We start from the raw sequence: 57,671 nt of genomic DNA on the forward strand, positions 1-57,671 counted from the left end.
GGCGCGGGCGCCCCCGGGCCGCGGGCGGGCGGTTGGGCGCGCGGGGGGGGGGGGCGGGGGGGGGGCGCCCGCCCCCCCACCCCGGCGGTGTCGTTCGCGGAGCGAGGGGGTCAGTCCTCGTCGTACCCGTGGCCGCGGTCGAGGCGGCGCAGGTCGAAGGACCAGATGCCGCGGCCGAAGGTGGCGGCGTAGAGCTTGCCGTCGGGCCCGGTCTTGAGCTGCTGCACCGAGGTGGTGGGCAGGTCGCGGCCGAGCACCTTGAAGTCGGTGGTGCCGGGCGCGCGGTAGAACGCGGCGAGGTCGGTGCCGAGGGCGAGGCCGCCGTTGGGCAGCAGCTTGATCGAGGTGGCGGGGACGTCGGGCAGGTTGGCCGAGACGTCGGTCCAGGTCGCGCCACCGTCGTGGGTCTCGAAGAGGTGGCCGATCCCGGCGCCCGGGCCCTCGGTCCAGCTGCGGGAGAACCCGCTGAACGAGACGAAGACGTGCTGGGCGTCCTTCTCGTCCACCGCGAAGGACGAGACGTACCGGTTGGGCAGGGTGCCGTCGACGGGGAGGTTGAGCTGGTGCCAGCCGGTGCCGTCGGTCTTGCCGACGGCGATGCCGCGGCTGAAGCCCTGGTTGTTGCAGGGGCCGCACCAACCCGCGTACACGGTGCCGTCGACGGTGGCGACGGCGGTGGCGACGTGGCCGGCGCCGAGGTCGTAGGCCGAGGTCCACTCGCCACCGCTGCGGATCGCGTAGCCCTTGCGCTGGACCCAGACGTGCCGGCCGCCGGCGATCCAGGTGTTGCCGTCCTTCGGGTCGGCGGTGATCGGGGCGATGAAGCGTGCGCCGGCCCCGCCGAGGTCCTTGTCGGGCGGGGCGACCTCGTAGGAGGTGGCCTTGCTCGGGTCCTTCGTCCAATCGCCGTTGTTGACGGCGCAGTTCTGGGTGACCCACATGTCGAGGTAGACGTACTCCTCGGCGATGTCGCAGCCGTTGCCGGGGTCGACGAGCGTGTCGGCGCCGTCGCCGCCGAAGTTGGAGCCCATCACCTTGTCGTGGGCGCGCAGGATCGACTGGCCGTTGTCCTGGAGGCCACCACTGACGATCACGCCCTTGCCGGAGCGGTCGGCCGGGTCCTTGCCGACGCCGACCGAGTAGTACTGCAGGGTGTCGATCGTCCCGTCGTTCAGGGACTTCCAGTCCTTCGCGTGGCCGCCGGCGTCCAGCTGACCGTTGACCGGTCGGGTGTAGATGCCGCCGTCGTTGCCGACGTACACCGAGGCCTTGCCGTGATCGCTGCCGACGGCGATGGCGTGCTGGTCGGGGTGGGTGGTCGGTGAGCAGTCGCCGGTCCGCTTGGCCGGGTCGATGCTCCAGCACGGGAACGGGTAGTTCCAGTACGGGGCGATGGCGGCCCACTCGGCGCCGCCGTCGGTGGTCTCGAAGACCTCCTCCAGACCCGCCCAGACGTGGTCGGGGTTGGCCGGGTCGACCTGGAGGAACTGGTTGTACCAGGACTGGATGCCGGGCTGGTAGCCGTCGTCCTGGAGCGCCGAGCCCGATCCCTTGAGCTTGTCCTTGTCGGCGATCAGGGTCCACGGGCCGGACGGCGAGCCGGACTTGGAGACGTAGACGCCCTTGAGGCCGGTGTCCGGGTCGGTGGCCATGACCTTCGGGGACTGGTCGATGGCGTAGTAGCGCGAGCCGTCCGCCGAGCGGGCGAAGGTCACGTTCCCGACGTCGTCCGCGTCGGTCGGCAGGTCGCCGAGCGAGGCGACGCGCTGCCAACTGCCCTCCGCCGCCTTGCCGTAGAAGCCGTTGTAGGTGTCGCCGCCGCGCCACCCCACGGCGAGGATCACCTTGGACGGGTCCTTGGCGTCGATCGCGACGTCGTTGGCGATGTTCTTGTACGGCGCGGAGGGATCGGAGGACTTCGAACCGCCCGGCAGGTAGTCGGGGTTGGGCGCGAACTCCAGCGTCCACGGACCCGACAGGGTGGCGGTGGAGTGGCTCCACACCCCGCGGTTGGTGGCCGCCCACACCTTGTCCCCGGCGAAGCGCAGCTGGTGGATCGTGGTGGACTCCAGCTCGGCGCCGCCGACCCGGTTCCCGGGCTGGAACTCTCCGTGCTCGGGGTCGGAGAGCACGTAGACGCCGGTGCCGACGTACGAGGTGGCGCCGGTGTTGGACTCGCCGGTGGCGTACCAGAGCCGGCCGCCGCCGTCGAGGTTCAGGGTGCCGGTGGACAGCGTGGGCAGCTTGTCGGCGATGGCCTCCCAGTGCCCGCCGCCGGTGCGGGAGCGGAACACCCCGCCGTTGGCGCCGCCCGCGTAGACGTAGCCGTCGCCGTCGGCCGCGAGACCGGTGATCCGCCCGGTGACGTAGCCGGCACCGCCGCTGGAGTTGGAGTTGACGTCGCGGTAGCGCGGGTCGTCGCCGTTGTACGGCTTGTTCGTCACGTGCTCCCAGGAACCCCCCGTGTGCGGCAGCGACTGCAGTTGCGCCCAGGCCGCGCCGTAGGCGCCGGGGGCCACCACGCCGGGCGCGGTGCGGGCCTCGGTGTACTGCGCGGTGCCCTCGGCGGAGTTCTCCGCCTCGTCGCCCTCGTCCTCACCGGACTCGGCCTTGGCGGAGAAGGCCTTGGGGGAGACGGTCCGGCCGGCCGCGGTCTTGTCCTTGACCTCCTGGGCGTGCTTCTTGCCGAGCTCGGTGAGGTGCTGCACCGGGACCGGCCGGGTGCCGGGCTGCGCGGCGGGTGCGGCGAGGGCCTGAGTGGTGGTCAGGCCGAGCGCGGTGAGCGTGACGGCGCTCACGAGCAGTCGTCGTCGTTGCCTGTTCGGCACGGTTGCGTCCTCCCCTGGGCGTCCGGGGTGCGCGGTCGCGCCCCCGACTTGAGCAGACCGAAGCCTGGCCGGTGCAAGGGCGCGCTGGGAAGGGAACCGCCGTAACGAATGATTAAAGCCCCATTCTGTGAAATCAGTTCAGGGCAACGGAAGGCGAGTGCCAGACGACTGTGGATCAAGTCAAATCAGCGCCCGGCGAGTTGAGGGCCGAGCCGACGGAACCGGACGGACGTGGCGGCCGTCTCACGGCCACACCGTCCGCGAGAACCGGGAGATTCCACCGCATGCACCGACACAGGGCCGTGGGGCTCGCCGTCCTCGTCCTCCTGGCGCTCGGAACCGCCTCGGCTTGCGACTCGGACAACGGCACGACACCGCCCCGCACCACGACTCCACCCCCCGCGGGCGCCACTCCGCCGCCCGCGCCGACGTCGTTCCGTGACGTCGAGAACCCGACCGACCTGGTCCACGGCTCCGCCGCCGCCGCCACTCGCCCGGCGCACTGACGCGGTGGTCGGCCCGCCCCCGGAGGTGGTGTGGCCGGCGCCCGGGCACGGATGGCCGGCCCGCGGTCCCGGCCGGTCCCCGCGCGGGAGTCACCGGGGCGGCCCGGGGCGCGGTAAGCCGTTGCCCGCTGTCGAGCGCCCGTGAGAGCATCAGGAATCCACCAAGATCCGCGAATGGCAGGTTGCGTTCGATGTCCACGACAGACCTGACCGAAGCCCGCATCGAGGACGCGAACAACGTCTTGGTCGTGCCTTCGGCGGTGCGGGATGACGACCTGGTCAAGGACTTCTTCGGGTCCACGATCACCACGGAGGACCTCGCCTCCGGGTCGCTCGACCTCGCGCAGAAGACCGTCTACCTGTGGGGCGACACCTCCGGGATCAGCGGCCGCCAACTGCGTGCGGCCGCCCGGGTGTTCGTCATCCGGGAGCCGTCGCACGGTTACCACGAGGACGTCGACGAGCCGTGGACCCCGGTCGACCTCGGCCGGGTTCCCGTCCGCGTGCACGGCGTCGGCGTGTACTACCGCCGCTTCTTCGGGCCGGGCGCCGATCACTTCGGACGGATCAGCGCGGAGCACGCGTTCCAGTCACTGACGGAGTCCACCAAGCCCGGAACCGCCCGTCGCAGCGGGATCTATCTGACGCCCGTCACGCGCGACGGCGACGAACTGCACTTCCGCCTGCTCCGCTGCTCCACGAACCTCTCGGGGCCGACCGAGAACTTCCGTCCGACCGACACGAGCATCGTCGAGGCGCTGAACCGCGAGGCCGCCGCCGTCTTCCGGGGCCAGGCACGGCTGAACCACGTGCTCGCCCAGATCTACCACAACACCCTTGCCACGGCGGAGCGCAAGCAGTCCAAGGCCAGGATCTCGGCCCACGCCGACAAGACCAAGGACATGCCCGGCAACGGCATCATGGCCTTCTGCACCTTCTACGAGGGGCTCGAGAAGCTGCGGCCGCTGGCCGAGGACGCCTTCGACCACGGCGTGAAGGGGGCCAGCGGGCTGACCAAACTCCACTTCCGCCTCAAGGAGCCGACCGAAGGGCCCGACGGGATCGCGCTCCCTCCGCAGTTCACCCTGACCCTCTATCCCGGCTCCGTGTTCTTCATGCCGCTGTCCACCAACCGCCTCTACACGCATGAGATCCGGCCTCCGGCGCTGGACGCCGAGTTGCTCCCGACCCGCCTGGGATACGTGGCCCGCTGTTCGAGCGCCGAAGCCGTTCACAAGGACGGCCACACGTTCCTCAAGGCGGCCGGGGACCTGGTGCGGCTGGAGCCACCCACGCCGGCCGGCATGGACGAACTGCGCAGGCGGTACGCCGAGGAGAACAGGGCCTCGTCCTTCGTCGACTACGGCGACGAACTTCTCTTCAGCATGAACACGGGAGACTACCTTGCCCCCCGGATCTAGGATCGCGGACGAGATCCTCTCGTGCGCTCTGCCGGCCGAGGAGGACCTCTTCGCCGAACTGTCCGCTTCGGCCCGCCTGGAGGACGTGGGGAAGGGCCGGCGAGGCGCCGTGCTCGCCAGGGTCGACGAGGCGGGCGGTGTGCCACTCGTGCGGACCACCACCCGCTACGGCAGCCCGGCGCAGCGTTTCCGCGCGGTGCACGAACGGCTGGCGCAACGGATCCAGGAACGGGCGGGGATCACGGTCGGCTTCAACAACGCTCTCATCGAGAGCTACACGAACGCCTACACGACCATGGGGAGCCATTCCGACCAGGCCCTCGATCTGGCCGGCGATTCGTTCATCGCCGTCTTCTCCTGCTATCGGCACCCCGACGCGGGCCCGCCGAGGAAGCTGATCTTCGAACCAAAGGAGTCCGGTGGTGAGGAGTTCGAGGAGGGCGAGAAGTTCGAGATCCCCCTCGCCCACCACGGCGTCGTCGCGTTCTCCGTCGACTCGAACCGGCGGCTCAGGCACAGAATCGTTCTGGACGCGCCCGGCCGGGCGGCGGACAACCAATGGCTGGGCGTGACCTTTCGAACGTCGAAGACCTTCGTCCGGTTCCGCGACGGGCGTCCCCACCTCCCGCAGGGCGCGCGCCTCACCTCGGCCGACGAAGAGCAGCGGCGCGAGTTCTACCGACTGCGGCGCCGCGAGAACCACGAAACGGACTTCAGCTACCCCGTGCTGACGTACACCATCAGCGAGAGCGATCTGATGCCGCCCGTGTGACCGGGCTGCCGCCCGAGGCCGGGGACTCGCCGCGGCTGACCCGCCGCACGCCGCCGCGAGTCCGCTACCGGCCGGGGGCGGTCATCGGCGGGGTGTCCAGCACGCGGAAGGAGATGCCGGCCGCGACCAGTCGGTCGATCAGCGGCCGGCCCATCGCCGCCGCGGTGGTCAACTGCCCGGCCAGCGGCGGCAGGTCGTCGTACGCCAGGCAGAGCGCGGACTCGGCGAGCATCTTCGCGGTCTCCTGGTAGCCGGGATCGCCGCCGGACACCTCGGTGAGGACCGTCCGACCGTCCTGCGCCCGCGCCGCGAACCGGACGGCGAACCAGGACCGCGCCCGCTGCTCCGCACTCGGCCCGGCGCCGGGTTCCCGCAGCCGCCCCAGGGCCCGGCGCAGGAGCGGGAGTTGGGCGGCGAGGGCGAGCGCCGTCACCGCGGCGACCCCGCCGAGGGCGATGGGCAGCCGGCGCACCGCCGCGTAGTGCGTGTAGCCGAAGTCCGGGCCGTAGGCGTCGAGTGCGGCGGCCGAGCGGGACACCACCTGGGGGTCGATCGTGGGCAGCGGCACCGCCCAGGCCCGGGCCGCCCGCGACCGGTGCGGCCGGCCGACCGGGGTGCGGACCAGCCGCCCCTTGGGCCGGGGCTCGGCCGCGCGGCGCGCCCGGGCGGCCCGCGCCATGGCCCGCGGCCGGGAGAAGGCCGTCATGGCCGAGGCGAAGGTGCCGCCGGAGACGGTGCCGCCGGCACGGACGAAGCCCTCCACCGAGACCCGGGCGGCCGGGCCGCCGCGGTGCAGCAACTCCTCGACGGTGAACAGCACGCCGAGGTCGTGCGGCACCGAGTCGAAGCCGCAGGCGTGCACCAGCCGGGCGCCGGTGGCCACCGCCCGCTCGTGGTGCCGGAGGTACATCCGGTCGACGAACTCCGGCTCACCGGTGAGGTCCACGTAGTCGGTCCCGCTCTCCGCGCAGGCCGCCACCAGCGGCTCGCCGTGCCGCAGGTACGGGCCGACGGTGGAGATCACCACCCGGGCCGAGGCGGCCACATCGCGCAGCGCCTCGCGGTCGGCGGCGTCCGCGACCAGCAGCGGGAGGTCGGCACAGCGCGGGTCGAGCTCGGCCAGCCTCGACCGGACGGCGGCGAGCCTGCGTTCGTCCCGTCCGGCGAGGGCCCAGCGGCAGCCCTCGGGCGCGGTCCGGGCCAGGTACTCGGCGGTGAGCCCGCCGGTGAAGCCGGTGGCACCGAACAGGACGAGGTCGTACGGGCGCGGCTCGGCCATCAACAGTCCCTACTCGCGGGTAATCGACTGCGCCACGCTAGGAGCCCACCGCGGCAGTGTCAACGGCTGCGGTGCCCCGAGCGCGAGCTCGCCCCCGTCCCGCCGACCCCGCACGGGCCCGAGCACCTCGAACCGCAACCCACCCACGGGCTCAGCCCCCCGTCTGCGAACCGACCCCGGCGCGCAGCAGACCGATCCGCATCGCGCCTGGTCGGGGGCTGACTCCGGGAGGGTTCGGCCCGGGCCGAACCGGCCGGTCAAGGGCTCGGGGCACGCCGGCCCCGGGTGATCCGGCGCGGTAGGGCGTGCGCGCGGCCGCCCGGCCGCCGTTCTCACCCCGTTCCCACCCAGGCGCGGTTGCCGAGGAGGGTCTTGATGTCCGAGGCGAGCCCGTTGCCGGGGTTCACCAGGAAGCCGAGCTCGTAGAGGGTGTCCTTGTCCCAGTTGGTGGTCAGCAGCCGGACCGGGACGTCGCCGGGGTGGGCCTGGAGGGCGAGCTTGAGCTCGGCGACCGTCTCGATCGTGATCTTGCCGAGCGGCACGGTGATCTGGACGGGCGGCTTGGTGCCGAGTTCGGCGGAGGAGACGTCGAGGGTGGTGATCTCCTGGCCGAAGATGCTCAGCGAGCCGTCGCGCTCGTTGAGGCGGCCGCGGACCGAGATGACGTTGTCCTCGATCATCTGCTCGGCCATGAGGTTGTAGGTCGCGGGGAAGAACAGCACCTCGACCGAGCCGTCGCGGTCGGCCAGGGTGATGATCGCCCAGGCGTTGCCGGCCTTGTTGATCCGGCGGTCGACGGCGGTGATCAGGCCGGAGAGGCGGACCTCGCCCTCGGTGCGGCCGGAGCCGAGGAGTTCGGCGATCGAGGTGTCGCGGTTCTGGGAGAGGATGTGCTCCGCGCCGTCCAGCGGGTGGCTGGAGACGTAGAGGCCCAGCATCTCCCGTTCCAGGGCGAGGAGTTGGCGGCGGGGCCACTCGCGGTCGGTGAGCTGGAAGTCCAGGCCGATGCCGCCGCCGTCGCCGGGTTCGAGGGCGCCGAACAGGTCGTCCTGGCCGATCGCCTGCTGCTTCTTCACCCCGGTGACCGCGTCGATCGCGCTCTCGTGCACGGTGCTGAGCGAGAGCCGGGTGTGCCCGAGCGAGTCGAAGGCGCCGGCCTTCACCAGGGAGTCGACGGTGCGCTTGTTGCAGACCACCAGCTCGACCTTGTCCAGGAAGTCCGCGAAGGAGGCGTACTTGCCCTTCTCCTTGCGGGTCTTCACCAGCGACTCGATGACCGGCACGCCGACGTTGCGCACCGCCTTCAGCCCGAAGCGGACGTCGCTGCCGACGGCGGTGAAGTCGACCACCGACTCGTTGACGTCGGGGGAGAGGATCCGGATGCCCATCTGCCGGCACTCGGCCAGGTAGACCGCCATCTTGTCCTTGTCGTCGGCGACGGAGGTGAGCAGGGCGGCCATGTACTCGGCGGGGTAGTTGGCCTTGAGGTAGGCGGTCTGGTACGAGACCAGGCCGTACGCGGCGGAGTGCGACTTGTTGAAGGCGTAGCCGGCGAACGGGACCAGGACGTCCCAGACCGCCTGGATGGCCTCGTCGGAGTAGCCGCGTTCCTTGCAGCCGGCGTGGAAGGGGACGAACTCCTTCTCCAGGACCTCCTTCTTCTTCTTGCCCATCGCGCGGCGCAGCAGGTCGGCCTGGCCGAGGCTGTAGCCGGCCAGCACCTGGGCGGCGCGCTGGACCTGCTCCTGGTAGACGATCAGGCCGTAGGTGGGGCCGAGGACCTCGCTGAGCGGGGCCTCCAGCTCGGGGTGGATCGGCAGGATCTCCTGCTGGCCGTTCTTGCGCAGCGCGTAGTTGGTGTGGGAGTTCATGCCCATCGGGCCGGGCCGGTACAGCGCCGAGACGGCGGAGATGTCGGCGAACTCGGTGGGCTTCATCAGGCGCAGCAGGGCCCGCATGGGGCCGCCGTCGAGCTGGAAGACGCCGAGGGTGTCGCCGCGGGCGAGCAGCTGGTAGGTGGTGGGGTCGTCGATCGGGATCTTCTCGATGTCGACGTCGACGCCCCGGTTGGCCTTGATGATCTTGATGCAGTGGTCGATGATGCCCAGGTTCCGCAGGCCCAGGAAGTCCATCTTGATCAGGCCCATGGCTTCGCACGACGGGTAGTCGAAGCCGGTGATGATCACGCCGTCCTTGTCCCGCATGTGCAGGGGGATCAGGTCGAGCAGCGGCGTGGAGGAGAGGATGACGGCGGCGGCGTGCACGCCGGTGCCGCGGATCAGCCCCTCGATGCCCCGGCCGGTGTCGATGATCTTCTTGACGTCGGGCTCGTTCTCGTAGAGCCCGCGGATCTCGGTGCCCTCGTTGTAGCGCGGGTGGCTCTCGTTGAAGAGGTCGGCCAGCGGGACGCCCTTGCCCATCACGTCCGGTGGCATCGCCTTGGTGATCCGGTCGCCCATCGAGAACGGGTAGCCGAGGATCCGGTTGGCGTCCTTGACGGCGGCCTTGGCCTTGATCGTGCCGAAGGTGTTGACCTGGGCGGTGTAGGCGGCGCCGTACTTCTCGGTGACGTAGCGGACCATCTGGTCGCGCTGGCGGTCGTCGAAGTCGATGTCGACGTCCGGGGGGTTGATGCGCTCGGGGTTCAGGAAGCGCTCGAACAGCAGGTCGTGCTCCAGCGGGTCGAGCTGGGTGATGCCGGTGAGGTAGGCGACCATCGAGCCGGCCGCCGAGCCACGGCCCGGGCCCACCGGGATGCCGTTGTCCCGGCCGTACTGGCAGATGTCGGCGACCACGAGGAAGTAGGCGTCGAACCCCATCGGGGTGATCACGCCCATCTCCAGCTCGACCCGGTCCAGCACCTCCTGGCTCGGGCTGTCGCCGTAGCGGTGCTTCAGCCCGATCTCGATCTTCTTCCGCAGGTACGAGGCCTGGGTCTCGCCCTCGGGCACGTCGAACTGCGGCATCCGGTCGACGTAGGCGAACACCTCCTCGTACGACTCCACGCGTTCGGCGATCGCCAGCGTGTTGTCGCAGGCCTCCGGCAGCTCGCGGAAGAGCTCGCGCATCTCGGCGGCGGTCTTCACGTAGTAGCCGGTGCCCTGGAACTTGAACCGGTTCGGGTCGTCCTTGTTCTTGCCCACGCCGACGCAGAGCAGGCTGTCGTGGGCGTCCGCCTGGTCGGCGGTCACGTAGTGGGAGTCGTTGGTGGCCAGCAGCGGGATGTTCAGCTGCTTGGCCAGCCGGAGCAGGTCGGCGCGGACCTCGCGTTCGATGTCCAGGCCGTGGTCCATCAGCTCCAGGAAGTAGTTCTCCTTGCCGAAGATGTCCTGGTAGGCACCGGCGGCCTTGACCGCCTCCTCGTACTGGCCCAGCCGCAGCCGGGTCTGCACCTCGCCCGAGGGGCAGCCGGTGGTGGCGATGATGCCGTCCGCGTGGGCCGCGATCAGCTCGCGGTCCATCCGCGGCTTCATGTAGTAGCCCTCCATCGACGCGAGCGAGGAGAGCCGGAAGAGGTTCCGCAGCCCGGTCGGGTTCTGCGCCCACATCGTCATGTGGGTGTAGCGGCCGCCGCCGGAGACGTCCTTGCCGCCCTCGCCGTCCGCACCGGTCGGGCGCTGGCCGCCGGGCGACCAGAACACCTGCTTCTTCAGGAAGCGCGAACCGGGGGCGACGTACGCCTCGATGCCGATGATCGGCTTCACGCCGGTCTTGGCGGCGGCGTGGAAGAACTCGTAGGCGCCGAACATGTTGCCGTGGTCGCTCATCGCGATGGCGGGCATGCCCTGTCTCTCCGCCTCGGCGAACAGCTTTCCGTTCTTCGCGGCTCCGTCCAGCATCGAGTACTCGGTGTGGACGTGCAGGTGCGTGAAGCTGTCGGACACGGCGGGGAGCTCCAAGGGGACCGCGGGACGGGGAAGCGGCCCAGGCTAGCGGTTCGGCGCGCACGACGCGCCGGAGTGCGCCCGGCGGCCCCGACCCGAGGGCGCCGGAGCGGTCCCCCGGCGCTCCCGGAGCGCCGAAGGCCGGCCGGGCGACGGGGGTCGCGCCGGCCGGCCTTCGGCCGGGTGGGGCGGGTCGGCGGTGTTCAGTGCACCGGAGCGGGCGTTTCCGCCGTGGTGCCCCGGCCGGTCACCGCCGCGGCGGGCTTCGGGTTGAGGAGGCGTTCGGCGAGGTGGCCGAAGAGCAGGCCGAAGGACGCCCAGAGGGTGAGTTGGATGGCGAGGGCGGAGACGCGGAACTGCCAGAGCAGCGTGGCGTTGAAGTCCTCCGGCACCTCGTCGACGGCGGGCAGGAAGGCGAAGGCGAGGCCGACGGCCACGGCGAAGCCGGCCCCGGCGACGACCACCGCGTTCCAGTTCCCCAGGCGCGGGGCGAGCCGCTTGCCGACGATCACCGCGGCGACCGCCAGCAGGACGCCGAGCGCCATCATGAGGAAGTAGAGCGTGGTGCGCCGGCCGATCGTGTCGGGTTCACCGATCGCGGGCGGGTTGGCGGGGTACTTGAGGAACGGCACCAGGTACACCGCGACGAACGCCGCCCCGGACAGCAGGACGGCCGTGGCGCGCGGGGTGAACCGGCCGACCCGACCGAGCGCGAAGCAGTACGCGAGGGCGGCGATGCCGCCCAGCGCGATGCCGTAGACGAGGATGCCGGTGGCCAGCCCCGCGGTGGACTGCAGGGTGCGGCTGACCAGTTCCACCTCGTGCTCGTGGTGGTCGGCGTGGGCCTCTTCGTAGGCGATGGCGGCGTCCACGTGGGACTCGCCCAGCAGGTAGGCGACGACCGCGGCGAGCAGGCCGGCGGCGAGGCCGGCCAGCATGCCGCGGACGAGCAGGGATCTGACGGTTGCGGAGTTCATGACGGCCCGTCCCCCGGTCAGTGGCAGGGGAAGCCGAGCAGGTGGCGGCCGTCGTGCAGCCACTCGTGCACGTTCTCGCCGGAGATCAGGGCGGTGGCGCCCTCCTCGGCTCCGACGAAGTAGAGCAGGGTGAGCAGCAGGACGCCGACGAACGCCGCCCACGGCGCGATCGTCTTCAGCGAGATGGGGGTGATCGCCGGTGTGGCGGTGGCAGCGGGGGCGATGGGGTGAGCCATGGCCGACCTCCTCTGGGAACACGCGTCCCGTTCGATGGAGCACGGACGACGGAGGCGGGTCTGACTCACCGGCGCTGGCCTGGTGCCAGGATCCGGATTCACAGTGGCGCGACCGTGCCGGCTTCTCACCGGTCTTCCGCGCACCGTCGTCTTGAGTTGTCGCAGGGACGGTACCGTGTGCCGGGGGTCCCGCCAAGGGGTCCCACCAGGGGCGAACGGCGCGCGGACCGGCGCGGGAACGGCCGCGCGCTCCTGTACGTATGCGTGCAACCGGCGCGGTTCCGGGCGGAGGAGGAGTTCGGTGACCGTACGCGTGATCTTGGTCGCACCGGCGATCGGGTCCGGACTCCGTGCGGCCCGGTTCGGCGACGACGGCCCGCCGGACGACGCCGCGCTGTCGGCCGCCCGCGCGGCGGCCGGCGCCCTGCCGGTGGCGACGCGGAGCTTCACGGCGCCCTCGCCGCGCTGCCGCCGGACGGCCGAGGCGCTCGGCCTGGCACCCGGGTCGGCGGCGGCACCGGCGGACCTGGACGTCGGGGACTGGCGCGGGCGCCGGCTCGACGACGTCGCGGCGACCGATCCGGCGGCGGTGGCCGCCTGGCTCGCCGACCCGGCGGCGGCTCCGCACGGCGGCGAGTCGGTGACGGCGCTGTGCGCACGGGTCGGCGGCTGGCTGGACGACCTGGCCGGGCAGCCCGGCCGGGTGGTGGCGGTGGTGGAGCCCGCGGTCGTCCGGGCCGCCGTGGTGGGCGCGCTCGGCCTCCCCCCGGCGGTCTTCTGGCGGCTCGACGTCCGGCCGTTGTCGGTGACCGAGCTGTCCGGCCGCGCGGGGCGGTGGAACCTCCGCTGCGGGCAGGACCTCACGTCACCGTGAGGGCGGGCGCGGGCGGCGCGCCGCGGGGCGGGCGGGCGCCCTCCCCGGCCGACCGGGCCGGGGCGGGCTCCTCCGCCGCTACTTGAGCCAGCCCAGCTGCTGGGCGCGGACCCCGGCCCGGAAGCGGTTGTCCGCCCCGAGCTTCTCCATCAGGTCGTTCATCAGCCGACGCAACGTCCGGGTGGAGATCCCGAGTTCGCGGGCGATCGCCTCGTCCTTGAACCCGGCGTTCATCAACCGCAGGATCCCCGCCTGCTGCCCGGTGAGCGGGGTGTCGTCGAGGTCCTGCGGCGGCGGGGCGTCCGTGCCGAGTTCGACCGCGGACTGCCAGCAGTGCTCGAACACGCGCCGGAGCAGCCGGGTGATCACCGGGCCGCGGGTGACCATGGCGGTGGGCTGCGCCTCCGTCCCGAAGGCCGGCGTGAACGCCATCACCTCGTCGATGACGATCAGCCGGAACGGGATGGTCGGGGCCAGCCGGATCCGGACCCCGGCCCGCTGCATGTCCTCCAGCAGGGCCAGGCCCTGCGGAAGCCGTGCGGTGGAGGCGAGATGGATGGTGCGCATCCCCACGCCGCGGTCGAGGACCTTCTGGTTGCGCTCCAGCCGGGCCTTGGAACGGCTCTCCACGACCGGGCCGGGGTGCATGCTCAGGACCTCGTCCTGCGCCAGTTCGGTGCAGTCCTCCAGGACTTCGGAGATGCGGTCGAGGCCGACGATCAGCTCGGCCGGCGCCATGCTCTCCTGCTGCTGGTACTGGTCGGCGAGTTCGGTGGTGAGCAGCCGCATCGCCTTGCGGATCCGGACGGCCTCCTCCAGCGAGCGCGCGGCCGTCTGTTCCGCCTGCTGCGCGAGGCGGTTGAGCGCGGTCTCGGTGGCGGTGACGGCGGGCCGGCCGCCGCTGCGGTCGGACTCGGCCAGCAGTCCGAGCTCGGTGAGCAGTGCCACGGCCTCGTCGATGGAGGACGGATCCAGGCCGGCGCGGGCACAGATCTCCGGTGTGCCCAGATTCGGCTCATTTCGTAACTGCCGGTAGAGCGACGCCAGGACTTTCCGGTCCTTCTCAAGATCCATTGCTACTCCGTGGTGGTGGTGCTGCTCGGTCGTGCTGCTCTGTGGGGCTGCTCTGTACTGCTGCTCTCTGGTTCTCGCGCGGACAAACCTGGCCGTCACCAGTCACGGCACCTTTGGGACAGCGATCATCCCTGGACTTACCGAGGTTTGGCGAGCAGGATCGAAGGTAACCGCGCTCGGGACACAGCGTACGGGCGGGGCATGTCAAGCAGGGTGAATTGTCTGGGGGGATGAGCACTATGATGGCCATTCGGCGATCTTTTCAGCCGGGTTGGGTGGATTTCGGAATCCCGGCCGGTCCCGGGGGCGGGCAGGACGGAGACCTGGAGTGGGGCTGATCCGGACTCACTCCGCAGCTGGCGGAGGGGGAGAGGTCCGGTGCAGCTGACACTGCCGTCGATGGCGGCGCTGATGTTGTTCGTGCCGACGGTCATCGCGGTGGTCGCCGTGCCCGGGCCGAACATGCTGCTGATCCTCAGCCGGGGCATCGGCCAGGGTCGGCGGGCGGCGTTCGCCTCGGCGGTCGGGGTCGAACTCGGCACGCTGGTGCACGTCCTGGGCACCGTGGTCGGGGTGTCGGCGCTGATCGCCGCCTCCGCCCTGGCGTTCAACGTGGTGAAGTACGCCGGCGCCGCCTACCTGGTCTACCTGGGGGTGCGCACCCTGCTGTCCAAGGGCGGAGCGCTCGGTGAGGGGCCGTCAGGTGCCGAGGGGCACCGGCCGGTCGGGGCGCTGTTGCGCCAGGGCGTCCTGGTGAACGTGCTCAACCCCAAGGTCGCGCTCTTCTTCCTGGCCCTGCTGCCGCAGTACGTCGACCCCGACCGGGGCTCGGTGGCGAGCCAGACGCTGGCGCTCGGCCTGGTGTTCTTCGCGATCGCCCTGGCCATGGACCTGGTGTACGCGGTGGCGTCGATCGGCGTGGGCGCCTGGCTCGCGCGCAGCGTGCGGTTCGCCCGCGCACAGAAGTACATCACCGGCTGTACCTACCTGGTGCTGGGTGTCTCCGCCGCGTTCGCGCAGCCCTCGGGGCGGCACGCGGACTGACCTGGCGGTGCCCGGTTTCTGTCCGGGGGGGGGGCTTTCGGCTGTCGGAACACCGACATCAGGAGCGCCTCCGTCCAAATCGGGCAGTTCACCAATCAACTTCTGCAGCCGTATTCATTTATTAACTCTTTGACGGGTTCGCGCGCGCCCATCGCCGCGGCCGCTCGTCACCTTGGGCGATTCCGCCTGCCCGGAGCGGGCGATTCCGCCTGCGCCCATTTTTCAGTGGCCGTAATCGGTTTTCGGCTGCTCCCTCAGACATTCCTACGTGAGACGGAGGACTGCTCGATGCCATGGAGATCCCTCCCTGGCCGGATCGCCGAACAGGCGGAGGTCCGCCCGCAGGCGCCGGCCCTGCTCTGGCACGCGGACGAGGTGAGCTACGCGGACCTGCACCGGATGGCCGGCGCGGCCGCCGTGCGGCTGGCCGACGCGGGCCTGCCGTCCGCCGAGCCGGTCGCGGTGGTGGCGAAGAAGTCGCCGCAGGCCATCGCGGTGGTGCTGGCCTGTCTGATGCTCCGCCAGCCGGTGCTGCTGCCCTCGGCGGAGCTCGGTGCCGAGACGCTGGCCGCCCTGCTGGACCGGTGCGGTGCCCGGCGCCTGCCCGACCCGGCCGAACTGACCGCGGGAGACGGCGGGTTCAGCGTCCGCGAGGACGGTGACCCGGACGACGTGGCGCTGCTGCTGACCACCTCGGGCTCCACCGGACTGCCCAAGGTCGTGCCGCTGACCGGCGGCGCGGTGGAGCGCTTCACCGACTGGGCGGCCGGCTACTTCGGCATCGGTCCGGACAGCACGGTGCTCAACTACGCGCCACTGAACTTCGACCTCTGCCTGCTCGACATCTGGACCACCCTCAGCCGCGGCGGCTGCGTCACCCTGATCGACCAGGACCTGGCCGCCAACCCGGCACACCTGCTGGCGCAGTTCCAGGCCCGGCCGGTGCAGGTCGTCCAGGGCGTCCCGATGCTCTACCAGCTGCTCGCCCAGGCCGCCGAGGGCGACGAGGGGCTGCGGCTGGACGCCGTCGAGCACGCGCTGCTCACCGGCGACGCCGTCAGCGCCCGGGGCTTCGAGCCGCTGCCGGCCCTGCTGCCCAAGGCGATCTTCCACAACGTCTACGGCTGCACCGAGACCAACGACAGCTTCATCCACACGATCGACCCGATCGACCCGATGCCGTACGGTACGGTTCCGATCGGCCGCCCGATCGACGGGGTGGACGCGCTGGTCCTGGACGAGGACGGCGCCGAGCTGGACGGGCCGGGCCGCGGCGAACTCGTGGTCTCCACGCCGTTCCAGACCGCCGGCTACCTGGACGCCGAGCTCGACCGGGGCGTCTTCTCGGAGCGCGCCGACGGGCGGCGCTACTACCGCACCGGCGACCTGGTCCGCCGTCACGAGGACGGCGTGCTGACCCTGGAGGGCCGGCGGGACTTCGTGGTGAAGGTCCGCGGCGTGCGGATCAACACCGCCGAGGTCGAGGCCGCGCTGCGCAGCCACCCGGCCGTGACCGAGGCGGCGGTGCTCGCCGAGCCCGACGAGCTCGCCGGCACGCGGCTGCACGCCGTCGTGCAGCGCGCCGAGGGCGTGAAGCTCAACTCCCTGATCATCCGTCAACACGCAGCCGGGCTGCTGCCCCGGGTGGCCATCCCCAGCACCTTCGAGCTGGTGGACACCCCGCTGCCCCGCACCAGTACCGGGAAGCTCGACCGCAAGGCCGTACAGCGCCGCACCCGGCAGGCGCAGGCCGACCACCGACCCACCACCACCGCCACCGGAGGCTGACATGGCGCGCACCGACGACATCAAGCGTTACCTGATCGAGCAGTTCCTGCTGGACGTCACCGTCGACGAGCTCGAGGACGACTTCGACCTGCTGGCCAACGGCGTGGTCGACAGCCTCGGCCTGCTGACCCTGGTCGGCTGGCTGGAGAACACCTACAAGCTGGACATCGACGCGCTCGACATCCTGCCGGAGAACTTCCGCTCGGTCGCCTCCATCGACGCCTTCCTCACCCAGGCCGACGCGGTGGCGAGCGGGGCGAAGTAGCCGTGTCCGATCTGCTGCAGAGCCTGGTCCGGGGCGCCGAACCGGTGGCGCGCCCGGTCTGGGCGGACTTCTGGGAGCGGTTGCACGAGCGCCGGCTGAAGAGCGGCGAGGCCCTCGCGGTGCTCGCCTCGCTCTCCACCCGCACGCCCGCCACGCCGACCCTGGAGTCGTTCCTCGGCTCGCTCGCCGACCGCTCCGCCCCGCTGCCGGCCCGCTGGCCCGGCGTCGTCAACCTGGTCGGCACCGGAGGCGGCCCCGCCACCTTCAACCTGACCACCGCCGCGGTGCTGGTGGCCGCGGCGACCGGGGTGCCGATCGTCAAGACCGGGTCGCGCGGCTACAGCAGCCGGTACGGCTCGATCGACATCCTGGACCGGCTCGGCATTCCCACCGCGCGCTCGTACGCCGAGTGCGAGGACCTGCTCGGCCGGTTCAACCTGGCCTTCGCCTCCGGGTTCGTCTACCCGGTGGAGCTGACCGAGCTGGCCCGCGCGGTCGTGCCCTACGGCATGCAGCAGATCGGCCGGTTCGTCAACGTGCTCGGCCCGTTCCTGGCCGCGGTGCCCGTCGAGGTCCAGCTGACCGGCGTCTCCTCGCCGGAACTCTGGGACGGCTTCGCCGAACTGGCGGCCGACCGGCCGATCTGGCTGGTCCGCAACGGCCTCGGCGTGGACGAGCTGCTCAGCTTCACCGCGAACACCGTGCTGGCGAACGGCACGGAGCTGACGGTCGGCCCGGAGACGGTCGGCACGGCGGCGGACGGCACCCTCGCCGACCTCCGCCCGGCCGAGGAGGGCACCGACGCCGCCGAGCACCTGCTCGGACTGCTCCGGGGCCACGGCCCGCGGGCCGCGGTGGAGAGCATCTGCCTCAACGCGGCCGCCGCGGCCGTCGCCTCCGGCCGGACCACCGACTGGGCGCAGGCGTACGAGGCGGCCCGGACGGCGGTGCGCGACGGGGCCGCGGTCGAGCTGGTGGAGCGGCTGCGCAAGGAGGTGCGGGCCGGTGGCTGAGCACCCGGACCGCACCGGCACCGGCGCCCGCACCGGGCGCGCGGGCGCCGGGGCGGGGTTCTTCCCCGGCCGCGGCCCCGCCGACCCGGGACTGGCGCTGTTCGTCAACGCCGGCGACCCGGGGCTGGACCGGCTCGACGAGCTGGTGCGGCTGCTGGACGCCGAGCGGGTGGACTGCCTGGAACTGGCCGTCCCGTTCCCCGACTCGGTGACCGACGGCCCGGTCATCCGGCGCTCCGCCCGGCGGGCGCTGGACCGGGGAGTCGACCTGGAGGCCGTGCTCGGCTTCGTCGAGAAGGTCCGGCCGGACCTGCGGCACACCCGGATCGCGCTGCTCGCCGACTGGGGCCACTCGGTGAGGCCGGTGGGCCTGGAGGAGTTCCTGCGCCGGGCCAGGGGCGCGGGAGCGGACGCGACCCTGCTGCACGGCCTCCCGCCGCTGGCCCGCCGGCGGTACCTGGAGGCCGCGGAGCGGATCGGGCAGCCGGTGGTGACCACCTGCTACGCGAACTCGCCCTGCGAAGTCCTGGCCGAGAGCGCCGAGTTCGCCTCGGCGTACCTGTACCTGGTGGCCCACTTCGGCCGGTCCGGCACCGTGCCGGCCCCGGACCGCTCGGCGCTCGCGCCGGTGGTCGCCACGCTGAAGGGGCTCACCACCGCCCCGGTGGCCGTGGGCTTCGGGGTCCGCACCGCCGTGGACGTGGCGGCCATGGGGGAGCTGGGAGCCGACGCCGCCATCGTCGGCAGCGCCCTGGTGGCCGAGATCGAACGGATCCAGGAGTCCGGCGGCGATCTGCTCGCCGAACTCGCCGGATTCGTCCGTGGGCTGCGCCACCGGCCCGCAGAAGAAGAACAACCGCCCAATCACTGAACGGAGTTCACCATGCTCATTCGCAAGCTCGAGGACGTCAAGACGGTCGAGTGGGGCAACGGCGTCAGCCGCCGCTTCCTGGTCGAGGCCGACCAGATGGGCTACTCGGTCACCGACACCGTCGTCACCGCCGGCACCAAGTCGCTGCTGGAGTACAAGCGGCACCTGGAGGCCTGCTACTGCATCTCGGGCCGCGGCGAGGTCGTCGACATGGCCGGCAACAGCCACGTCATCGAGCCGGGCACGCTCTACGCGCTGGACCAGCACGACGCGCACTGGCTGATCGCCTGGCCGGAGGAGGACCTCCGGCTGGTGTGCGTCTTCACCCCGGCGCTGCGCGGCGACGAGGTGCACGACCTGACCGGCTCCTCGTCCTCCCACTACTGATCCCGCCCGCGCCACCGACCACCGACCGGGGAATGAAGCTGCGATGATCGAATGGTCTGCCGACCAGCGCGAGTTGCGCGACGGCCTGACACCGTGGTTCGAGAAGTTCGGTGACGACCACCTGGCCCACGACAAGGCCGCGCGGTTCCCGCGCGGCCCGTGGCAGGCGGTCGTCGACTCGGGCCTGCTCGGACTGCCCTTCGAGCCCGAGTGCGGGGGGCTCGGCCAGGACCTGCTGACCACCATGTACGTCCTGGAGGGCCTCGGCCACGGCTGCCGCAACGGCGGGCTGAACTTCTCCGTCACCACCAGCATGGTGAGCGTCGGAGTCCCGCTGCAGCGTTTCGGTTCGGCCGCCCAGAAGGAGCGGTACCTCACCGGGATCGCCGGGGGCGGCCTGATCGGCGCCCACGCGATCAGCGAACCCGGCGGTGGCTCGGACGCGTTGGCGATGCGCACCTCCGCGGTGCTCGACGGCGACGCGTACGTGCTGAACGGGAGCAAGACCTTCGTCAGCAACGGACCGGTGGCGGACGTGATCGCGGTCTACGCCAAGACCGATCCGACCGCCGGTCCGCTGGGGGTGACCACCTTCCTCGTGGAGCGGGACACCCCCGGGCTGACCGTCGGCAACCCGATCGAGAAGATGGGCCTCAAGTCCTCCCCGATGTCGGAGGTCTTCTTCGACGACTGCCGGGTGCCGAAGGCCAACGTGATCGGCCGGGCCGGCACCGGGTTCCTGGTGCTCGACCACGTGATGAAGTGGGAGATCCTCTGCTCCTTCGCCGTCACGCTCGGCGAGATGCGCCGCCGGCTGGAGGAGTGCATCGCCTACGCGAAGGAGCGGACCGCTTTCGGGCAGCCGATCGGCTCCTTCCAGCTGGTGCAGAGCCGGATCGTGGAGATGCGGATCGGCGTCGAGACCTCCCGGCGCTGGCTCTACGACACCGCCGCGGCCCTCCTCGCCGGCCGCGACATCACCGTCGACCTGGCCTCCACCAAGCTGGTGGTCAGCGAGGCGAACCTGGCCTCCGCCCTGAACGCCGTGCAGATCTTCGGCGGGAACGGCTACATGGCCGAGTACGGCGTCGAGCAGGAGCTGCGCAACGCCGTCGCCGGGACGATCTACTCCGGCACCTCCGAGGTCCAGCGGGTCCGGATCGCGACCATGCTCGGCCTGTGACCGGCCCGTTCCGAGAGCGAGGAGTACCTCCCATGCCGAGCGACGAGTTCGCCACCACCCTGGCGGCGACCGACTTCATCGACCACACCTCGCCGGAGGTGAGCGCCTTCGTCGCCGAGGTGCTGCCGGACGGCGGAACGGACGACCGCGACCGCGCGGTGAAGCTCTACTACGCCGTGCGGGACCGGATCAACTACGAGATCTACGGCGCGGACTTCTCCCGCGAGGCGCTGACGGCCAGTCAGACCCTGCGGGCGAAGCGCGGCATGTGCATCCACAAGTCGCTGGTGTACCTGGCCGCACTGCGCTCGGTCGGCGTCCCCGGCCGCCTGGTGCTCACCGACGTGCGCAACCACCTGGCGTCCGACCGGATCAAGGAGTACGTCGGCGGCGACGTCTTCCACTACCACGCGCTCACCTCCGTCCACCTGGACGGGCGCTGGGTGCGGGCCACCCCGGTGTTCAACAAGCTGCTCTGCCGTCTGTACGGGATGAAGCCGCTGGAGTTCGACGGGACGGCCGACAGCGTGCACCACCCGTTCGACGAGCACGGCGCGCGGCAGATGGAATTCCTGCGCGAGCACGGCGAGTTCGACGACCTTCCGTACGACCTGGTGCTGACCGGGATGCGCCGCGAGCACCCCGGCCTGTTCGCCGGGCCGGACTCCCACCGGTTCACCACCGGTTCGCTGGTGGCCGACGCGGCCGCCCGCCGCACCACCTGACGCCCTTCCCACCTCTCCCACCACCAGGCCCGGAGGCCGACACCGTGGACACCATCAAGTACCAGCTCGCCGACTCACAGATCCCGACGACCTGGTACAACCTCGCCGCCGACCTGCCCGTGCTGTCGCCGCCGCTGCACCCGGGCACCGGGCAGCCGGCGACCGTCGAGGACCTGCTCGGGATCATGCCGAAGGAGCTGGCCGAGCAGGAGCTCACCCTGGAGCGGGACATCGAGATCCCGTCCGTCGTCCGGCAGATCTACGCCCAGTGGCGGCCGTCGCCGCTGTTCCGGGCCCGCCGCCTGGAGAAGCTGCTCGACACCCCCGCGCGGATCTACTACAAGTACGAGGGCGGCAGCCCGGCCGGCAGCCACAAGCCCAACACCGGCATCGCGCAGGCCTTCTACAACAAGGAGGCCGGCATCCGCCGGCTCGCCACCGAGACCGGGGCCGGCCAGTGGGGCTCCTCGCTGTCCCTCGCCGGGGCCTTCTTCGGCCTCGAGGTCAAGGTCTTCATGGTGAAGGTCAGCTACCACCAGAAGCCCTACCGCCGCGCCCTGATGCACTCCTACGGCGCCACCTGCGTGCCCAGCCCCTCGACCGAGACCGCCGCCGGGCGCGGCATCCTCGCCGAGGACCCGGACTGCCCCGGCAGCCTCGGCATCGCCACCTCGGAGGCGATCGAGGTCGCGATGAACGACCCGTTCACCAACTACGCGGGCGGCAGCGTGCTCAACCACGTCGCGCTGCACCAGACGGTGATCGGCAAGGAGGCGCTGCTCCAGCTGGAGATGGCCGAGGACTACCCGGACATCGTCATCGGCGCCGCCGGCGGCGGCAGCAACCTGGCCGGCCTGGCCTTCCCCTTCCTCGGCGAGCAGCTGCGCGGCGGCCGCCGGGTCCGGGTGATCGCCGCCGAGCCGGCCGCCTGCCCGAGCCTCACCCAGGGCAAGGTCGCCTACGACTTCGGCGACAGCACCGGCCTGACCCCGCTGCTGAAGATGCACACCCTCGGCCACTCCTTCGTGCCGCCCGCCATCCACGCCGGCGGCCTGCGCTACCACGGCATCGCGCCGCTGGTCAGCCAGGCCCTGGAGGACGGCCTGATGGAGGCGCGCGCCGTCCCGCAGACCCGCTGCTTCGAGGCCGGCGTGACCTTCGCCCGCACCGAGGGCATCGTCCCCGCCCCCGAGTCCACCCACGCCATCCGGGTGGCCATCGACGAGGCGCTGCGCCTCAAGGAGGAGGGCCGCTCCGAGGCGATCCTGTTCGGCCTCTCCGGCCACGGCCACTTCGACCTCACCGCGTACGAGAAGTACCTGGGCGGCGAGCTCGTGGACGAGGGCTACGACCAGGAGCTGGTGGCGCGTTCGCTGGCCAAGCTGCCGCAGCAGTTCGGGTCGGAGTCCGCCGACTCGCAGGTCGCGGGGAGCTGAGCGGACGCATGCGGCTGAAGGTGTGCGGGGTGACCGGCGAGGACCAGCTGCGGCTGCTCGCCGGGGCCCCGGTCGATCTGATCGGGCTCTGGTACGGCGTGCCGGACGGGCCCGCCGACCTCGCCCTGGCGGAGCTGGCCGAGCTGGCCGGCCTCGCGCGGGCGTCCGGCGGGCCGGCCCCCGTCCTGGTGACCCTGCTCGCCGACCCGGCGGCGCTGCGCGAGGCGGTCACCGCCTCCGGGGTGTCCCGGGTGCAGCTGCACGGCTACGCCACGCCGGCCCAGGTGGCGGCGGTCCGCGCGGAGCTGCCCGCCGTCGAACTGCTCAAGGTGCTGCACGTCCGGGACGGCCGGGTGCTGGAGGCGCCGCTGATCGGGGCGTACGAGCGGGCGGGCGTCGACGTCTTCCTGTTCGACTCGGTCGGGGCCGACGGCAAGATCGGCAGCACCGGCGTGCCGCTGTCGGCCGGTGCGGTCGAGGCGGTGCTGGAGCGGCTGTCCAAGCCGTTCATGCTGGCCGGCGGGATCACCGCGGTCAACGCCGGGGCGCACCGGGCGGCCCGGCGGCACCCGCTCTTCGCCGGCATCGACGTGGACAGCGGCGCGCGCGGCGCGGGCGGTGCCTTCGAGGCGCCCCGGATCGCGCGCGTCCGGGCGGCCTGGCAGTCCACCGCCGGGGACTTCCCGGCGGCGCTGCTGGCCGCCCGACTGCCGGTGATCATGGAGCTCAAGGCCCGCAGCGCCCACGGCGAGGACCTGTTCCGCGGCCGGCCGGTGCAGGCCATCGTCGACGAGTACACCCGGCTGGGCGCGCCCGCGCTCTCGGTGGTCACCGGCTCCTGGTTCGGCGGCACCGCCGCGCTGCTGGACGAGGTCGCGGCCGCCACCGAACTGCCGGTCCTGGTGAAGGACTTCTTCACCAAGGAGCGACAGCTCGCCGAGGCCCGCGCGGCCGGGGCGTCCGCCGTGCTGCTCACCGCCACGGTGCTGCCGCGCGGCGTGCTGCCCGGGCTGATCGAGGCCGCCCTGGAGCACGGGCTGACCCCGTTCGTCGAGGTCACCGACGAGCGCGAGCTGGCGACCGTGGTGCACGGCGAGTCCTGCGTGGTGGCCGTCAACAACAAGGACATCCGGCAGAAGGAACAGGACGCGCCCGACCTCGGCCGCAGCCTGCGCCTGCTGCCCGACGTCCTCGCCACCGGCACCAAGGTGCCGGTGAGCGCCAGCGGCATCGAGACGCCGCAGGACGCCGCCGGGCTGCTCGCCGCGGGCTACCGGGGCCTGCTCATCGGCACCGGCCTGCTGCGCCACCCGGACCTGCCCGGCTGGTTCGGCGAACTCGGCGAGGGGGTGGCGGCGGCATGGTGACCACCGAGCCGGGCACCGCGTCCGACACCGCGACGGGTGCCGCGGGCCGCTCGCTGCGGGCCGCGCTGGCGGAGCTGCCGGTGCTCACCCGGGACGAGCCGATCGCCCGGGACGCCGTCGCCGCGGACTTCGCCGAGCGGTACTCCGGCGTGCCCGCGGTCGGCGTGGCCCGGCCCGAACCGGCCGTGCTGTACACCGCGCCCGTCCCGGCCGGCCCGCCGGTGCTGCTCGGGCTGTACGGCGACGAGGACCGGCTGCGCGGCTGGCTGCCCGGTCTGCCGGAGCGGACGACGCCCCGGAGCGCCGCCGCCCTGCTGGCCGCCGGCCTCCCGCCGGTGCGGGTGGCCGCCGCGCCCTGCCAGGACGTGGTGGCCGGCGAGGTCGACCTGCGCGAGCTGCCGGTGCTCACCACCACCCCCAGGGACGCCGGGCCGTACCTGACGGCCGCCCTGGTGCACGCCGGGGACGCCGGCACCGGGGAGAGCGCGCTCTCCTCGCACCGGATGCTGGTGATCGGCCGCGACCGGCTGACCGTCTGGATGGTGCCCGGCCGCCGGCTCGGCGAGCTGTACGAACGGGCGGTGGCGCGCGGCGAGCGCCTGCCGGTCACCGTCAACCTCGGCGTGCCGCCCGCCGCGATGATCGCCTCGGCGCTCAACTCCCGCTTCCTGCCGGACGGTACGGACAAGCTGACGGTGGCCGGCGGGCTCGCCGGGGCGCCGCTCACGCTCGTCCCGGCCCGCACCCAGCCGGGGGCGGCCGCGCTCGCCGAGAGCGAGATCGTCCTGGAGGGGTACCTGGACGGCACCCTGGCCGACGAGGCCCTGCCGGGCGCAGCCCCGGCCGGGTCGCTGCCGGAGTTCCTCGGCTACGACGGGCGGGCCAGGAGCGGGCTGCCGGTCATCACCGTCACCGGCGTCACCACCCGGCGCGACCCGCTCTACCAGGCCGTCATCGGGCCCGGCCGCGAGCAGTCGCACATCTTGGGCGTCGCCGGCGCTCTCTCGGTGGCCCTGTCGCTGCCGTCCGCCCCCGGGCTGCACGTGCGGGACCTGCACTACTCGCCCGCCGGCGGCGGCATGCTGCTGCTCGCCGTCGCCGTCCGCAAGGACTCCGCCGAGGCGGACCTGGCCCTGCCCGCGCTCGCCGACGAGGTCGTCCGCCGGCACCCGTTCGTCAAGTCGGTGCTGTTCACCGACGACGACGTCCGGATCCGCAGCGCCGAGGAGCTGCTGTGGGCGCTGACCACCCGGGCCAACCTCGGCGCCGACTGCCGCGAACTGCCCGGCCACCCGCCGGTCCCGATGGACCCGTCGCAGACCGCCGACTGGGCGCGGGCCCGCAGCGGTACGCCGGAGGTGCCGGCCCGCACCTACATCGACGCCACCACGCCGTACCGGCTGCGCGCCCACACCCGGCGCAGCTTCCGGCCGCCGCGGGCCTGACCCACCGGGCCGGCGCGCCCCGTACCCAAGCGCGCCACCGAGCACCGACACGTCGCCGCGCACCGTGACGCGTCACCGAGCACGACGCGTCACCGAGCACGATGCCACTTTCGAGGGGAAGACATGACTGGGCAGGACACGGCCGGGCGCCGGAACGCCCCGGCAGACTGGAACGACACCGCGCACGAGCTGCCCGGCACGTCGGCGACCCTGACCGGACTGCTGGCCGCCCAGGCGGCCCGGACTCCGGACCGGACCGCGCTGATCTTCGAGGACGTCGAGCTCAGCTACGCCGAACTCGACGCCCGCGCCGAGCAGCTGGCCGAGCGGCTGCGGCGCTACGGGGCCGGCCCGGACCGGCTGGTCGCGCTGACCGTGCCGCGCTCGGTCGAACTGGTGGTCGGCCTGCTGGCGGTGCTGCGCACCGGCGCCGCCTACCTGCCCGTCGACCCGGACTACCCGGCCGACCGGATCGCCTACCTGCTCGACGACGCCGCGCCGGTGCTGCTGCTCAGCCACAGCTCGGTCGGCCACCCGGCGGGGGAGAACGTCCCCACCCTGATCCTCGACCGGCCGGCCGAGGCCGCCGCCGACGAGGCCGGCCGCGAGCCCGCCGCCGCGGTCGCCCCGCGGCCGGCCGACGCCGCCTACGTCATCTACACCTCCGGCTCCACCGGCCGCCCCAAGGGCGTCGTCGTGCCGCACGAGGGCATCGTCAACCGGCTGCACTGGATGCAGGCCGAGTACGGCCTGACCGAGGACGACCGGGTGCTGCAGAAGACCCCGTCCGGCTTCGACGTCTCGGTCTGGGAGTTCTTCTGGCCGCTGATCACCGGTGCCGTCCTGGTGGTCGCCCGCCCCGAGGGGCACCGCGACCCGGCGTACCTGGCCGAGCTGATCCGTGACCGGCAGGTCACCACCGTGCACTTCGTGCCGTCGATGCTGCAGGCCTTCGTCGACGAGCCGGCCGCCGCCGGCTGCACCGGGCTGCGCCGCGTGATCGCCAGTGGCGAGGCGCTGCCGGTCGAACTCGCCGCCCGCTTCCGCACGGTGCTGCCCGGCGTGCCGCTGCACAACCTGTACGGCCCGACCGAGGCGTCCGTCGACGTCACCTACTGGGAGTGCGTCCCCGAGCCGGGCGAGCTGTCCGTCCCGATCGGCCGGCCGGTCTGGAACACCCGGGTGCACGTCCTCGACGCCGAGCTGCGGCCGGCTGCCGTCGGCGAGACCGGCGAGCTCTACCTCTCCGGCGTCCAGCTGGCCCGCGGCTACCTCGGCCGCCCCGGCCTGACCGCCGAGCGCTTCGTCGCCGACCCGTACGGCCCGCCCGGCACCCGCATGTACCGCACCGGCGACCTCGCCCGCTGGCGCGAGGACGGCGTGGTCGTCTACGCCGGCCGCGCCGACCACCAGGTGAAGATCCGCGGCCTGCGGATCGAACTCGGCGAGATCGAGGCCGTGCTGGACGCCCAGCCCGGCGTCGGCGCCTGCGCCGTCCTGGCCCGCGAGGACCGGCCCGGCAGCAAGCGGCTGGTCGCCTACCTGGTGCCGGAGCCCGGCGCCGTCGTCGACGTGGACGCCGTGCGCGAGGCCGCGGCCGCCGCGCTGCCCGAGTACATGGTGCCGAGCGCCTTCCTGCGGCTCGACGCCTTCCCGCTGACCCCCAACGGCAAGCTCGACCGCAAGGCGCTGCCGGCCCCCGACCTCGCCCCGGCCGGCGAGCGGACCGCCCCGCGCACGCCCACCGAGCAGGTGCTGCACGACCTGGCCGCCGAGCTGCTCGGCCTGCCCGAACTCTCCGTCGACGACAACTTCTTCGACCTCGGCGGCGACTCCATCCGCTCCATCCAGCTGGTCAGCCGCGCCCGCCGGGCCGGGCTGGCGCTCACCCAGCGGGACGTCTTCACCCACCGCACCGTCGCCGCGCTCGCCGAGGCCGCCGGGGAGCCGGACGACGCGGCCGCGTTCGCGCTGCCCGCCCTGCCCGAGCCGTCCGCCGAGCGGCTGGCCCGCCTGAGCGCCGTCCACCCCGACGCCACCGAGTTCTGGCCGCTCGCCCCGCTCCAGCAGGGCCTGCTCTTCCACGCCGAGTACTCCAAGGGCGGCCTGGACGTCTACTCCGTGCAGCTGGTCTTCGAGCTCGCCGAGGAGCCCGAGGAGCTGCGCACGGCCGTCGGCCGGCTGCTGGCCCGCCACCCCAACCTCCGGGCCGGCTTCGCCCACGACGACCTGGCGGAGCCCGTGCAGTTCGTCCCGGCGGGCGGCGAGCCGGAGTTCACCGTCGTCGAGTACGTCGGCACGAACGCGCCGCGCAAGGCCGCCGAGCTGTTCGACGCCGAGCGCAAGCGCGGCTTCGACCTCTCCGCGCCGCCGCTGGTGCGGGTCGCCGTCGCCGACCTCGGCCCGTACGGCCGGCGCGCCGCCCTGACCTTCCACCACATCCTGGTCGACGGCTGGTCGCTGCCGCTGCTGATGGACGAGCTGACCGCGCTGCTGGCCGGCGAGGAGCCGCGGCCGGTCACCCCGTACCGCGACTACCTGGCGCTGCTCTCCGGCCACGACCAGGAGGCCTCCCGGGAGGCCTGGCGCGGCCTGCTGGCCGGGCTGGAGGAGCCCACCCTGCTCGCCCCGGCCGCCGCCGGCGGTGCCCGCGTCGCCGACGAACTGCCGTGCGACCACTGGGTGGAGCTCTCCGCCGAGCTCACCACCCGGCTCGACGGCGTGCTGCGCACCCGCGGGCTGACCCTCAACACCGCCGTGCAGGGCGCCTGGGCGCTGCTGCTGGCCCGCCTCACCGGCCGCGACGACGTCGTCTTCGGCGCCACCGTCTCCGGCCGCGCCCCCGAACTGCCCGGCATCGAGGGCATGGTCGGCCTGTTCATCAACACCGTGCCGGTCCGGGTCCGGATCGCGCCCGACGGCACGCTGGCCACCCTGCTGGCCGGCATCCAGGAGCAGCAGGCCGCGATGGCGGCCCACCAGTACACCGGGCTGGGCGAGATCCAGCAGCTGGCCGGCCACGGCGAGCTGTTCGACACCCTGACGGTCTTCGAGAGCTTCCCCGGCGACCGCACCGGCGCCGCGGTGGACAGCCGCTACGCCGTGCACTACCCGCTGGCGCTGCTCATCCACCCCGGCGAGCGGCTGCGGCTGCGGCTGAGCCACCAGACCCACACCTTCAGCCCGGCCGACGCGGTCAAGCTCGGCGAGCGGCTGGTGCGCCTGCTGACGGCCCTCGCCGAGGATCTGGAGCAGCGGGCCGAGGAGGTCTCGGTGCTCTCCGCGGCCGAGCGCCACCGCCTGCTGGAGACCTGGAACGACACCGACGCGCCGGCCGTCCACCGGACGCTGCCGGAGCTGTTCAAGGCCCAGGTGGCCGAGACGCCCGACCACGTCGCCGTGGTGTCCGGCGACCGGAAGCTGACGTACGCCGAGCTCGACGAGCGGGCCAACCGGCTCGCCCACGAGCTGATCGACCGCGGCGTCGGCCCCGAGCAGTTCGTCGCCCTCGCCCTGCCGCGCGACGAGCGCGCCGTCACCGCGCTGCTGGCCGTCCTCAAGGCCGGCGCCGGCTACCTGCCGGTCGACCCCAAGTACCCGGCCGAGCGCATCGACTACCTGCTCCGCGACGCCCGGCCCGCCCTCGTGCTGACCGTCGACGGGATCGAGCTGCCCGACTCCGGCGTGCCCCGGCTGCTGCTCGACGAGCCCGGCCTCGCCGCCGGCCGACCCGCCACCGACCCGGTGGTGGCGCTGCGCCCCGAGCACCCCGCGTACGCCATCTACACCTCCGGCTCCACCGGCCGCCCCAAGGGCGTGGTGGTCCAGCACGCCTCGGTGGCCAACCTGGCCGCCTGGGCGCGCGAGGAGTTCGGCCCGGAGCGCCTCTCGCACGTGCTGCTCACCACCTCGCTCAACTTCGACGTCTCGGTGTTCGAGCTGTTCGGGCCGCTGCTCTCCGGCGGCACCGTCGAGGTGCTGACCGACCTGCTGGCGCTCGCCGACCGCGGCGGCCGCCCCGCCAGCCTGGTCAGCGGCGTGCCCTCGGCGCTCGCCCAGCTGGTCGCCCAGGGTGACCTGGCCACCGTCGCCGGCACCGTCGTGCTGGCCGGCGAGGGTCTGCCCGCCCAGGCCGGCACCGACATCAAGGCGGCCCTCGGCGCCGACCGGCTCGCCAACATCTACGGCCCCACCGAGGCCACCGTCTACGCCACCGCCTGGTACACCAACGGCCCGGTGGAGAGCGCCCCGCCGATCGGCCGGCCGCTGCGCCGCACCCGGGTGTACGTGCTGGACGCCGCGCTGCGCCCGGTGCCGGCCGGGGTCGCGGGCGAGCTGTACATCGCCGGTGACGGCGTGGCCCGCGGCTACCTGGGCCGCCCCGGCCTGACCGCCGAGCGGTTCGTCGCCGACCCGTACGGCCGCCCGGGCACCCGGATGTACCGCACCGGCGACCTCGCCCGCTGGTCGGCCGACGGCCAGATCGAGTACCTCGGCCGGCTCGACCACCAGGTGAAGATCCGCGGCTTCCGGATCGAACTCGGCGAGATCGAAGCCGAGCTGGCCGGCGTCGACGGCGTCACGCAGGCCGTCGCGGTGGTCCGCGAGGACCGCCCGGGCGACAAGCGCCTGGTCGGCTACGTCACCGGGAGAACCGAGTCCGCCGAGGTCCGGCGCGTCCTCGCCGAGCGGCTGCCCGCGCACATGGTGCCGTCGGCCGTCGTGGTGCTGGAGGCGTTCCCGCTCAACCCGAACGGCAAGCTCGACCGCAAGGCGCTGCCCGCGCCCGCCGCCGAGACCGGCGCCGGGACCGGCCGGGCCGCCCGCGGCCTGCCCGAGGAACTGCTCTGCGACCTGTTCGCCGAGGTGCTCGGCGTCGACCGGGTCGGCGTCCAGGACGACTTCTTCGCCCTCGGCGGCCACTCGCTGCTCGCCACCCGCCTGGTCAGCCGGATCCGCACCACCTTCGGGGCCGAGCTCGGCGTCCGCGCCCTGTTCGACGCGCCCACCCCCGAGGTGCTGGCGCTGCAGCTGGACGGCGCCGCCACCGCCCGGGCCGCGCTCACCCCGCGCCCGCGGCCCGAGCGCCCGCCGCTGTCCTACGGGCAGCAGCGGCTCTGGTTCCTCAGCCGGATGGACGAGAACCCGGCGGCCAGCCACATCCCGCTCGCGCTGCGCCTGCGCGGCCCGCTGGACCGGGCGGCGCTCACCGCGGCGGTGGCCGACCTCACCGCCCGTCACGAGGCGCTGCGCACGCTGTTCCCGGCCGAGAACGGCGAGCCGTACCAGCTGGTGCTCGCCGCGGCCGAGCCGGCGCTGCCGGTGACCCCGGCCACCGCCGACGGCCTCGCCGCCGCGCTGACCGCCGAGGCCGCCCGCCCGTTCGACCTCGCCGCCGAACTCCCGTTCCGCGCCCACCTGTTCGAGCTGGGCGAGCAGGAGCACGTACTGCTGCTGGTGCTGCACCACATCGCCGCCGACGGCTGGTCGATCGCGCCGCTGCGCCGCGACCTGGCCCGCGCGTACGCCGCCCGGGCCGCCGACAGCGACCCGATCTGGGACGAACTGCCCGTCCAGTACGCGGACTTCGCGCTCTGGCAGCGGGACGCGCTCGGCTCCGAGGAGCACGCCGACAGCCCGTACGCCCGCCAGCTCGACTACTGGCGGCAGACCCTGGACGGGCTGCCGGACCAGCTCGAACTGCCCACCGACCGGCCCCGGCCGGCCCGGGCGAGCTACCGCGGCGAGAGCGTCCCGTTCGAGCTCGACGCCGAGCTGCACCGCGACCTGCTGGCACTCGCCCGCTCCGAGCAGGCCACCCTGTTCATGGTGCTGCAGGCCGCTCTCGCCACCCTGCTCACCCGGCTCGGCGGCGGCACCGACATCCCGATCGGCAGCCCCGTCGCCGGCCGCACCGACGAGGCCCTGGACGACCTGGTCGGCCTCTTCATCAACAACCTGGTGCTGCGCACCGACACCTCCGGCGACCCGGCCTTCACCGAGCTGATCCGCCGGGTCCGCGACACCGACCTGGCCGCCTACGGCAACCAGGACGTGCCGTTCGAGCGGCTGGTCGAGGCGCTGAACCCGACCCGCTCGCTCGCCCGCCACCCGCTGTTCCAGGTCTTCCTGGCCCTGCAGAACACGCCCGCGGCCGACCACGAGCTGGCCGGCCTGACCGCCGAGCCGGTCGAGGTCGCCCTCGACGCGGCCAAGTTCGACCTCTCGCTGTACTGCGAGGAGCGGCCCGGCGGCGGCATCACCGGCGTCGCCGAGTACAGCCTCGACCTGTACGACCGGTCCAGCGTCGAACTGCTGCTCACCCGCCTGCGCCGGCTGCTGCGGGCCGTCGTCGCCGACCCGGGCCGCCGCCTCGGCGCGCTCGACGTCCTCGCCGACGACGAGCGCGAGCAGGTGCTCACCGGCTGGAACGACACCGCCCGCCCGCTGCCCACGCGGAGCCTGGTCGAGCAGTTCGAGGCCGTCGTCCGGGCCACCCCGGACGCCCTCGCGGTCGTCGCCGGCACCGAGCGGCTCAGCTACCGCGAGCTCGACGAGCGCGCCAACCGCCTCGCCCACCTGCTGATCGCCGAGGGCGTGCGGCCCGAGCAGTTCGTCGCCCTCGCCCTGCCGCGCACCGCCGACCTGGTGACCGCCCTGCTCGCGGTCCTCAAGACCGGCGCCGGCTACCTGCCGCTGGACCCGGACTACCCGGCCGAGCGGATCGCGTACATGCTCGAGGACGCGGCCCCCGCCCTGGTCGTCACCACCGCCGACACGCCCACCGACGGCGCCGTGCCCCGGCTGCTGCTCGACCGGGAGGACCGGCTCGCCGGCCAGCCCACGACCAGCCCCGGCATCACCGTCGACCCGGCCACCCCGGCGTACGTCATCTACACCTCCGGCTCCACCGGCCGGCCCAAGGGCGTCGTGGTGCCGCGCTCCTCGCTCGGCAACTTCCTCGCCGCCATGGCCGAGCAGGTCCCGATGACCGGCGGGGACCGGCTGCTCGGCGTCACCACCATCGCCTTCGACATCGCGGCGCTGGAGATGTACCTGCCGCTGCTCGCCGGAGCCGGCCTGGTGGTCGCCGCCAAGGAGACCGTCCAGGACCCGGCCGCACTCGCCGCCCTCATCGAGGCCGAGCGCGTGCGCGTCGTCCAGGCCACCCCGTCGCTCTGGCAGGCGCTGATCGCCTCGCACCCGCAGGCGCTCGCCGGGGTGCGGATCCTGGTCGGCGGCGAGGCCCTGCCGCCCGCCCTGGCCGCCCGGCTGCGCGAACTCTCCGCCGGCGTCCGGAACATGTACGGCCCCACCGAGACCACCATCTGGTCCACCTCGGCACTGCTGGACGAGCGCCCCGGCGCCCCCGTCATCGGCCGGCCGATCGACAACACCCAGATCCGCGTCCTGGACGGCAACCTCGCCCTCACCGCCCCCGGCGTGGCCGGCGAGCTGTACATCGCCGGTGACGGCCTGGCCCGCGGCTACCTCGGCCGCCCCGGCCTGACCGCCGAACGCTTCACCGCCGACCCCTACGGTCCGCCCGGCAGCCGGATGTACCGCACCGGCGACCTGGCCCGCTGGGCCGCCGACGGCAACCTCGAGTACCTCGGCCGGGTCGACCACCAGGTCAAGCTGCGCGGCTTCCGGATCGAGCTCGGCGAGATCGAGTCCGTGCTCGCCTCCCACCCGAAGGTGGCGCAGGCCGCCGTCCTGGTCCGCGAGGACCGCCCGGGTGACAAGCGCCTCGTCGGGTACGTCGTGCCCGCCGCGGACGAGGCGGCCCCCGACGCCGCCGAGCTGCGCCGGCACGCCGCCACCGAGCTGCCCGACTACATGGTGCCCGGCGCCGTGGTGCTGCTCGACCGGCTGCCGCTCACGCCCAACGGCAAGCTCGACCGCAAGGCCCTGCCCGCCCCCGTCCACGACGAGGAGCCGGGCGCCCAGGCCGGGCGCGCCGCGCGCACCGTCCAGGAGGAGCTGGTCGCCGGCCTGTTCGCCGAGGTGCTCGGCCTGCCCTCGGTGCCGCTGGAGGAGAGCTTCTTCGCCCTCGGCGGCCACTCCCTGCTCGCCATCCGGCTGATCAGCCGCATCCGCGCGCTGTTCAACGCCGAGCTGAAGATCCGCCACCTGTTCGAGGCCCCCACCGTGGCCGGTCTCACCGAGCGGCTGGCCGGCGCCGCCGGGGCCCGCCCCGAGCTGCGCCGCCACGAGCGGCCCGAGCGGCTGCCGCTCTCCTACCAGCAGGGCCGGCTCTGGTTCCTCAACCGCTTCGAGGGCGGCTCGCCGCTCTACAACATCCCGATCGCCCTGCACCTCGACGGCCCGCTCGACCGCACCGCGCTCACCGCGGCGCTGGCCGACCTGACCGGGCGCCACCAGGCGCTGCGCACCCTGTTCCCGGACTTCGACGGCGAGCCGTACCAGCTCGTCCTCACCCCCGAGCAGGCCCGCCCCGAGCTCCACGAGCAGGCCGCGACCCGGGAGACCCTGGCCGGTCAGCTGCACGAGGCGGCCGGCGGCGGCTTCGACCTGGCCACCGAGATCCCGCTGCGCGCCCACCTGTTCGCGCTCGGCGAGCAGCAGCACGTCCTGCTGCTGGTGCTGCACCACATCGCCGCCGACGGCCCGTCCACCACCCCGCTCACCCGCGACCTGTCCCGCGCCTACACCGCCCGGACCACCGGCGCCGCCCCGCAGTGGGAGGAGCTGCCGGTCCAGTACGGCGACTACACGCTCTGGCAGCGCGAGGTGCTCGGCAGCGAGGAGGACGAGCAGAGCCAGCTCTCCCAGCAGCTCGGCTTCTGGCGCACCGCGCTGGCCGGCCTGCCCGACCAGCTCGACCTGCCCACCGACCGGCCGCGCCCGGCCGTCGCCGGCTACCGCGGCGGCACCGTGCCGCTGCGGATCGACGCCGAACTCCACCGCCGGGTGCATGAGGTGGCCCGGGAGAACGGGTCCACCGTGTTCATGCTGCTGCAGACCGCGCTGGCCACCCTGCTCACCCGGCTCGGCGCCGGCGAGGACATCCCGATCGGCAGCCCGATCGCGGCCCGCACCGACGACGCGCTGGACGAGCTGGTCGGCTTCTTCGTCAACACCCTGGTGCTGCGCACCGACACCTCCGGCAACCCGGCCTTCACCGAGCTGCTGGAGCGGGTCCGCACCCACGACCTGGCCGCGTACGCCCACCCGGACCTGCCGTTCGAGCGGCTGGTCGAGCTGGTCAACCCGTCCCGCTCGCTCTCCCGCCACCCGCTGTTCCAGGTGATGCTGGCCTTCCAGGAGGCCTTGAACGCCGAGATCGACCTGCCGGGCCTGACCGGCCGGGCCGAGATCGTCCCGCTCGGGCTGGCCAAGTTCGACCTGGCGCTCGACCTGGTCGAGCGGCGCGGCGCGGACGGCCTGCCCGCCGGCATCGAGGGCGTCGTCGAGTACAGCGTCGACCTGTTCGACCGGGCCACCGTCGAGCGCTTCGCCGGCCACCTGCTACGGCTGCTGGAGAGCGCCGTGGCCGATCCCGCGCGCCGCATCGGCGAGCTGGAGATCCTCGCCGAGGACGAGCGCGAGCTGCTGCTCCACGGCTGGAACGACACCGCGCACGACGTCCCGGCGGCGACCCTGCCGGAGCTCTTCGAGGCCCAGGCGGCCCGCACCCCGGACGGCGACGCGGTGGTCTTCGGCGACACCGTGGTCTCCTACCGGGAGCTCAACGAGCGGGCCAACCGGCTCGCGCACCGCCTGATCGGCCTCGGCGTCGGCCCCGAGCAGTTCGTCGCGCTCGCCCTGCCCCGGTCGGTCGAGATGGTGGTGGCGCTGCTGGGCGTGGTCAAGGCCGGCGCCGCCTACCTGCCGATCGACCCCGGCTACCCGGCCGACCGCGTCGAGTACATGCTCGCCGACGGCGACCCCGTCCTGGTGCTCACCACCGAGGCCGTCGCCGGCAAGCTGCCCGCCGGTGAGCGCCCGGTGATCGTGCTCGACCGGGACGAGGACGGGACGTACCCGGCCACCGACCCGACCGACGCGGACCGCACGGCGCCGCTCACCCTGGACCGGCCCGGCTACGTCATCTACACCTCCGGGTCCACCGGCCGTCCCAAGGGCGTGGTGGTCTCCCACCGCGGCATCGCGTCCACCGCCGGCACCCACGTCGACCGGCTCGGCCTCGGCCCCGGCAGCCGCTTCCTGCTCGTCGTCTCGATCAGCTTCGACGTGTCGATGGCCGACATCGTGATGACGCTGTCCTCCGGCGCCGCCCTGGTGGTGCCCGGACCGGACCAGCAGGCCGCCGGCCAGGAGCTGTACGACCTGATCAGCCGGTACGGCGTCACCCACACCGACCTGGTGGCCCCGATGCTCGCCTCGCTGCCCGACGGCGACCTGCCCACCCTGCGCGGCTTCGTGGTCGGCGGGGAGGCCCTGCCGGCGGACATGGTCGAGAAGTGGTCCCCGGGCCGCACCGTGATGCAGGTGTACGGCCCCACCGAGACCACCGTCGTCGCCACCATGAGCGACCCGCTCAGCCCCGCCCCGCAGGCCCCGCCGATCGGCCGGCCGATCTGGAACGCCCGCACCCACGTCCTGGACGCCGGCCTGCGGCCCGTCCCGGTCGGCGTGCCCGGCGAGCTCTACATCGCCGGCTCCGGCGTGGCCCGCGGCTACTGGCGGCGGCCCGCGATGACCGCCGAGCGGTTCGTCGCCGACCCGTACGGCCCGCCCGGCAGCCGGATGTACCGCACCGGTGACCTGGTGCGCCGCCGCCCCGACGGCAACCTGGAGTTCCTCGGCCGGGTCGACCACCAGGTCAAGGTGCGCGGCTTCCGGATCGAGCTGGGCGAGATCGAGACCGCGTTGCTGCGGCACCCCGGCGTGGCCGCGGGCGCCGTGGTGGTCAGCGAGGGCGCCGGCGGCGTCAAGCGGCTGGTCGGCTACGCCGTCCCGGCCACCGAGGACGGGCTCGACCCGGCCGAGGTGCGGGCCTTCCTGGCCGGCGCGCTGCCCGACTACATGGTGCCGACCGCCGTCGTGGTGCTGGACGCGCTGCCGCTGACGCCCAGCGGCAAGACCGACCGCAAGGCGCTGCCCGAACCGGACTTCGGCACCGCGGTGTCCGGCCGTGCCCCGCGCACCGCGCTGGAGAAGGAGCTGTGCGCCGCCTTCGCGGACGTGCTCGGCCTCCCCGAGGTCGGCATCGACGACGGCTTCTTCGACCTCGGCGGCCACTCGCTGCTCGCCGCCCGCCTGACGGCGCGGCTGCGCGAGACCACCGGCGTCGACCTGGGCATCCGCGCCCTGTTCGAGGCGCCGACGGTGGCCCGGCTCGCCGAGCGGCTGGCCGACGCCGAGGCGGGGGACGCGCCCTGGTCGGACGACTTCGCCACGCTGCTGCCGCTGCGGGCCGAGGGCACCCTGCCGCCGCTGTTCGCCGTCCACCCGGCGGCCGGCATCGCCTGGGTGTACTCCGGTCTGTTGCGCGAACTGGAGCCGCAGCGGCCGCTGTACGGCCTCCAGGCCCGCACGCTGACCGACCCCCAGGCCTCGCCCGCGACACTCGCCGACATGGCCGAGGACTACCTCGCGCTGATCCGCGATGTGCAGCCCGAGGGCCCGTACCACCTGCTGGGGTGGTCCTTCGGCGGCACGGTCGCGCACGAGATCGCGGTCCGGCTGCGCGAGCGCGGCGAGGAGGTCAGGCTGCTCGCGCTGCTGGACAGTTACCCTGCTCCGAGCGTGGGCGAGCGCCTGACGGATGATCACCAGGCGCTGGCGGATCTCCTTGACTCGCTCGGCCACCCGGTGCAGACTGGCGAAGTTGAGGCGCTCACGCCAGAGCTTGCGCTGGACCTGCTCAGGGGGCAGCAGAGCCCGCTCGCCGGGGTGACCCCGGAACGGCTGACGGACCTGGCCCGCGGGTTCGTCCGGAACGCGGACTTGATGGGGGAGTTCACGCCCCGTCGGTTCGACGGTGACCTGCTGTTCTTCACCGCCACGGCGGACAAGACGTCCGACGACCCGACCGCCCGCGACTGGGCGGCGCACGTCACCGGGACGGTCCACGACCACCCGGTGGACTGCGAGCACGGCGCGATGACCCGTCCGCAGCCGATCGCCCTGATCGGCGCGGTGCTCGCCGCCGAGCTCCGCCGGACCGCGACCGACTGAACCCCGCACGCCGCCGGGCCGGTCGATCCCGGCCGGCCCGGCTCCGCCCCGCTCCACCGAAGCTCCACCGAAAGGAACGCCCGATGAGCACCAACCCGTTCGAGAACGCCGACGGCAGCTACCTGGTCCTGGTCAACGACGAGGGGCAGCACTCCCTCTGGCCGACCACCGTGGCCGTCCCGGCCGGCTGGGAGACCGCGTTCGGTCCCGACACCCGGCAGGCCGCCCTCGACCACATCGAGGCCAACTGGACCGACCTGCGCCCGCGCAGTCTGGCCGCGCAGGCCTGACCGGCGCAGGACCGGCGGGGTGCGCCACCGGACGGGCGCGCCCCGCCGGCCGAACGGCCGGGCCACCACCACAGGGCCGGGTCACCGAGGAGAGAACCATGAGCGAGCGAAGCGAGGCGGTCCGATGAGCACCACCGACACCGAGACGGGCACGGGCCGCCCCGGCCTGCCGGACCGCATGCGGAACCCGTGGCTGGCGATGTTCGCCATCTGCTTCTCCCAGGCGGTCGTCCTGCTGGACACCACCGCGGTCAACGTGGCCGTCCCCGCGCTCGGCGAGGGACTGGGCGCGAGCGTCGACCAGGTGCTCTGGATGATCAACGCCTACCTGCTCTCCTACGCGGTGCTGCTGGTCACCGGCGGCCGGCTCGGCGACCTGTACGGCATGCGGAAGCTGTTCCTGATCGGGCTCGCCGTGTTCGTCGTGGCCTCGGCGGCCTGCGGCTTCGCGCAGACGCCCGCTCAGGTGATCGCCGCCCGCGTCCTGCAGGGCGTCGGCGGCGCGCTGCAGACCCCGCAGGCGATGGCCATGATCACGAAGATCTTCCCGGCCGAGCGCCGCGGCACCGCGATGGGCGTCTGGGGATCCTTCGCGGGCATCGTCGCCGCCGCCGGCCCGACCCTCGGCGGGTTCCTGGTCTCCTGGATCGGCTGGCGGGGCATCTTCTACATCAACATCCCGGTCGGGGTGATCGGCGCGGTCCTGGTGCTGGCCTTCATCCCCGCCCTGGAACCGACCAGCAAGCCCCGGATCGACGTCCTCGGCTCGGTGCTGCTCACCATCGCCCTGTTCTGCGTGGTGTACGGCCTGATGGAGGGCGAGTCCCACAACTGGGGCACCCTGTGGGGCCCGCTCAACGTGCCGCTGCTGATGCTGATCGGCGTGGCCGTGATCGGCGTGTTCCTCTGGGTCGAACGGCGCCGGCAGGACCGCGACCCGCTGGTGCCGTTCGCCATCCTGCGCGACCGCAACTTCACCGTGATGGCCGTGGTCGTCGGCGCGCTCCCGTGCGGCCTCGGCGGCATGATGCTGCTCGCGCCGATGTACCTCCAGGAGGTCCAGGACTTCAGCGCCTTCCAGGCCGGCCTGCTGATCGCGGCCGCGCCGCTCGTCTCGATCTTCGTGGCGCCGTACTCCGGCCGGCTCTGCGACCGCTTCGGCGGCAAGTACGTGATGATCGCCGGCCTGTCGCTGTTCGCCGCCGGGATCGGGCTGCTGGCCGTCCTGATCAACGCCGACTCCAGCTGGACGGTGCTGCTGCCCGGCCTGGTCTTCGTCGGCCTCGGCATGGGCGTGGCCTTCGCCCCGGCCGGCGTGGTCGCCTTCGAGAAGATCGAGCCTGCCATGTCCGGGGCCGCGTCCGGCCTGTTCAACACCACCCGGCTCTGCGGCAGCCTGCTCGGCAGCGCCATGGTCGGCGCGCTCCTGCAGGCCCGGCTCGTCCACGACGACACGACCGGTGCCATCCGCGCGACCTTCCTGCTGCCGGTCGCCGTCCTGGTGGCCGGTGCGCTGGCCACCCTGCTGGTGCGCAGCTCGCGGGGCACGGCCGTCGAGATCGAGGGGCTCGACGAGGCGGCACCGGAGCGGGCCGCCAGCGGCAGCGGCAAGTCCTGACCGTCCGCCACACCGTTCCCACCCACTTCTCACCGGAGCCCGGGCTCCGGCGGGCCGCCGGCTCCCGCCCGGCCCGGATCCACCTTCGCCACAGGGGGGCAAGGCAGTGCACTTCAGTCTCTTCTACTTCGCGGACGGCCAGGGCCGCGGCCGGGAGCAGTACCGGCTGCTGCTCGAGGGCGCGCGGTTCGCCGACACCCACGGCTTCAGCGCCGTCTGGACGCCCGAGCGGCACTTCCACGAGTTCGGCGGCCAGTACCCCAACCCGGCCGTCACCGGCGCGGCGCTCGCCGCCGTCACCGAGCGGGTCGGCATCCGGGCCGGCAGCGTCGTCGGCCCGCTGCACCACCCGGTGCGGGTCGCCGAGGAGTGGTCGGTCGTCGACAACCTGTCCGAGGGCCGGGTGGGCCTCTCCTTCGCCTCCGGCTGGCACGCCAACGACTTCGTGCTGCGCCCGGAGAACTACGCCGGGCGCAAGGAGGTGCTGACCGAGACCATCGAGACCGTCCGGAAGCTCTGGCGCCAGGAGGAGGTCACCCTCCCGAACGGCGACGGCAAGCCGGTCGCCGTCCGCAGCTACCCGGCGCCCGTCCAGCCCGAGCTGCCGGTCTGGCTCACCAGCGCGGGCAGCCCCGACACCTTCCGGCAGGCCGGCGAGCAGGGCCTCGGCCTGCTGACCCACCTGCTCGGCCAGGAGCTGGAGGACCTGGCCAAGAAGATCGCCACCTACCGGGCCGCCCTGCCCGCGGGGGCCGGCGGCGCCGCCGGCCAGGTCGCCCTGATGCTGCACACCTTCCTCGGCACCGACCGGGAGGCCGTCCGGGAGACCGTCCGCCGGCCCTTCAGCGCCTACATCCGCAGCTCGATCGGCCTGATCATGAAGGCCGCCGGGGACATCCTGCCGGGCGTCGACCCGGAGGAGCTCGACGAGGACGACCTCGACTTCCTGGTGGAGCGCTCCTTCGACCGCTACTTCGACACCGGCGGCCTGTTCGGCACCGTCGAGGACGGCCTCGCCACCCTGGAGCGGCTCGACGCGCTCGGCATCGACGAAGTGGCCTGCCTGATCGACTTCGGCGTGGACCCCGACCAGGTGCTGGCCGGCCTGGAGCACCTGAACACCCTCAAGGACGCCTGGGCCGCGCGCGGGGCGGGCTCGTGAACCTGCTGCTGGTCACCGGCACCATCGCCGGCACGTCCAGCTGCCACGCGCTCACCGGCCTGATCGCCGAACGGGCCGAGCTCACCGGGGGCCTGACCACCGGCGAGCTCGACCGCTCGCTGCTCGCCCTGCCCGCCCTCGACCCGGACCGCTACCGCACCGGCGAACTGCTGCGGGACCCTTCGGTCGACCGGCTGCACAAGGAGGTGGCCGCCGCCGACGCCGTGGTACTGGCCACCCCGGTCCAGCACGGCAGCCTCTCGGGCGTGCTGAAGAACGTCCTGGACCACCTGCCGGACACCGCGTTCGCCGACCGTCCGGTCCTGGTGGCGGCCACCGCGACCAGCCTGCACAACGCCTCCGGCGCCTGCGACCACCTGCGGGCGGTGGTCCGCGCCCTCGGCGGCTGGGCCGTGCCCACGCACCTGGTGGCGCAGCGCGGCGACTTCGGCGACCCGGCCGCGCGGGCCGCGCTCACCGCCCGGATCGACCAGGCGGTGGGCGAACTCGCCCGCTTCGCCGCGGCGCTGGGCCCGGCCGCGCGCTGACCCGGCGGCAGCCGCACCACGACCGGCCGGTGCCGGGGTCCTCGCCCCGGCACCGGCCGGTCCGCCGTTCGCGCGAACCGCCGGGCACGGTCCGGTCGTACGTCGCTCTGCTCGGAAGTTGAAGAATTCTTCACATTCATAGATGCTGCATCCGTGTATCGGCAGGCCCGGGCCGCATGACGCCGGGACGCACACCGTGGACGGACGAGGAAGAAGAGGGCTGAGGGCGATGGCGGTCCCGTTGCACCCGTACGCGCGCCGGGCCGGTGCGCGGCTGCGCGCCGTTCTGCCGGACCGGGCGACGCTGGCGACGATGGGCCGCTCGCCCCGCAAGGACCTGTTCGCCGGGCTGACGGTGGCGATCGTCGCGCTGCCGCTGGCACTCGGCTTCGGCGTCGCCTCCGGTGCGGGGGCCGAGGCCGGACTGGCCACCGCCGTGGTGGCCGGCGCGCTGGCCGCGTTCTTCGGCGGCTCCAACCTCCAGGTGAGCGGTCCGACCGGGGCGATGACCGTCGTCCTGGTCCCGATCGTCCACCGGTACGGCACCACCGCCGTCCTCACCGTCGGGCTGATGTCCGGCGTGTTGCTGATCGCCGCCGCGCTCGGCGGTGCCGGCCGCTTCATGGCCTACGTACCGGCCCCCGTGGTGGAAGGCTTCACCGTGGGGATCGCCGGGGTGATCGGCCTCCAGCAGGTGCCCGCCGCACTCGGCGTGCCGGCCTCCGGCGCCCCGAACGTCGTGGTCGCCGCCGCCGACGCCGTCGTCGACTTCGCCCGGACCCCGCACCCGGCCGCCCTCGCCCTGGCCGCCGCCGTGGCAGCCGCGATGCTGATCGGCGCCCGGCTGCGCCCGGGCATCCCGTTCTCGCTGCTCGCGGTCGTCGCCGCCACCGTGGTCACCGGTCTGGCCGGCCTGGACGTGGCCACCATCGGACACCTGCCCGCCGGACTGCCCGCGCCCTCGCTCGGCTTCCTCCACCCCGGCGAGCTCCCGCACCTGGCGACCGCGGCCCTGGCGGTGGCCGCCCTCGCCGCGCTGGAGTCGCTGATGTCGGCCACCGCGGCGGACGCGATGAGCGTCAGCGAGCGCCACGACAGCGACCGCGAGCTGTTCGGCCAGGGGATCGCCAATCTGGTCGCCCCGCTGTTCGGCGGCGTCGCCGCGACCGGCGCGATCGCCCGCACCGCCGTCAACGTCCGCTCCGGCGCGGCCTCCCGGCTCGCCGCCCTCGTCCACGCCGCCGTGCTGGCCGTGGTGGTGTTCGCCGCCGCCCCGCTGGTCGCGGGCATCCCCCTGGCGGCGCTCGCCGGGGTGCTGATCGCCACCGCCGTCCGGATGGTCGAGGTCGCCTCACTGCGGGCGCTGGCCCGCAGCGGCCGGGGCGAGGCCGCCGTCCTGGTCCTGACCGCGGGCGCGACCCTGGCCTTCGACCTGGTCACCGCCGTGCTCGTCGGCCTACTGGTGGCCGGCGCCCTGGCCCTGCGCCAGGTCGCCCGCTCCGCCGCCCTCACCAGGGTGCCGCTGCACGAGGGCCTGCCCCCGGCCGACCACCACGCCGAGGAACAGGCCCTGCTGGCCGAGCACATCGTCGCCTACCGGATCGACGGCCCGCTGTTCTTCGCCGGCGCCCACCGGTTCCTGCTCGAACTCGCCGAGACCACCGACGTCAAGGCCGTCATCCTGCGCCTGTCCCGGGTCAGCACCATCGACGCCACCGGCGCCCTCGTGCTCGGCGACGCCATCGCCAAGCTGGAGCGGCGCGGCATCCTCGTCCTGGTCTCCGGCGTCAGGGCGGACCACCTGCGCACCCTCGACGCGCTCGGCGTCCTCGACGCCCTGCGCGCCGACGGCCGGGTCTTCCCCGGAACCCCCGGGGCGATCGCCCACGCCCGCCACCACCTCAACGGCCTGCCGGCCGCGACGGCCGGCCCCGCCACCCGCGCCGCCGGAGCGGGGCCGAGGACCGAGCAGCGAGCCCCGACGCGCGAGTGAGGGGCCCGGCTGGTGCCGGGCCCCTCGGTGGGTCACCGCCGGCGGGTCGACCGCGGTGGGTCGTGCCCTCAGCGGGCGGTCACAGGTTGGCGCACTGGCCCGCGCGCGAGCCGTGGTGCGGCCTCCGCCACCCGCGGGTGGGGCTCCCGTCGTTCGGGCGTCCGTCGCCCGGTCGGAGCAGACCGGCCTGCGGGTGGCCCGGGGGCGGTGGAGGGTTGGGGGTGCCGACGGGCATGGCGGGGGCGGGGAACGGGGAGGTCACGGTCAGAGCCCGAGCCGGCGGAGGGCGGGAGAAGTGGAGCGTGGGGTGACCGAGCGGAGTGAGTCGGGGCGGCTGGCGCGGGCACGGCTGCTGGCGCGGCTGGCGGCGCTGGCCGCGGCCGGCGCGGTGGCGCTGCTGCTGCTCCTGATCGGCACGGCCGGGCTGCTGGTGCCGTTCGCCGGGCTGTTCGGGCTCGCGCTCACGGCCGCCGCCGTCTGGTGGGCACTAACCCACCACGGGGTCCGGCGGCTGATCGGCGCCCTGGTGGCGGTCGCGGCCCCGATCGCGGTCGTGGCCGTGTACGCCACCACCGGGGTCTGGCTCCCGGTGCTGGGGGCGGTGGCGCTGTGGGCGTCGGCGCTCCAGCTCGCCCGCTCGGGGCTGCACCTCGTCCGGCCGCCCCGCCCGATGCGCGGGCACCGGGCACCCCGGCCGGAGCGGCCCGTCCTGATCATGAACCCGCGCTCCGGCGGCGGGAAGGTCGCCCGCTTCGGCCTGGCCGAGCAGGCCCGCCGGCTGGGCGCCCGCGTCGTCCTGCTCGATCCGGAGGTCAGGACGGACGTGGCCGAGCTCGCCCGCCAGGCCGTCGCCGAGGGCGCGGACCTGCTCGGCGTCGCCGGGGGCGACGGCACCCAGGCCCTGGTGGCCGCCGTCGCCGCCGAGCACGACCTGCCGTTCCTGGTGGTCTCCGCCGGGACCAGGAACCACTTCGCCATGGACCTCGGGCTCGACCGCACCGACCCGTCCACCTGCCTGGACGCGCTGACGGACGGTGAGGAGCTGCGCGTCGACCTCGGCGCCGTGGCCGGCCGGCCCTTCGTCAACACGGTCTCCTTCGGCGCGTACGCGGAGATCGTGCAGAGCCCCGAGTACCGGGACGCCAAGGTCGGCACCGCGCTGGAGGCCCTGCCGGACCTGCTGCTCGGATCCGGGGCCCGGCTGAGCGCCCAGGCCGACGACGTCCGGCTGGAGGGGCAGCAGGCCCTGCTGATCAGCAACAACGCCTACACCGGCGGGGACCCGCTGGCCGCCGGGCGGCGGCCGCGCCTGGACACCGGCGTGCTCGGCGTGGTCGGGATCCGGGTGGAGGGGCCCGTGCAGGCGGCCGAGATCGCCCTGCGCGGCGCCCGGGCCTCGGGGCTGCGGACGCTGACGGCCCGGGCGGTCGTCGTCGGCCCGGGCACCGCGGGGGCCACCGAGGGCGGCACGGCCGACGCCACCGGCAGCAGCGGTGGCGGCACTGGCAACGGCACCGGGAACGGCGGCGGGACTGGCAACGGCGGCGGCACCGGGAACGGGGGCGGGACTGGCAACGGCGGCGGCACCGGGAACGGCGGCGGGACTGGCAACGGCGGCGGCACCGGGAACGGCGGCGGGACTGGCAACGGCGGCGGCAACGGCGGCCTCGCCGTGGCCGTGGACGGCGAGGCGCTGCGCCTGACGCCGCCCGTCCGCTGCGAGATCCGCCCGCTGGCACTCCGGGTGCGGGTGCCGGTGCACCGCCCGGGGGCCCCGGTGACCAGCCTGCCGCTGGACTGGAACCAGCTCGTCGACCTCGCCCTCGGCCGCCCGCTGCCCGCGGACCGCGACAACCCACCCTCGTGAGGAACCCCCGTGCCTGAGACGGAGCCTGTCCGGCCCATCCCGCTGCTGCGCGACCTGGACACGATCGACCAGGTCGTCTACGCGGCCGTCGCCAAGGCCGAGACCCCGGCCCTGGACGTCGGCCTGCGCAGGCTCTCCCGGGCGGCCGACCACTCGAAGATCTCGCTGACCCTCGCCGCCCTGCTGGCGCTGCGGCCCGGCCGCACCCGCCGGGCGGCGCTCGGCGGGGTCGCCGCGCTCGGCCTCGCCTCCGCGACGGCGAACCTGCTGGGCAAGCGGATCGTCCGCCGCCCGCGGCCCAACCGGGCGGCCGCCGAGGTCGTGGTGGGCCGGCACGTGCCGATGCCGGCCTCGACCTCCTTCCCCTCCGGGCACACCGCCTCCGCCGTCGCCTTCGCGGTGGCGGTCGGCGCCGGCCTGCCGGAGGCCGCCCTCCCGCTCGGCCTGCTCGCCGGCGCCGTGGGCTACTCCCGGGTGCACACCGGCGTGCACTACCCCGGTGACGTGGTGGCCGGCTCCGTCCTCGGCGCCACCTGCGCGGCGGCCGTCACCTGGGCCGGCACCCGGTCCTGCCGGTCCCTCACCCGCACGGCCGCCCGGGGGTGAGACCTGCCCGTCTCCGGGCGGCAAGGGCTCGACCCCCGTACCGTCCGGGCGTTTCGCCGGGGCCCGCCGTCCGTGGCGGCTTCCGAGCGGGCCGCCGGGGCCCGCCGTCCGTGGCGGCGGTTCGAGCGGGCCGCCGGGGCTCACCGGCGGACCGCCCGGGCCCGTCCGAGCCCGGCGCGAAACGAGGGCGTTACCCGCGGGCAGCGGCGCGGTAAGGCGGCCCGGGTACGGTTCGGGGTGACGGGTACCAGGCCGACCGAGGGGGAGCGTGCACCGACCGGAGATCACACCGCCGGACTGGCTGCTCCACCCGTTGCGCCGGCAGACCGGACCGCTCCCGTGGGGCGGCGTGCTGCGCGGCGCCCTCGGCATGGGACCGCTGCTCGCGGCCGCCGTCGCCTGCGGACGCCCGCAGGCCGGCGCCCTCGCCGGGCTGGCCGCCATGTTCGGCAGCATCAACGACCGCCCCGGCAGCGCCCGTTCGGCCGCCGCCCTGGTCGGCGTGCCGGCCCTGGCGGGCGCCGCGGGCCTGCTGCTCGGCCAGGCGTCCGGCTGGTGGGCGGTGGGGCTGCTCGCGCTGGTCGGCACGGTGTGCGGCGCCGTCAGCGTGGCCGGGCCGGTCAGCTCGGCGGCCGGGGTGCAACTGCTCGTCCTCACGTCCGTCGGCTGCGGCATGCCGATGGCCGGCCCGGTCTGGCAGAAGGCCGGCTGGTACCTGCTCGGCGGCGCGTGGTCCCTGCTGCTGCGCCTCGCCGTACGACCGCTGCCCGCCTTCGGCCGGCTGCACGGCGAGCGGGCGGCCGTCGCGGCCGTGTTCGACGCCCTGGCCGAGGCCCTGCGCGCGGCCGGCACACCCGGCGCCGAACGCGCCCGCCGGGCGCTCACCGTGGCGCTCGACCGGGCCGACGAGACGCTGCGCCTGCAACGCCTGCTGCGCCGGCCCGGCCGCCGCCGGCCCGACGAGCTCCGGCTGGACGGGCGCTTCGCCGCGGCCGCCGCGCTCTGCGAGGCGAGCGTCGCCCTGCTCTGGGAGGGCGAGCCGTTGCCGGACCGGATGCTCGTCGGCCCGCGCCGTCTGGCCGAGGCCGTCCGCCGCGACACCTCACTGGGCCGGCTCCCGGTGCCCGTCGCCGAGAGCCCCGCCCGGAGCGCCTTCGACCGGGCCGTCCTCGCCGCCGGGCTCGCCTTCGACCACGCGCCGGACGGAGCCGCTGACCGCCGCCCGGTGCGCCGCCCGGTGCGCCGTCGGCTCGCCGCCGGTGGCCCCGCCGCAGGCGGCCGGTCCGGGCGTCGCGCCCCCGTCCGTCGCCGCCGGTTCGTGGCCCCGGCCGGCCCGGCGGGCCGCGAGTACGGACTGCGGGTCGGCGCCTGCGTGGCGGTCACCACGGCCCTCGCCCTCGTGCTGCACGCGGACCACTGGTACTGGCTGCCCGTCACCGCCGCGTTCCTGGTCAAGCCCGACTACGGCCCGCTGTTCTCCCGGGTCGTCAACCGCTTCGCGGGCACGGCGGCGGGCGTCCTGCTCTTCGCCGGACTCGGCTCCGTGGCGGCCGGGCCGGCGCCCGGGCGGGCCGTGCTCGTCGTCGCGCTGTGCGGGGCACTGATCGCCCCCTCGCTGCGGCACTTCGCGCTGCAGACCGGCGTCGTCACCCTCACCGTGCTCGCCTTCGCCTCGGCGGGCGGCGACTCCCAGGCCGCGCCGTCCCGGCTCGTGGACACGGCGCTCGCCTGCGCGGTGGTCCTGGTGGTCGGCCACCTGCCCCACCTCGCCGACACCCGGGCCCGGGTCGGGCACCGCTGCGCCGAGGCCCTGCGCCACACCCAGCGGTACCTCGCCGCCGTACTGGCGGCCCCGGCCGACGGCGCGGACGCGGGGGCCGGAGCGGACGAGGGGGATGGGGCGGACGGGGCGGTGGACGGCGGCGCGGACCGGCGCGCCGAGCTGCGCCGGACGGCCTACCGGGCCCTCGCGGACGCCAGGGTGTCGGCCGAGACGCTCCGGGTCGAACTGCTCGCCGACCCGGGCAAGGCCTGGCTGGACGTGGCCGTGCACGCCGAACGGATCGCCGACGCCACCACCGCGTGCGCGATCCGCCTGGCCCACGGCGCGCAGCGGCCCGACGAGGCGACGATCCGTCAGCTCGTCGCGGCGGTGGGTGCGGTGGCCGATGCCCTGGACAGCCCCACCGGCGCGGCGGACGCGCTGCCGGGCGGGCCCGCCGCCGAGGCGACGCTGCCGGCGAACTGCCGCACGCTGCACGACATCGCCGCCGAGCTCCGCGGCATCCACGAGCGCGGGCGAGCCCTGGCCGGTGCGGGAGTCTGACGGGCCCCGGGCCCGGCCGGGCTCCTCGACGGCTGTACACCCTCGCGCCGGGCCCGGTATGTTCGCGCCGCCCGCGGGCCGCGGGCGCCCGGCACCTGGATGGAGACCGATGACCGACTCCGCGAGCGCACACCTCTTCGGCCTGGCCCTCAACGGCATCGAGATCCTCATGCCGCTGGTGGGCGCGATCGTCGCCGCCACCCACCTCCGGCGCCGGGGGCGCAACGCCCGCCTGGCGGTGATCGGCTGCCTGGTGATGCTGCCGGGGCCGATCGTGCTGCCGGTCGGACTCACCGTGGGATTCGACGCGCTCAGCGACGCTTTCGGGCCCTCCGCGGCCATGTACGTGCTCTCCGCGATCTCGCTGCCCTTCCACCTGATCGGGTTCGGTCTGCTGCTGGCCGGCGCCCTGAGCGAGCCCGCGGCGCCGGTGCCGGCCTTCGGGCCGCCGCCTTCGGCGCCGTGGGCGGTCCCTGACGGCGCGCCGGCCGATCGTCACCCCAGGGCCTCCTGACGGGCCGGCCGGGCCGGGGGCGTTCCGGCCGGTTCAGTCCTGCCCGGGGAGGGCGCCGCAGGAGGAGCGGACCGTGAGGGTGGGGAGCAGACCGATGTGATGGGCGGGGAGGTCGGCCGGGCCCAGCCGGCGCAGCAGCAGGTCGAGCGCGACCGCCCCGACGGCCCGCTTGGGCGGCGCGACGGCGGTGAGCGGGGGAGTGGTGAGGGCCGCGAACGCGTCGTCGTAGGAGACCAGCGCGATGTCCTCGGGGACGCGCAAGCCCCGGGCGCGCAGCAGGGGCGGGAGCTGGATGGCGTCCCGGCCGTCGTGGACCAGTACGGCGCGCACGCCCTCCTCCGCGCCGAGGGCGAGCTGGTCGGCCACCCGTTCCGGGTCGGTGCGGGCGAGCGGTCCGCCCCCGTGGTGCAGGTCGAGGGTGGGCCGGGGTTCGAGGCCGAGCCGCCGCACGGCGTCGGCGTAGCCGGCCCGGACCTCGTGGGCGGTCCAGGTGTCGCGGCGGGCGGCCAGCAGCACGCTGCGGTGGCCGAGCCCGGCCAGGTGACGCAGGGCCAGCAGGACACCGTGCCGGTGGTCCGAGCCGACCGCGTCCAGCCCGGCGGCGGCGCTGCCGGGGGCGGCCCGCCGTTCGACCAGGACGGCCGGGACGGGCAGGTCGCCGAGCCAGTCGCTCTCCTCCTCCTCCTCCTCCTCCTCGGCGGGGCCGTCCGGCAGCCGGTTCGGGGTGAGCAGCAGGCCGTCGACGCCGGACTCCAGCGTGCGTGCGATCTGACCGCGGTCGTCGCGGGCCTCGTGGGGGGAGATGCCGAGTACCAGGCGGGCGCCGGCGGCGGTGGCGGCCGAGCGGGCGCCGTCGATGATCTCGTCGAAGTACCAGCCGATGGTGGGCACCAGCATGCCGATCACGCGGCCACGGCCGTCCGGTACGCCGGCCGCGCCCTGCCCGGCGGCTCCGAGCAGCGCTGCCCCGCCCGCCCCGCCCACCGTGCCCGCCGGGCCCGCCGGGCCGTGCGCGCCCGGGTCCGGCAGCGCGACCGAGCCGTGCGAGCGGCGCAGCCGGCCGGCCTCGGCGAGGGCCGCGACGTCGCGCCGGATGGTCACCGTGGGCATGTCCAGCCGGGCCGCGAGGTCCGCCACCCGGACGGTGCCGAGCTCGTGCACCACGTCGAGGATGCGGGCCCGGCGCCGGTCTGCCGACGCGGCCATGACGTCTCCCCCTGATCCCTCGTGCTGATGACTCCGGTGACTCCGCTGACTCCGCTGACTCCGCCGCGCGTGCCCGGCGAGCGATCGAATCTATCGCGCGGTCGAAAAGCGATCAAAGAGGTGATCGCAGCGGCTGTTCCGGTCGCCGCCGACGAGGTCCGGACGAACGCGACAGGACCGTGCGGCCACCCGACCCGGTCCTCCGACCGGCGGCCGTTACCCTGCTGCCATGGCGATCCACGGCTTCGGGACCACCGAGTTCCAGCTCGTGCTGCTGCGCCGGATGGCCGACTTCAACCCCGAGCTGGTCGAGCAGGCGGTGCGACGGCTCGGCGCCACGCGCGCTGAGATGCGTGAGGCGAACAAGCGGTGGCAGGCGATGATCCGTTCGCCCCGGGTCCGGCACGACGCCCGCTGGTACGCCGCCGTGCTCGGCCCGCCGCCGGTGACCGCGCCGCACCGGATCGGCGACCTCGTCTGCAGCACCCGGCAGTGGCCGCTGCCGCTCTGGCCCGACCTGCGCTTCGAGATCCTGATCGGCCCGGCGGAGTCCGGCGGCCCCCTGATGAACGCGTGGCTGGTCCGCGCCGCGGACGCCCCGGCGCCCGTGCTGCGCACGCTCGCCGACCTCACGCCGTGGAGCTGCGTGGTCGCCGACCTCGCGGCCGCGTTCCCGCCCGCGGTGCCGCGCGAGGGCAGTGCGCCCACCCGCTTCCAGCTCGACTTCTCCGCCCCCGGTGCCGACGGCCGGCCGCGGGCGTGCACCGCCGACTTCACCTGGGGCCTGCTCCAGGAGGTCCGTCCGGTGGACGGGTGACGCCACCCCTCCCTCCCGGTCCACTCGGCCGCCGACCTCGAAAGATGCAAGGTCAGGCGCGTCTTGAGCCTTGGATTTGCAGGAGTGTGGCAGTTGTGGAACGATGAATCGCAGACATCGGAGAGTCGAGACACCAGAAAGCGAAGGACCATGTCGGACGGCGCGCGCGTCATTGTCGGAGTAAGCGGCTCGTTGCACAGCCTGACCGCACTGCACCGCGCGGTGGCCGAGGCCCGAGCCCGGCACGCCGTCCTGGTCCCGGTGCTCACCTGGACCCCGGTCGGCGGGGAGCGCAGCTACCGTGCGCGGCCCTGCCCGCCGCTGCTCCACGAGTGGCGCGAGGCCGCCCGCACGCGCCTGGAACGCGCGCTGGACGAGGCGTTCGGCGGCCTCCCGGTCGGCGTGCCGGTGGAGCCGCTGGTGGTGCGCGGCGAGGCCGGGCCGTCGCTGACCCGGCTGGCCGACCGGCCGGACGACCTGCTGGTGGTCGGCACCGGGCAGCAGGGCGCCGTCCGCGGCACGCTGCACCGGCTGCTGCACGGCTCGGTGAGCCGCTACTGCCTCACCCACGCGCGCTGCACCGTGCTTGCCGTGCCCCCGTCCTCGCTGCACGCCGACCTGCGCGCGCTGCACCACGGCATCGACATGCGGGAGCTCACCGCACTCGTCGCCGCCTGATCGTCTGACCGCGTGACGGAGGAGCGACCGCCCGGTGTCTGGTGCCGGCTGTGCCGCTGACGTACCGTCGGTCGGCATGGGCTTCGATCAGGCGCGGGTGAACCGGATCTTCCTTCCCGGCACCTATGCGGACGGCGTGCCGTACGCCCTGTTCCGGGAGCTGCGGGCCGAAGTGCCGGTGTGCTGGGTGGAGGAGCCGGCGGTGGGGGCGTGGCCGGCCGGGCCCGGCTACTGGGCGGTGCTGCGGCACGCCGACGTCAAGCACGTGCTGCGCACCCCGGAGGTGTTCTCCTCGCACCTCGGCGCGACCCAGATCCGCGACCCCGACTCGGCGGCCGACCTGGACTTCGCCCGCACGATGATGCTCAACCAGGACCCGCCCGACCACTCCCGGCTGCGCCGGGCCGTCGCCGCCGCGTTCACCCCGCGGGCGCTCCGCGAACTCGCCACGGCGATCGAGGCCCGCGCGGCCGGACTCGTCGCCGCCGTCCGCCCCTCCGGCGAGGCCGACTTCGTGCCCCTCGCCGCCGATCTGCCCGTGTGGACGCTGGCTCTGATCCTGGGTGTGCCGGAGCGGGACCGGCAGTTGCTCGTCGACTGGTCGAACCGCGTGATCGGTTACCAGGACCCCGACTACGCCGAGTCGAGCACGGCGGACCCGTCAAGCCTCACGGACCTGGGGCGGGCCGCGCTCGCCCTGCGTCCCACCGTCCGCACGGCCCCCGACGGCCGCCCGCTCAACCCCCGCTCCCGCGCCGCCCTCGCCGACATGTTCGGCTACGCCCACGCCCTCGCCGAACACCCGCCGCCCGGCAGCATGGTGGCCCGCATGCGGGAAGCGGGCCTCGGCACCGCCGAGTTCGAGACGATGTTCTTCCTCTTCGCCGTGGCCGGCAACGAGACCCTGCGCAACGGCCTGCCCGGAGGCCTGTACTCCCTGCTCACCCGGCCCGACCAGTACGCGCTGCTCCGCCGCCGGCCCGAACTGGTCGGCCCGGCCGTGGACGAGTTGCTCCGGTTCTGGCCGCCCGTACTGGAGTTCCGGCGCACCGCGACCCGGGACGTGCTGCTGGCCGGGCAGCGGATCCGCGGCGGCGACAAGGTGGTGGTCTACCACGCCTCCGCCAACCGCGACGAGTCGGTCTTCCCCGATCCGGACCGCCTGGACCTGACCCGCACACCCAACGACCACGTCAGCTTCGGCTACGGCCCGCACTTCTGCGTCGGAGCGCAACTCGCCAGGATCCAGATGTCGGCCCTGCTCCGCCGGCTCGTCACCGACCTGCCCGGCCTGGAACTCGCCTCCGACGCGCCGCCGAGGCGGCTGGTCTCCAACTTCCAGAACGGCCTGAAGGAGCTGCGCATCCGCTGGGGATAGGCCGGACCGGTGCGGGAGGAACCCGGTGGCCACGTCCGCGCCGAGGTCCTGTCCTGCCGGTCCGTTCAGTGCGCGCGCGGCGAACGGCGGGCACCGGCGGCGCCCGCCCGGGTAGGTTCGGCCGTATGTTCGTTGTCACAGTGACCTACACGGCACCGCTCGACGAAGTCGATCGGTGGAGACCGGCCCACGGCGAATGGTTGAACCGGCTCATCGCGGAGCGCTCGTTCCTCGTGGTCGGGCGTCAGGTGCCCCTGGTCGGTGGGGTCTACCTCGCCGCGGGGATGCCCGTGGACGAGCTCGACCGGCTCCTCGCCACCGACCCGTACGCCGTCCGGGGAGTCGCCACGCACAGTGTCGTGGAGTTCACGCCCTTGCTGGTCGCGCCCGGACTGGAGCACCTCAAGGACGGCTAGCCTCCGCCTGCCAGGACCGTGAGGACCGTCCGTTCGTCCTGCGGCGTCGGCTGCGGGGTGGTGCTCGACGTGGCGGAAGCGGCGGCGGGGCGGCGTGCGGTGGTCAAGGCGACGGGGGACCGGAGCCCCCCGCCAAGGCCGGACGGCTGTGCGCCGAGGGCGCGACCGGGCCCTGCGGGAGACGGCCGGGGCCCACGGCGGTCTCACCGAGGAGGAGGCCGCCGTCCACGTTGAGCAGCTGGCCGCCGACAAGCGCCACGTCCGCGACGTCGACCGAAGCAGGAGCGGACGGGGGCGTCGGTCCGGCGCGGCGCGTCCGCCTGCCGGTCCGACCGCGGCTCCGCCCGCCGGTCGGCCTGTCTGCCACTCTGCCCCCGGGGTCGGCCCGCCGGTCAGGGCTTGGCGCGCAGGATGTCGATGTTGCCGTACCGGGTGCGGGCGCGGACCTCGACGGTGTCCTCGGTCTGCTCCGGGGCCTCGGAGGTGGTGAGCGTGTTGCGCACCTGCCCGGCGCCCGAGCTGACGTCGAGCCAGGCGGCGGTGCCCTGGCGGATGCCGACCTCGATGGCGCCGTGCGCGGTCTCCAACTGGACGGTGCCCCGGGCCACTTCGCCGACCCGAAGGGTGCCGTGGGCGGTGGTCGCGGCGACCGAGCTCTCGGCGCGCCGGACCTCGATGTCCCCGTTGGCGCCGTTCACCCGCAGGTCACCGGTCACGGCGCCGACGACCGTCGTGCCGTGCGAGTTCTTCAGGACGGCGGCGCCCTCGATGGTGCCGACGCGCAGGCTGCCGGAGCTGGTGGTGATCTCGGCCGGCCCCTCGACCCGGTCCACGGTGATCGAGCCGTGCGACGCGGTCAGGTTCAGCGGGCCGGTCGTGTCGAGGCGGGCGTCACCGGCGGAGGTCTTCACCCGGACCTCGCCGAGCCGGCCCTCGCCGAGCACCTGGGCCCAGGCGCCGGTCAGGTCGACGTGCGAGCCCGTGGGCAGCTCGACCGTCACGTCGACGGTGCCGGTGCGTCCGACGAGGTAGCGCGGCTTGGGCGTCCTGATGGTCAGCACGCCGCCCGCGTACGTGACCTCGGTCTGCTCGGCGGCCCGCACGTCCTGGTCCTTCTTGGGTTCGCGGGGCCGCACCTCGACGACGGTGTCGAGGCGGTCCACCGCGGTGAAGCGGATGGAGCCGGCCTCCACGCGGGCGGTGACGGAGATCGGTTCGGGGGTGTCGAAAGAAGGCATGGCTGTACCGTCCTCTTGGGCCTTGGTGGCGTCCCCGCAGGTGGGACGCGGTGGGTGGGTGAGGTGGTGCCCGGTGCGGGTGCGGTCAGCGCACCCAGCCCGTGATGCTCTGTCCGACGGTCTGGGCCCGCTCCGTCGGGCGCGGCCGCGGGCCGCCCTCGACGGCGGCCGACACGGCCCGCACCAGCCACGCGTTGACCGACAGGCCCTCGCGGCTCGCGGCCTCCTCGGCGCGCGCCTTGAGGTGGGCCGGCAGGCGCAGGTTGACGCGGGCGGTGCCGCCCTCGTCGCCGTCGGCCGGCGCCGGGGCCTTGAGCGGCTCGACGGGCGCGGCCGGCTCCACGCCGCCGGCCACGGGCGGCAGCGTCACGACGAAGTCCGGGTCCAGCCCGCGCAGCCGTACGTCGACCGAGCCGGGGGCGAGCTCGCGGGTGATCTCGTCCATCGCGGCGGAGAGCACGTTGAGCATGGTCAGCCGGGTCACCGACTCCAGGGGAGCGGTGAGCCTCTCGGCCAGCTCGCGGGCGTCTTCGCCGCCGGCCTCGGCGGCCACCGCGAGTTCGCGGCGGAGGGTGTCGACATACGGGGTGAGGTCCATGCGGCCATCATGGCACCACTATGGTGCCATGGCAAGCCCTGGCCGCGCCATCGGGGTGTCCGTGACCGGGCGTGGCAGCTCTGAACTGGTGAAACGTGAAGGCGTCGATCCGTGCCACGGTGGCGCCGGGTGTGCGGGTGGCGCTCCGGATGCACGGAGTGGCGCACGGTGGCGCGTGGTGGCGCCCATCTTGGCGCCTCGATAGTGCCAGGCTGTAGGCCTTTGGCGCCCTGTGATGCCACGTACCCGATGTGTCACAGGCGAAAAGCATGGTCGAGCAGCTGAAGCCGGCGGGACGGAGCGCGGCGGCGGACCGGTCCGGCCGGCGTCGGGTCACGGGATGAACATGGCGCCGAGGACGCCGGCGCCCTCGGCCGCGGCGGCCCGCCAGAACGGCAGGACGCCGTCCAGCATCGCGGCCGCCTCGCGGGGGTGGCCGTCGCCGCTGTCGCAGAGCCACTCCACCGTGCGGTCCTCGGCCGCGCGCCGCTCCCCGGGCGGCAGCGTCAGCGCCCGCTCCACGGCCGGCAGGGCCGTGCGGACCTGGCGCGCCGTCAGCAGCATGTCCCCGAACCAGCCCGGCAGCGCCGCGAACCGGGTCGGGCCCAGGCCGTGGGCCAGGGCGGCGGCGGGGTAGCCCTTGCTGCAGCCGGCGGCCAGCGCCAGGCGCTGCCAGTGGGCGGGGAGCCGGTCCAGCGCCGCGTAGATCTCCTGGTCGTACTCGGCCAGCGGGCAGGCGCCGGAGAGTTCCTGGAACGCCTCGCTGTCGGCGTCCAGGGTCATCGTCCGGCCGCGGCCGTGACCGACCCGCCGCAGCCCGCCGACCCGCTCCGGCGCCGCGCACCACTGCTGCCAGAGCTCCTGCGTCCGTTCGAGCGACCGCTGCCGCTCGACGGGCGGGCGCAGCACCGCCGCGACGTCCGCCACCGCCTCGTCCGGCAGCGGCGCCAGGACCCACATCCCGAGGAAACCCATCGCGCCCCGGTCTCAGCGCGGCCGGCTTGCGGCGAGGTGACGGACGGACGGCCGGGTGCGCCGGGGCGGCGGGACGGTCACGGCGGGCTCCTTCACGGCGGCGACGGAACGAGGGGGGAGTGGAGAGCGAGGACCAGGACGAGCGGGAGGGCGAGGACGAGGAGCAGGCTAGGCGGACCCTCTGACAGCGCCGCTGCCGGAGCCACCGGCAGCGGCACCCCCGGCAGCGGACCCAGCCGTGACCCGGGCCGGCGCCGCGGGCCACCGCAGCCGGGACCCCGGTCCGGAGGAGGCCGGTCCAAGGGCCCGGTCAAGGCCGGTCCAAGACCCGGCCAAGTGCCCTTCTACCGTCCGCACTGCGGAAGTTGACCTTGCTCCACCCCCCGGCCGACCGGCGGTGGGACTCTAGTACGATCGCGCCCACGACACCGTAGGGCGCCCGCTCCGTGGAGCAGCGGCTCACCCCTGCGGGCGTCCGGCGGAACACGGTGCGAGCGGGGGAAGGCGAGCGGTCATGAGTACACCCACGGGGGCGGGCGGCGGCGAGTTCAGCGTCAACAGCCAGGCCATGCACGGTGCCCAGACGGCCTTGAACGGCATGGCCCTGGACAGCAAGAACATCGGTGCGCTGGCCGACGAGTCGACGAACGCCGCCGCCGCCGCGCACCAGGGCTGGCAGACGGCGGGCGCGCTGCGGGCCGCACTCACCGAGTGGCACGAGCAGGTCGACCAGCTGACGGCGCGGCTGCACCAGAACAGCGCGGCGATGGAACAGACCACGCTGAACTACCACACCACCAACCAGTCCATCGCCGACTCCCTCAGGGCGAGGTGACCCATGCTCGGATACGAGGACGTCCTCAACGCCAACCCCGGCACGCTGTCCACCGCCGCCGGCAAGTGGCGTGAGATGGCCCAGCGCTTCCACACCATGGAGGGCAACTTCGACCGGGACGTGCTCTCGGTGACCCGCAACGGGCTCTGGCTCGGCGGCGCGGCCGGGATGGCGGGCTTCCAGCTGACGATGACCAAGGGGCAGATCTCCGCCGCGCAGGTCGAGGCGAACGCGATGGCCTCGCTGCTCGACGACGCGCACGCGGACTTCGCGGCCGCGCAGAAGCAGGTCCGCGAGGCCGCGGACGGCGCGGTCAAGGCCGGCTTCAAGGTCACCGGCACCGGCGTCGCCGTGCTCGACCCGAGCACCCTCGACCCGGCCACCCGCAACGACCTCCACCACGACGTCGACACCCAGCGGGCCTACCAGGAGGCCGCGGCGAAGTGGACCAAGGCGATCGAGGCCGGGATCCAGCGGGCCACCGACGCCGACGACCGTGCCGCGCGCGCCCTGCGCAGCGCCTCGAAGGCGGGCAGCGCGGACAACACCTTCAACGGCCAGGCACTGGGCGGCGGCGACAAGGCCGACGCCCAGCGTGCCGCGGACCTCGCCACCCGGATCGACAGCCTCGGCGCCGACGAGCGCGCGCAGCTGGCGAACCTGATGAGGGCCAACGCCGACAGCCCCGAGTTCTCCCAGACGCTCCTGGACAAGCTCGGTCCCGAGAACACCCTCAAGCTGGCCGAGAAGCTCAACAACCCCGGCAAGGACGACGGGAAGAAGGGCAGCTACCCGGGCCTGCAGACCGACCTGACCCGGGCCATCGCCTCCGCCACCCAGGACCCGAACACCGAGTTCTACAAGAAGTGGCGCGAGGGGCTGAAGGAGAACGGCACCAAGAACTTCGGCTCCAACACCGAACCCGTCTACGGGTACCAGATCCTCAGCACCCTGATGACCAAGGGCGACGCCAAGTACTCCACGCCCTTCCTCACCGACCTCGCCGACGACATCACCGCCACCGAGAAGAAGCACCCGGGTCTGTGGAGCTACAAGGCCTCCC

41 protein-coding genes (1 of these 41 running past the window's edge) are annotated in these 57,671 nt (G+C 74.0%); 31 read left to right on the plus strand and 10 right to left on the minus strand.

Annotated features, from left to right (window positions below):
* Positions 1 to 110: 110 nt before the first annotated feature.
* Positions 111 to 2,828 (minus strand): glycosyl hydrolase, encoded by a 2,718-nt coding sequence (locus ACFVHB_RS27865; RefSeq protein WP_380327711.1) that lies wholly within the window; start codon positions 2,826 to 2,828, stop codon positions 111 to 113.
* Between the two features lie 284 nt (positions 2,829 to 3,112).
* On the opposite strand from ACFVHB_RS27865, the gene ACFVHB_RS27870 reads away from it, so the two are divergent.
* The 3 genes from ACFVHB_RS27870 (at position 3,113) to ACFVHB_RS27880 (ending at position 5,527) form a co-directional block, all read left to right on the plus strand.
* Complete coding sequence (locus ACFVHB_RS27870; protein ID WP_380327713.1) at positions 3,113 to 3,334, plus strand: hypothetical protein; 222 nt, start codon at positions 3,113 to 3,115, stop codon at positions 3,332 to 3,334.
* 191 nt (positions 3,335 to 3,525) lie between these two features.
* Positions 3,526 to 4,755: a hypothetical protein gene (locus tag ACFVHB_RS27875; RefSeq protein WP_380327715.1), complete on the plus strand. Its 1,230-nt coding sequence runs from the start codon at positions 3,526 to 3,528 to the stop codon at positions 4,753 to 4,755.
* Positions 4,739 to 5,527 carry a hypothetical protein gene (locus ACFVHB_RS27880; protein ID WP_380327717.1) on the plus strand — a complete coding sequence of 263 codons (789 nt, stop codon included), beginning with the start codon at positions 4,739 to 4,741 and terminating at the stop codon, positions 5,525 to 5,527. Before ACFVHB_RS27875 ends, ACFVHB_RS27880 begins: the two co-directional genes overlap by 17 nt.
* 64 nt (positions 5,528 to 5,591) lie before the next feature.
* Here the strand turns inward: ACFVHB_RS27880 and ACFVHB_RS27885 are convergent, their stop codons facing one another.
* The 4 genes from ACFVHB_RS27885 to ACFVHB_RS27900 all read right to left on the minus strand — a co-directional run bounded on the left by ACFVHB_RS27885 (position 5,592) and on the right by ACFVHB_RS27900 (position 11,903).
* On the minus strand, positions 5,592 to 6,806 hold the full coding sequence (locus ACFVHB_RS27885) for a saccharopine dehydrogenase family protein (RefSeq protein WP_380327719.1): 1,215 nt from the start codon (positions 6,804 to 6,806) through the stop codon (positions 5,592 to 5,594).
* 332 nt (positions 6,807 to 7,138) lie between these two features.
* Positions 7,139 to 10,690 (minus strand): DNA polymerase III subunit alpha, encoded by a 3,552-nt coding sequence (gene dnaE / locus ACFVHB_RS27890; protein WP_380327721.1) that lies wholly within the window; start codon positions 10,688 to 10,690, stop codon positions 7,139 to 7,141.
* A 203-nt stretch (positions 10,691 to 10,893) separates the two neighbouring features.
* Complete coding sequence (locus tag ACFVHB_RS27895; protein ID WP_380327723.1) at positions 10,894 to 11,667, minus strand: CbtA family protein; 774 nt, start codon at positions 11,665 to 11,667, stop codon at positions 10,894 to 10,896.
* Positions 11,668 to 11,684: 17 nt separating this feature from the next.
* Positions 11,685 to 11,903 carry a CbtB-domain containing protein gene (locus ACFVHB_RS27900; protein WP_380327725.1) on the minus strand — a complete coding sequence of 73 codons (219 nt, stop codon included), beginning with the start codon at positions 11,901 to 11,903 and terminating at the stop codon, positions 11,685 to 11,687.
* A gap of 301 nt (positions 11,904 to 12,204) precedes the next feature.
* Between ACFVHB_RS27900 and ACFVHB_RS27905 the strand changes: the two genes are divergently transcribed.
* On the plus strand, positions 12,205 to 12,777 hold the full coding sequence (locus ACFVHB_RS27905; protein ID WP_380327727.1) for a histidine phosphatase family protein: 573 nt from the start codon (positions 12,205 to 12,207) through the stop codon (positions 12,775 to 12,777).
* 78 nt (positions 12,778 to 12,855) lie between these two features.
* Here ACFVHB_RS27905 and ACFVHB_RS27910 read toward each other — a convergent pair whose 3' ends face one another.
* Positions 12,856 to 13,851 carry a LuxR C-terminal-related transcriptional regulator gene (locus ACFVHB_RS27910; protein ID WP_380327729.1) on the minus strand — a complete coding sequence of 332 codons (996 nt, stop codon included), beginning with the start codon at positions 13,849 to 13,851 and terminating at the stop codon, positions 12,856 to 12,858.
* 378 nt (positions 13,852 to 14,229) lie between these two features.
* Here ACFVHB_RS27910 and ACFVHB_RS27915 point away from each other — a divergent pair, with 378 nt between their 5' ends.
* The 21 genes from ACFVHB_RS27915 (at position 14,230) to ACFVHB_RS28015 (ending at position 48,467) form a co-directional block, all read left to right on the plus strand.
* Positions 14,230 to 14,895, plus strand: a complete 666-nt coding sequence (locus tag ACFVHB_RS27915; RefSeq protein ID WP_380327730.1) for a LysE family translocator — start codon at positions 14,230 to 14,232, stop codon at positions 14,893 to 14,895.
* Positions 14,896 to 15,183: 288 nt separating this feature from the next.
* Entirely contained in the window at positions 15,184 to 16,683 is a 1,500-nt protein-coding gene (locus ACFVHB_RS27920; protein WP_380327732.1) for an AMP-binding protein, read from the plus strand.
* A 1-nt stretch (position 16,684) separates the two neighbouring features.
* On the plus strand, positions 16,685 to 16,948 hold the full coding sequence (locus ACFVHB_RS27925; protein WP_360189687.1) for an acyl carrier protein: 264 nt from the start codon (positions 16,685 to 16,687) through the stop codon (positions 16,946 to 16,948).
* Positions 16,949 to 16,950: 2 nt separating this feature from the next.
* Positions 16,951 to 17,961 (plus strand): hypothetical protein, encoded by a 1,011-nt coding sequence (locus ACFVHB_RS27930; RefSeq protein ID WP_380327734.1) that lies wholly within the window; start codon positions 16,951 to 16,953, stop codon positions 17,959 to 17,961.
* Positions 17,954 to 18,832, plus strand: a complete 879-nt coding sequence (gene trpA / locus ACFVHB_RS27935) for a tryptophan synthase subunit alpha (RefSeq protein ID WP_380327736.1) — start codon at positions 17,954 to 17,956, stop codon at positions 18,830 to 18,832. Before ACFVHB_RS27930 ends, trpA begins: the two co-directional genes overlap by 8 nt.
* A 12-nt stretch (positions 18,833 to 18,844) precedes the next feature.
* Positions 18,845 to 19,219 (plus strand): ectoine synthase, encoded by a 375-nt coding sequence (locus ACFVHB_RS27940; RefSeq protein WP_380327738.1) that lies wholly within the window; start codon positions 18,845 to 18,847, stop codon positions 19,217 to 19,219.
* Between the two features lie 43 nt (positions 19,220 to 19,262).
* Positions 19,263 to 20,402, plus strand: coding sequence for an acyl-CoA dehydrogenase family protein (locus ACFVHB_RS27945; RefSeq protein ID WP_380327740.1), 1,140 nt, complete (start codon positions 19,263 to 19,265; stop codon positions 20,400 to 20,402).
* A 32-nt stretch (positions 20,403 to 20,434) separates the two neighbouring features.
* Complete coding sequence (locus ACFVHB_RS27950) at positions 20,435 to 21,127, plus strand: transglutaminase family protein (RefSeq protein WP_380327742.1); 693 nt, start codon at positions 20,435 to 20,437, stop codon at positions 21,125 to 21,127.
* Positions 21,128 to 21,171: 44 nt separating this feature from the next.
* On the plus strand, positions 21,172 to 22,563 hold the full coding sequence (locus ACFVHB_RS27955; protein WP_380327744.1) for a TrpB-like pyridoxal phosphate-dependent enzyme: 1,392 nt from the start codon (positions 21,172 to 21,174) through the stop codon (positions 22,561 to 22,563).
* Between the two features lie 8 nt (positions 22,564 to 22,571).
* Entirely contained in the window at positions 22,572 to 23,930 is a 1,359-nt protein-coding gene (locus tag ACFVHB_RS27960) for a hypothetical protein (protein WP_380327746.1), read from the plus strand.
* Positions 23,924 to 25,375, plus strand: coding sequence for a UbiD family decarboxylase domain-containing protein (locus ACFVHB_RS27965; RefSeq protein WP_380327747.1), 1,452 nt, complete (start codon positions 23,924 to 23,926; stop codon positions 25,373 to 25,375). Before ACFVHB_RS27960 ends, ACFVHB_RS27965 begins: the two co-directional genes overlap by 7 nt.
* Before the next feature lie 123 nt (positions 25,376 to 25,498).
* On the plus strand, positions 25,499 to 37,543 hold the full coding sequence (locus ACFVHB_RS27970) for an amino acid adenylation domain-containing protein (protein ID WP_380327749.1): 12,045 nt from the start codon (positions 25,499 to 25,501) through the stop codon (positions 37,541 to 37,543).
* Between the two features lie 83 nt (positions 37,544 to 37,626).
* Positions 37,627 to 37,833 carry an MbtH family protein gene (locus tag ACFVHB_RS27975; RefSeq protein WP_360191997.1) on the plus strand — a complete coding sequence of 69 codons (207 nt, stop codon included), beginning with the start codon at positions 37,627 to 37,629 and terminating at the stop codon, positions 37,831 to 37,833.
* Positions 37,834 to 37,957: 124 nt separating this feature from the next.
* Positions 37,958 to 39,451, plus strand: coding sequence for an MFS transporter (locus ACFVHB_RS27980; protein WP_380327751.1), 1,494 nt, complete (start codon positions 37,958 to 37,960; stop codon positions 39,449 to 39,451).
* Positions 39,452 to 39,557: 106 nt separating this feature from the next.
* Positions 39,558 to 40,613 carry a MupA/Atu3671 family FMN-dependent luciferase-like monooxygenase gene (locus tag ACFVHB_RS27985; RefSeq protein WP_380327753.1) on the plus strand — a complete coding sequence of 352 codons (1,056 nt, stop codon included), beginning with the start codon at positions 39,558 to 39,560 and terminating at the stop codon, positions 40,611 to 40,613.
* Positions 40,610 to 41,161 (plus strand): NADPH-dependent FMN reductase, encoded by a 552-nt coding sequence (locus ACFVHB_RS27990; protein WP_380327755.1) that lies wholly within the window; start codon positions 40,610 to 40,612, stop codon positions 41,159 to 41,161. Before ACFVHB_RS27985 ends, ACFVHB_RS27990 begins: the two co-directional genes overlap by 4 nt.
* Before the next feature lie 229 nt (positions 41,162 to 41,390).
* Positions 41,391 to 43,154: a SulP family inorganic anion transporter gene (locus tag ACFVHB_RS27995; protein WP_380327757.1), complete on the plus strand. Its 1,764-nt coding sequence runs from the start codon at positions 41,391 to 41,393 to the stop codon at positions 43,152 to 43,154.
* Between the two features lie 307 nt (positions 43,155 to 43,461).
* Positions 43,462 to 45,021, plus strand: coding sequence for a diacylglycerol/lipid kinase family protein (locus ACFVHB_RS28000; RefSeq protein ID WP_380327759.1), 1,560 nt, complete (start codon positions 43,462 to 43,464; stop codon positions 45,019 to 45,021).
* 9 nt (positions 45,022 to 45,030) lie between these two features.
* Complete coding sequence (locus tag ACFVHB_RS28005; protein ID WP_380327761.1) at positions 45,031 to 45,627, plus strand: phosphatase PAP2 family protein; 597 nt, start codon at positions 45,031 to 45,033, stop codon at positions 45,625 to 45,627.
* A 268-nt stretch (positions 45,628 to 45,895) separates the two neighbouring features.
* Positions 45,896 to 47,953 carry an FUSC family protein gene (locus ACFVHB_RS28010; protein WP_380327763.1) on the plus strand — a complete coding sequence of 686 codons (2,058 nt, stop codon included), beginning with the start codon at positions 45,896 to 45,898 and terminating at the stop codon, positions 47,951 to 47,953.
* Between the two features lie 109 nt (positions 47,954 to 48,062).
* On the plus strand, positions 48,063 to 48,467 hold the full coding sequence (locus tag ACFVHB_RS28015; RefSeq protein WP_380327765.1) for a hypothetical protein: 405 nt from the start codon (positions 48,063 to 48,065) through the stop codon (positions 48,465 to 48,467).
* A gap of 33 nt (positions 48,468 to 48,500) precedes the next feature.
* On the opposite strand, the gene ACFVHB_RS28020 is transcribed toward ACFVHB_RS28015, so the two are convergent.
* Complete coding sequence (locus ACFVHB_RS28020) at positions 48,501 to 49,673, minus strand: substrate-binding domain-containing protein (RefSeq protein ID WP_380327767.1); 1,173 nt, start codon at positions 49,671 to 49,673, stop codon at positions 48,501 to 48,503.
* A 229-nt stretch (positions 49,674 to 49,902) separates the two neighbouring features.
* On the opposite strand from ACFVHB_RS28020, the gene ACFVHB_RS28025 reads away from it, so the two are divergent.
* From ACFVHB_RS28025 to ACFVHB_RS28040, 4 genes are all read left to right on the plus strand, one after another.
* A complete protein-coding gene (locus ACFVHB_RS28025) occupies positions 49,903 to 50,490 on the plus strand; it encodes a hypothetical protein (RefSeq protein ID WP_380327769.1) in 588 nt (195 codons plus the stop codon).
* A gap of 150 nt (positions 50,491 to 50,640) precedes the next feature.
* Positions 50,641 to 51,168 (plus strand): universal stress protein, encoded by a 528-nt coding sequence (locus ACFVHB_RS28030; RefSeq protein ID WP_380327795.1) that lies wholly within the window; start codon positions 50,641 to 50,643, stop codon positions 51,166 to 51,168.
* Positions 51,169 to 51,244: 76 nt separating this feature from the next.
* A complete protein-coding gene (locus ACFVHB_RS28035) occupies positions 51,245 to 52,546 on the plus strand; it encodes a cytochrome P450 (RefSeq protein ID WP_380327771.1) in 1,302 nt (433 codons plus the stop codon).
* A 125-nt stretch (positions 52,547 to 52,671) separates the two neighbouring features.
* Positions 52,672 to 52,962: a YciI family protein gene (locus ACFVHB_RS28040; protein WP_380327773.1), complete on the plus strand. Its 291-nt coding sequence runs from the start codon at positions 52,672 to 52,674 to the stop codon at positions 52,960 to 52,962.
* Between the two features lie 392 nt (positions 52,963 to 53,354).
* Here the strand turns inward: ACFVHB_RS28040 and ACFVHB_RS28045 are convergent, their stop codons facing one another.
* The 3 genes from ACFVHB_RS28045 to ACFVHB_RS28055 all read right to left on the minus strand — a co-directional run bounded on the left by ACFVHB_RS28045 (position 53,355) and on the right by ACFVHB_RS28055 (position 55,773).
* Entirely contained in the window at positions 53,355 to 54,200 is an 846-nt protein-coding gene (locus tag ACFVHB_RS28045; protein ID WP_380327775.1) for a DUF4097 domain-containing protein, read from the minus strand.
* Between the two features lie 85 nt (positions 54,201 to 54,285).
* Positions 54,286 to 54,798: a hypothetical protein gene (locus tag ACFVHB_RS28050; RefSeq protein ID WP_380327777.1), complete on the minus strand. Its 513-nt coding sequence runs from the start codon at positions 54,796 to 54,798 to the stop codon at positions 54,286 to 54,288.
* A 333-nt stretch (positions 54,799 to 55,131) separates the two neighbouring features.
* Positions 55,132 to 55,773, minus strand: a complete 642-nt coding sequence (locus tag ACFVHB_RS28055) for a hypothetical protein (protein WP_380327779.1) — start codon at positions 55,771 to 55,773, stop codon at positions 55,132 to 55,134.
* 514 nt (positions 55,774 to 56,287) lie between these two features.
* On the opposite strand from ACFVHB_RS28055, the gene ACFVHB_RS28060 reads away from it, so the two are divergent.
* Both ACFVHB_RS28060 and ACFVHB_RS28065 read left to right on the plus strand, forming a co-directional pair.
* Entirely contained in the window at positions 56,288 to 56,608 is a 321-nt protein-coding gene (locus tag ACFVHB_RS28060; protein WP_380327781.1) for a hypothetical protein, read from the plus strand.
* A gap of 3 nt (positions 56,609 to 56,611) precedes the next feature.
* Positions 56,612 to 57,671, plus strand: partial view of a DUF6571 family protein gene (locus tag ACFVHB_RS28065; protein ID WP_380327783.1) — the beginning only. Its footprint extends 1,067 nt past the window's final position; only the first 1,060 of its 2,127 coding nucleotides appear in the window; the start codon lies at positions 56,612 to 56,614; the stop codon falls past the right edge of the window.

Origin of the sequence: Kitasatospora sp. NPDC127111, from assembly GCF_042677465.1 — a bacterium.
Lineage (GTDB): Bacteria > Actinomycetota > Actinomycetes > Streptomycetales > Streptomycetaceae > Kitasatospora.

Bases quoted from the DNA above. Each gene is read 5' to 3' on its own strand.
- ACFVHB_RS27870 (WP_380327713.1), top strand. From the start codon at position 3,113: ATGCACCGACACAGGGCCGTGGGGCTCGCCGTCCTCGTCCTCCTGGCG.
- ACFVHB_RS27875 (WP_380327715.1), top strand. From the start codon at position 3,526: ATGTCCACGACAGACCTGACCGAAGCCCGCATCGAGGACGCGAACAAC.
- ACFVHB_RS27885 (WP_380327719.1), bottom strand. From the start codon at position 6,806: ATGGCCGAGCCGCGCCCGTACGACCTCGTCCTGTTCGGTGCCACCGGC.
- ACFVHB_RS27895 (WP_380327723.1), bottom strand. From the start codon at position 11,667: ATGAACTCCGCAACCGTCAGATCCCTGCTCGTCCGCGGCATGCTGGCC.
- ACFVHB_RS27900 (WP_380327725.1), bottom strand. From the start codon at position 11,903: ATGGCTCACCCCATCGCCCCCGCTGCCACCGCCACACCGGCGATCACC.
- ACFVHB_RS27910 (WP_380327729.1), bottom strand. From the start codon at position 13,851: ATGGATCTTGAGAAGGACCGGAAAGTCCTGGCGTCGCTCTACCGGCAG.
- ACFVHB_RS27920 (WP_380327732.1), top strand. From the start codon at position 15,184: ATGCCATGGAGATCCCTCCCTGGCCGGATCGCCGAACAGGCGGAGGTC.
- ACFVHB_RS27925 (WP_360189687.1), top strand. From the start codon at position 16,685: ATGGCGCGCACCGACGACATCAAGCGTTACCTGATCGAGCAGTTCCTG.
- ACFVHB_RS27940 (WP_380327738.1), top strand. From the start codon at position 18,845: ATGCTCATTCGCAAGCTCGAGGACGTCAAGACGGTCGAGTGGGGCAAC.
- ACFVHB_RS27945 (WP_380327740.1), top strand. From the start codon at position 19,263: ATGATCGAATGGTCTGCCGACCAGCGCGAGTTGCGCGACGGCCTGACA.
- ACFVHB_RS27950 (WP_380327742.1), top strand. From the start codon at position 20,435: ATGCCGAGCGACGAGTTCGCCACCACCCTGGCGGCGACCGACTTCATC.
- ACFVHB_RS27960 (WP_380327746.1), top strand. From the start codon at position 22,572: ATGCGGCTGAAGGTGTGCGGGGTGACCGGCGAGGACCAGCTGCGGCTG.
- ACFVHB_RS27965 (WP_380327747.1), top strand. From the start codon at position 23,924: ATGGTGACCACCGAGCCGGGCACCGCGTCCGACACCGCGACGGGTGCC.
- ACFVHB_RS27970 (WP_380327749.1), top strand. From the start codon at position 25,499: ATGACTGGGCAGGACACGGCCGGGCGCCGGAACGCCCCGGCAGACTGG.
- ACFVHB_RS27975 (WP_360191997.1), top strand. From the start codon at position 37,627: ATGAGCACCAACCCGTTCGAGAACGCCGACGGCAGCTACCTGGTCCTG.
- ACFVHB_RS27980 (WP_380327751.1), top strand. From the start codon at position 37,958: ATGAGCACCACCGACACCGAGACGGGCACGGGCCGCCCCGGCCTGCCG.
- ACFVHB_RS27995 (WP_380327757.1), top strand. From the start codon at position 41,391: ATGGCGGTCCCGTTGCACCCGTACGCGCGCCGGGCCGGTGCGCGGCTG.
- ACFVHB_RS28015 (WP_380327765.1), top strand. From the start codon at position 48,063: ATGACCGACTCCGCGAGCGCACACCTCTTCGGCCTGGCCCTCAACGGC.
- ACFVHB_RS28020 (WP_380327767.1), bottom strand. From the start codon at position 49,673: ATGGCCGCGTCGGCAGACCGGCGCCGGGCCCGCATCCTCGACGTGGTG.
- ACFVHB_RS28025 (WP_380327769.1), top strand. From the start codon at position 49,903: ATGGCGATCCACGGCTTCGGGACCACCGAGTTCCAGCTCGTGCTGCTG.
- ACFVHB_RS28030 (WP_380327795.1), top strand. From the start codon at position 50,641: ATGTCGGACGGCGCGCGCGTCATTGTCGGAGTAAGCGGCTCGTTGCAC.
- ACFVHB_RS28035 (WP_380327771.1), top strand. From the start codon at position 51,245: ATGGGCTTCGATCAGGCGCGGGTGAACCGGATCTTCCTTCCCGGCACC.
- ACFVHB_RS28040 (WP_380327773.1), top strand. From the start codon at position 52,672: ATGTTCGTTGTCACAGTGACCTACACGGCACCGCTCGACGAAGTCGAT.
- ACFVHB_RS28045 (WP_380327775.1), bottom strand. From the start codon at position 54,200: ATGCCTTCTTTCGACACCCCCGAACCGATCTCCGTCACCGCCCGCGTG.
- ACFVHB_RS28050 (WP_380327777.1), bottom strand. From the start codon at position 54,798: ATGGACCTCACCCCGTATGTCGACACCCTCCGCCGCGAACTCGCGGTG.
- ACFVHB_RS28055 (WP_380327779.1), bottom strand. From the start codon at position 55,773: ATGGGTTTCCTCGGGATGTGGGTCCTGGCGCCGCTGCCGGACGAGGCG.
- ACFVHB_RS28060 (WP_380327781.1), top strand. From the start codon at position 56,288: ATGAGTACACCCACGGGGGCGGGCGGCGGCGAGTTCAGCGTCAACAGC.